Annotated in this window: 51 protein-coding genes (2 of these 51 cut by a window edge); 26 read left to right on the top strand and 25 right to left on the bottom strand. The window is 64.3% G+C overall.

Going from position 1 to position 56232, the window contains the following annotated elements; genetic code table 11:
- The 3 genes in view from ACSC1S_RS19270 to ACSC1S_RS19260 are tightly spaced (at most 6 nt apart) and all read left to right on the top strand, a layout consistent with a single transcriptional unit that may run on beyond the window.
- Positions 1–107, top strand: the 3' portion of a protein-coding gene (locus tag ACSC1S_RS19270) for a thiamine pyrophosphate-dependent dehydrogenase E1 component subunit alpha (RefSeq protein WP_435365715.1). 955 nt of this gene lie to the left of the window's left edge; the window shows 107 of its 1062 coding nt (coding positions 956–1062); its start codon lies beyond the left edge, outside the window; the stop codon is at positions 105–107.
- Positions 104–1108 carry an alpha-ketoacid dehydrogenase subunit beta gene (locus ACSC1S_RS19265; protein WP_435365714.1) on the top strand — a complete coding sequence of 335 codons (1005 nt, stop codon included), beginning with the start codon at positions 104–106 and terminating at the stop codon, positions 1106–1108. Before ACSC1S_RS19270 ends, ACSC1S_RS19265 begins: the two co-directional genes overlap by 4 nt.
- A gap of 6 nt (positions 1109–1114) precedes the next feature.
- Complete coding sequence (locus tag ACSC1S_RS19260) at positions 1115–2125, top strand: NAD(+)/NADH kinase (RefSeq protein WP_435365713.1); 1011 nt, start codon at positions 1115–1117, stop codon at positions 2123–2125.
- A 207-nt stretch (positions 2126–2332) separates the two neighbouring features.
- Here the strand turns inward: ACSC1S_RS19260 and ACSC1S_RS19255 are convergent, their stop codons facing one another.
- Positions 2333–3661, bottom strand: a complete 1329-nt coding sequence (locus ACSC1S_RS19255) for an E3 binding domain-containing protein (RefSeq protein WP_435365712.1) — start codon at positions 3659–3661, stop codon at positions 2333–2335.
- A gap of 142 nt (positions 3662–3803) precedes the next feature.
- Positions 3804–4766, bottom strand: coding sequence for a LipP1 family hormone-sensitive lipase (gene lipP1, locus ACSC1S_RS19250; RefSeq protein WP_435365711.1), 963 nt, complete (start codon positions 4764–4766; stop codon positions 3804–3806).
- Between the two features lie 103 nt (positions 4767–4869).
- Here lipP1 and lpdA point away from each other — a divergent pair, with 103 nt between their 5' ends.
- Positions 4870–6288: a dihydrolipoyl dehydrogenase gene (gene lpdA, locus ACSC1S_RS19245; protein ID WP_435365710.1), complete on the top strand. Its 1419-nt coding sequence runs from the start codon at positions 4870–4872 to the stop codon at positions 6286–6288.
- 39 nt (positions 6289–6327) lie between these two features.
- Here the strand turns inward: lpdA and ACSC1S_RS19240 are convergent, their stop codons facing one another.
- Together ACSC1S_RS19240 and ACSC1S_RS19235 are read right to left on the bottom strand one after the other, a co-directional pair.
- Positions 6328–7248 (bottom strand): NAD-dependent epimerase/dehydratase family protein, encoded by a 921-nt coding sequence (locus tag ACSC1S_RS19240; protein WP_435365709.1) that lies wholly within the window; start codon positions 7246–7248, stop codon positions 6328–6330.
- A 644-nt stretch (positions 7249–7892) separates the two neighbouring features.
- Entirely contained in the window at positions 7893–9125 is a 1233-nt protein-coding gene (locus ACSC1S_RS19235) for a DUF4147 domain-containing protein (protein ID WP_435366013.1), read from the bottom strand.
- Positions 9126–9169: 44 nt separating this feature from the next.
- Between ACSC1S_RS19235 and ACSC1S_RS19230 the strand changes: the two genes are divergently transcribed.
- Entirely contained in the window at positions 9170–9574 is a 405-nt protein-coding gene (locus ACSC1S_RS19230; RefSeq protein WP_435365708.1) for a site-specific integrase, read from the top strand.
- A 44-nt stretch (positions 9575–9618) separates the two neighbouring features.
- Here the strand turns inward: ACSC1S_RS19230 and ACSC1S_RS19225 are convergent, their stop codons facing one another.
- Genes ACSC1S_RS19225 through ACSC1S_RS19200 form a run of 6 tightly spaced genes read right to left on the bottom strand, consistent with a single transcriptional unit; the run spans position 9619 to position 16103 of the window.
- The gene (locus ACSC1S_RS19225) at positions 9619–11301 is read right to left on the bottom strand and encodes an aldehyde ferredoxin oxidoreductase family protein (protein WP_435365707.1); all 1683 of its coding nucleotides are present in this window, start codon (positions 11299–11301) and stop codon (positions 9619–9621) included.
- 47 nt (positions 11302–11348) lie between these two features.
- Positions 11349–12071 (bottom strand): ABC transporter ATP-binding protein, encoded by a 723-nt coding sequence (locus tag ACSC1S_RS19220; RefSeq protein ID WP_435365706.1) that lies wholly within the window; start codon positions 12069–12071, stop codon positions 11349–11351.
- A 1-nt stretch (position 12072) separates the two neighbouring features.
- On the bottom strand, positions 12073–12834 hold the full coding sequence (locus tag ACSC1S_RS19215; protein WP_435365705.1) for an ABC transporter ATP-binding protein: 762 nt from the start codon (positions 12832–12834) through the stop codon (positions 12073–12075).
- Positions 12827–13852, bottom strand: a complete 1026-nt coding sequence (locus ACSC1S_RS19210; RefSeq protein WP_435365704.1) for a branched-chain amino acid ABC transporter permease — start codon at positions 13850–13852, stop codon at positions 12827–12829. Before ACSC1S_RS19210 ends, ACSC1S_RS19215 begins: the two co-directional genes overlap by 8 nt.
- On the bottom strand, positions 13852–14751 hold the full coding sequence (locus tag ACSC1S_RS19205; RefSeq protein WP_435365703.1) for a branched-chain amino acid ABC transporter permease: 900 nt from the start codon (positions 14749–14751) through the stop codon (positions 13852–13854). The genes ACSC1S_RS19210 and ACSC1S_RS19205 overlap by 1 nt, the downstream gene beginning before the upstream one ends.
- 32 nt (positions 14752–14783) lie before the next feature.
- Positions 14784–16103 (bottom strand): ABC transporter substrate-binding protein, encoded by a 1320-nt coding sequence (locus ACSC1S_RS19200; protein WP_435365702.1) that lies wholly within the window; start codon positions 16101–16103, stop codon positions 14784–14786.
- A gap of 220 nt (positions 16104–16323) precedes the next feature.
- Between ACSC1S_RS19200 and ACSC1S_RS19195 the strand changes: the two genes are divergently transcribed.
- Entirely contained in the window at positions 16324–17556 is a 1233-nt protein-coding gene (locus ACSC1S_RS19195; RefSeq protein WP_435365701.1) for a hydroxyacid-oxoacid transhydrogenase, read from the top strand.
- Positions 17557–18038: 482 nt separating this feature from the next.
- Positions 18039–18857: an IclR family transcriptional regulator gene (locus ACSC1S_RS19190; protein WP_435365700.1), complete on the top strand. Its 819-nt coding sequence runs from the start codon at positions 18039–18041 to the stop codon at positions 18855–18857.
- 268 nt (positions 18858–19125) lie between these two features.
- Here ACSC1S_RS19190 and ACSC1S_RS19185 read toward each other — a convergent pair whose 3' ends face one another.
- Positions 19126–21480 carry an amino acid permease gene (locus ACSC1S_RS19185; protein WP_435365699.1) on the bottom strand — a complete coding sequence of 785 codons (2355 nt, stop codon included), beginning with the start codon at positions 21478–21480 and terminating at the stop codon, positions 19126–19128.
- Between the two features lie 152 nt (positions 21481–21632).
- The gene (locus ACSC1S_RS19180) at positions 21633–22796 is read right to left on the bottom strand and encodes an MFS transporter (RefSeq protein WP_435365698.1); all 1164 of its coding nucleotides are present in this window, start codon (positions 22794–22796) and stop codon (positions 21633–21635) included.
- Between the two features lie 60 nt (positions 22797–22856).
- Here ACSC1S_RS19180 and ACSC1S_RS19175 point away from each other — a divergent pair, with 60 nt between their 5' ends.
- Genes ACSC1S_RS19175 through ACSC1S_RS19155 form a run of 5 tightly spaced genes read left to right on the top strand, consistent with a single transcriptional unit; the run spans position 22857 to position 25145 of the window.
- Complete coding sequence (locus ACSC1S_RS19175; RefSeq protein WP_435365697.1) at positions 22857–23012, top strand: hypothetical protein; 156 nt, start codon at positions 22857–22859, stop codon at positions 23010–23012.
- Between the two features lie 49 nt (positions 23013–23061).
- Positions 23062–23478: an EamA family transporter gene (locus tag ACSC1S_RS19170; RefSeq protein ID WP_435365696.1), complete on the top strand. Its 417-nt coding sequence runs from the start codon at positions 23062–23064 to the stop codon at positions 23476–23478.
- 55 nt (positions 23479–23533) lie between these two features.
- On the top strand, positions 23534–23791 hold the full coding sequence (locus ACSC1S_RS19165; RefSeq protein WP_435365695.1) for a universal stress protein: 258 nt from the start codon (positions 23534–23536) through the stop codon (positions 23789–23791).
- Positions 23758–24402: a Gfo/Idh/MocA family protein gene (locus tag ACSC1S_RS19160; RefSeq protein ID WP_435365694.1), complete on the top strand. Its 645-nt coding sequence runs from the start codon at positions 23758–23760 to the stop codon at positions 24400–24402. Before ACSC1S_RS19165 ends, ACSC1S_RS19160 begins: the two co-directional genes overlap by 34 nt.
- The gene (locus tag ACSC1S_RS19155; protein ID WP_435365693.1) at positions 24399–25145 is read left to right on the top strand and encodes a sugar phosphate isomerase/epimerase family protein; all 747 of its coding nucleotides are present in this window, start codon (positions 24399–24401) and stop codon (positions 25143–25145) included. The genes ACSC1S_RS19160 and ACSC1S_RS19155 overlap by 4 nt, the downstream gene beginning before the upstream one ends.
- A 7-nt stretch (positions 25146–25152) precedes the next feature.
- Here ACSC1S_RS19155 and ACSC1S_RS19150 read toward each other — a convergent pair whose 3' ends face one another.
- Positions 25153–25533 (bottom strand): RidA family protein, encoded by a 381-nt coding sequence (locus ACSC1S_RS19150; protein WP_435365692.1) that lies wholly within the window; start codon positions 25531–25533, stop codon positions 25153–25155.
- Between the two features lie 127 nt (positions 25534–25660).
- Here ACSC1S_RS19150 and ACSC1S_RS19145 point away from each other — a divergent pair, with 127 nt between their 5' ends.
- Genes ACSC1S_RS19145 through ACSC1S_RS19135 form a run of 3 tightly spaced genes read left to right on the top strand, consistent with a single transcriptional unit; the run spans position 25661 to position 27353 of the window.
- Entirely contained in the window at positions 25661–25828 is a 168-nt protein-coding gene (locus tag ACSC1S_RS19145) for a YgzB family protein (protein ID WP_261652691.1), read from the top strand.
- 42 nt (positions 25829–25870) lie between these two features.
- The gene (locus tag ACSC1S_RS19140) at positions 25871–26467 is read left to right on the top strand and encodes a glycoside hydrolase family 20 zincin-like fold domain-containing protein (protein WP_435365691.1); all 597 of its coding nucleotides are present in this window, start codon (positions 25871–25873) and stop codon (positions 26465–26467) included.
- Entirely contained in the window at positions 26367–27353 is a 987-nt protein-coding gene (locus tag ACSC1S_RS19135; protein ID WP_435365690.1) for a family 20 glycosylhydrolase, read from the top strand. The genes ACSC1S_RS19140 and ACSC1S_RS19135 overlap by 101 nt, the downstream gene beginning before the upstream one ends.
- Here the strand turns inward: ACSC1S_RS19135 and rdfA are convergent.
- On the bottom strand, positions 27262–27885 hold the full coding sequence (rdfA, locus tag ACSC1S_RS19130; protein ID WP_435365689.1) for a rod-determining factor RdfA: 624 nt from the start codon (positions 27883–27885) through the stop codon (positions 27262–27264). The genes ACSC1S_RS19135 and rdfA overlap by 92 nt on opposite strands.
- Positions 27886–27978: 93 nt before the next feature.
- Here rdfA and ACSC1S_RS19125 point away from each other — a divergent pair, with 93 nt between their 5' ends.
- Both ACSC1S_RS19125 and ACSC1S_RS19120 read left to right on the top strand, forming a co-directional pair.
- Positions 27979–28719, top strand: a complete 741-nt coding sequence (locus tag ACSC1S_RS19125; RefSeq protein ID WP_435365688.1) for a ThuA domain-containing protein — start codon at positions 27979–27981, stop codon at positions 28717–28719.
- Positions 28720–29114: 395 nt separating this feature from the next.
- Complete coding sequence (locus tag ACSC1S_RS19120) at positions 29115–29912, top strand: IclR family transcriptional regulator (protein ID WP_435365687.1); 798 nt, start codon at positions 29115–29117, stop codon at positions 29910–29912.
- Positions 29913–29960: 48 nt separating this feature from the next.
- On the opposite strand, the gene ACSC1S_RS19115 is transcribed toward ACSC1S_RS19120, so the two are convergent.
- Positions 29961–31628 carry an aldehyde ferredoxin oxidoreductase family protein gene (locus tag ACSC1S_RS19115; RefSeq protein WP_435366012.1) on the bottom strand — a complete coding sequence of 556 codons (1668 nt, stop codon included), beginning with the start codon at positions 31626–31628 and terminating at the stop codon, positions 29961–29963.
- Positions 31629–31786: 158 nt separating this feature from the next.
- Between ACSC1S_RS19115 and ACSC1S_RS19110 the strand changes: the two genes are divergently transcribed.
- Together ACSC1S_RS19110 and ACSC1S_RS19105 are read left to right on the top strand one after the other, a co-directional pair.
- Positions 31787–33157: an aspartate aminotransferase family protein gene (locus ACSC1S_RS19110; protein ID WP_435365686.1), complete on the top strand. Its 1371-nt coding sequence runs from the start codon at positions 31787–31789 to the stop codon at positions 33155–33157.
- Between the two features lie 33 nt (positions 33158–33190).
- Positions 33191–33583 carry a Rid family detoxifying hydrolase gene (locus tag ACSC1S_RS19105; RefSeq protein ID WP_435320700.1) on the top strand — a complete coding sequence of 131 codons (393 nt, stop codon included), beginning with the start codon at positions 33191–33193 and terminating at the stop codon, positions 33581–33583.
- Between the two features lie 27 nt (positions 33584–33610).
- On the opposite strand, the gene ACSC1S_RS19100 is transcribed toward ACSC1S_RS19105, so the two are convergent.
- A complete protein-coding gene (locus tag ACSC1S_RS19100) occupies positions 33611–34261 on the bottom strand; it encodes a DUF8102 family protein (protein ID WP_435365685.1) in 651 nt (216 codons plus the stop codon).
- A 411-nt stretch (positions 34262–34672) separates the two neighbouring features.
- On the opposite strand from ACSC1S_RS19100, the gene ACSC1S_RS19095 reads away from it, so the two are divergent.
- Positions 34673–36298, top strand: coding sequence for a BCCT family transporter (locus tag ACSC1S_RS19095; RefSeq protein WP_435365684.1), 1626 nt, complete (start codon positions 34673–34675; stop codon positions 36296–36298).
- A 116-nt stretch (positions 36299–36414) separates the two neighbouring features.
- Positions 36415–37773 (top strand): aminotransferase class III-fold pyridoxal phosphate-dependent enzyme, encoded by a 1359-nt coding sequence (locus ACSC1S_RS19090; RefSeq protein WP_435365683.1) that lies wholly within the window; start codon positions 36415–36417, stop codon positions 37771–37773.
- 9 nt (positions 37774–37782) lie between these two features.
- Here the strand turns inward: ACSC1S_RS19090 and ilvA are convergent, their stop codons facing one another.
- Entirely contained in the window at positions 37783–39060 is a 1278-nt protein-coding gene (gene ilvA, locus ACSC1S_RS19085; RefSeq protein WP_435365682.1) for a threonine ammonia-lyase, read from the bottom strand.
- Positions 39057–40337, bottom strand: coding sequence for an amidohydrolase (locus tag ACSC1S_RS19080; RefSeq protein WP_435365681.1), 1281 nt, complete (start codon positions 40335–40337; stop codon positions 39057–39059). Before ACSC1S_RS19080 ends, ilvA begins: the two co-directional genes overlap by 4 nt.
- A 180-nt stretch (positions 40338–40517) precedes the next feature.
- Between ACSC1S_RS19080 and ACSC1S_RS19075 the strand changes: the two genes are divergently transcribed.
- Together ACSC1S_RS19075 and ACSC1S_RS19070 are read left to right on the top strand one after the other, a co-directional pair.
- Positions 40518–41489 carry an NAD(P)-dependent oxidoreductase gene (locus tag ACSC1S_RS19075; RefSeq protein ID WP_435365680.1) on the top strand — a complete coding sequence of 324 codons (972 nt, stop codon included), beginning with the start codon at positions 40518–40520 and terminating at the stop codon, positions 41487–41489.
- Positions 41490–41492: 3 nt separating this feature from the next.
- A complete protein-coding gene (locus ACSC1S_RS19070) occupies positions 41493–44633 on the top strand; it encodes an FAD-binding and (Fe-S)-binding domain-containing protein (RefSeq protein WP_435365679.1) in 3141 nt (1046 codons plus the stop codon).
- Positions 44634–44669: 36 nt separating this feature from the next.
- Here the strand turns inward: ACSC1S_RS19070 and gdhB are convergent, their stop codons facing one another.
- Positions 44670–45962, bottom strand: a complete 1293-nt coding sequence (gene gdhB / locus ACSC1S_RS19065) for a glutamate dehydrogenase GdhB (protein WP_435365678.1) — start codon at positions 45960–45962, stop codon at positions 44670–44672.
- A 2-nt stretch (positions 45963–45964) separates the two neighbouring features.
- The gene (locus ACSC1S_RS19060; protein ID WP_435320691.1) at positions 45965–47143 is read right to left on the bottom strand and encodes a M24 family metallopeptidase; all 1179 of its coding nucleotides are present in this window, start codon (positions 47141–47143) and stop codon (positions 45965–45967) included.
- 1185 nt (positions 47144–48328) lie between these two features.
- Here ACSC1S_RS19060 and ACSC1S_RS19055 point away from each other — a divergent pair.
- Positions 48329–50017, top strand: a complete 1689-nt coding sequence (locus ACSC1S_RS19055; protein WP_435365677.1) for a thiamine pyrophosphate-binding protein — start codon at positions 48329–48331, stop codon at positions 50015–50017.
- 73 nt (positions 50018–50090) lie between these two features.
- Entirely contained in the window at positions 50091–51065 is a 975-nt protein-coding gene (locus tag ACSC1S_RS19050) for an NAD-dependent epimerase/dehydratase family protein (protein ID WP_435365676.1), read from the top strand.
- A gap of 40 nt (positions 51066–51105) precedes the next feature.
- Here the strand turns inward: ACSC1S_RS19050 and ACSC1S_RS19045 are convergent, their stop codons facing one another.
- The 4 genes from ACSC1S_RS19045 to ACSC1S_RS19030 all read right to left on the bottom strand — a co-directional run bounded on the left by ACSC1S_RS19045 (position 51106) and on the right by ACSC1S_RS19030 (position 53696).
- Complete coding sequence (locus ACSC1S_RS19045) at positions 51106–51717, bottom strand: HD domain-containing protein (RefSeq protein WP_435365675.1); 612 nt, start codon at positions 51715–51717, stop codon at positions 51106–51108.
- Positions 51707–52441: an EthD domain-containing protein gene (locus tag ACSC1S_RS19040; RefSeq protein WP_435365674.1), complete on the bottom strand. Its 735-nt coding sequence runs from the start codon at positions 52439–52441 to the stop codon at positions 51707–51709. Before ACSC1S_RS19040 ends, ACSC1S_RS19045 begins: the two co-directional genes overlap by 11 nt.
- A 124-nt stretch (positions 52442–52565) precedes the next feature.
- Positions 52566–53351: an IclR family transcriptional regulator gene (locus ACSC1S_RS19035; protein ID WP_435320686.1), complete on the bottom strand. Its 786-nt coding sequence runs from the start codon at positions 53349–53351 to the stop codon at positions 52566–52568.
- Positions 53352–53432: 81 nt separating this feature from the next.
- On the bottom strand, positions 53433–53696 hold the full coding sequence (locus ACSC1S_RS19030) for an ArsR family transcriptional regulator (RefSeq protein ID WP_435365673.1): 264 nt from the start codon (positions 53694–53696) through the stop codon (positions 53433–53435).
- An 839-nt stretch (positions 53697–54535) separates the two neighbouring features.
- Here ACSC1S_RS19030 and ACSC1S_RS19025 point away from each other — a divergent pair.
- The gene (locus tag ACSC1S_RS19025; RefSeq protein ID WP_435365672.1) at positions 54536–54985 is read left to right on the top strand and encodes a universal stress protein; all 450 of its coding nucleotides are present in this window, start codon (positions 54536–54538) and stop codon (positions 54983–54985) included.
- 180 nt (positions 54986–55165) lie between these two features.
- Here ACSC1S_RS19025 and ACSC1S_RS19020 read toward each other — a convergent pair whose 3' ends face one another.
- Positions 55166–56232, bottom strand: the 3' portion of a protein-coding gene (locus tag ACSC1S_RS19020; RefSeq protein ID WP_435365671.1) for a calcium:cation antiporter family protein. Its footprint extends 292 nt past the window's final position; only the last 1067 of its 1359 coding nucleotides appear in the window; the start codon falls outside the window, past its right edge — the gene reads right to left on this strand; it ends in the stop codon at positions 55166–55168.

Raw genomic sequence — 56232 nt, 5'->3', positions numbered from 1 at the left:
CCGAAGACGCATACGACGATATGTTCAAAGAGCCAGTACCCGAGATCGAGAAGTTCGCAGAGCGCCTCCGCACCGATGGCGGGGCCAGCGGAGGTGATTCGCGATGAGCGTCCAGTCGGAACTCGACGGGATGGAGACGGAACGGATGACGGTCCGCGAATCCATCCGTCTTGCGCTCCGGGAGGAGATGCGTCGCGACGAGGACGTCTACGTGATGGGCGAAGACGTCGGTGACTTCGGCGGCGTCCTGGAGGTTACCGGCGACCTCATCGAGGAGTTCGGTGAGGAGCGACTGCGAGACACACCCATCGCCGAAGCCGGGTTCACCGGGGCGGCGACCGGTGCCGCGGCGACCGGGACCCGACCCGTCGTCGAGCTCATGTTCTCGGACTTCATGGGCGTCTCGATGGAACAGATCATGAACCAGATGGCGAAGATGCGCTACATGTTCGGCGGGAAGACCGAGATGCCCGTCACCGTCCGCACCACCGAGGGTGGTGGGATGGGTGCCGCAAGCCAGCACTCCGGAACGGTCCACGCCTGGATCGCTCACTTCCCCGGACTGAAGGCGGTCGCACCCGGGACGCCCGCCTCCGCCAAGGGGCTGACCAAAGCCGCGATCAGGTCTGACGACCCCGTGTTCGTCTTCGAGAACAAGATGATCTACGAGCAGAAGGGCGAGGTGCCGACCGACCCGGACTACACCATCCCCATCGGTGAGGCCGCGGTCGAGCGCGAAGGCGAGGACGTCACCGTGGTCGCGACGCAGCGACTCGTCGGCGAGTCACTGGACGTCGCCGAGCGCCTGGCGGGCGACGTGAGCGTCGAGGTCATCGACCCACGCTCGCTGTACCCGCTCGACACCGAGACCATCGTCGAGAGCCTCCAGAAGACCGGCCGGATGGTCGTCGCCGACGAGAGCCCGCTCTCGTACGGTATCCACGCCGAGGTCGTCGCCCGTGCCCAGGAAGAGGCGTTCTTCAGCCTCGACGCACCGATCCAGCGCGTCGGGACCCCCGACACGCACATGCCGTTCAGCACGCCCCTCGAACAGGAGGTCCTGCCGGACGGTGACCAGGTCGAGAACGCCATCAATCGAATTACGTGAGCTGACGTGGCTCACGTTGGACTCATCGTCAATCCGTCCGCAGGCCGCGACATCCGTCGCCTCACCGGTGGCGCGAGCGTCGTCGACAACTACGCGAAGCGCCGGGTCGCCGAGTGCGTGCTGAACGGTGCGACCCTCGTCGACGAGACGCCCAGCGTGGAGATAATGCCCGAGAAGGTCGGCATCGCCTCTTACGCGATCGACGAGGCACCAGCGGGGATGGACGTCGAGCTGGTGGATATGACCATCCAGGAGACGGCCGCGGACACGCGGCGGGCTGCGGCCCACTTCCGGGAGACCGCCGACGTCGTCGTCGTCCTGGGCGGTGACGGGACGACCCGGGACGCGGCGCTGGAACTCGGCGACGTTCCACTCCTCTCCGTCTCGACGGGGACGAACAACGTCGTTCCGACGCCCGTCGACGGGACCGTCGCCGGGGCAGCAGCGGCCGTCATCGCGAACGGTGTGGTCGACGCCGATGCCGTCACCTACCGTCACGGACGCATCGACGTCGAGGTGGATGACGTCTCCGGCCAGAAGTCGATGGCCGGGCTGGCAACGGTCGGCATCACCGACCGGTCCTTCATCGGAACGAGGGCCGTCATCGACCCGTCCGACCTGCTCGGTGGTGTCGTGACTCGGGCACACCCCGCCGAGATCGGGCTCACGAGCGTCGCTGGCTGTGTCGAACCCCTGGCACCCGATGCACCAGGCGGGGTCTCACTCAGCCTCTGTGACCCCGCCCAGGCGGAACGGTCGGTCCGTGCCGTCCTCGCGCCGGGAATGACGACGACCGTCGGGCTCGAAGCGCACGAACCACTCGGATGGGACGAATCGAAGACCATCGAAGTGACCGATTGCGTCATCGGTGCCGATGGCGAGCGCGAGGTCGAACTCACCGATGCGACCGTCACGATGACACCATCTGCTGATGGTCCGCGTCTCGTGGACGTCGATGCCGCGCTCATGGCCGCCCCGGAGGGCGGTGCGTTGCTCCGGGGCAGGCTGTCGCGGTAATCGATTATCCGTCTGTCATCCGTTTCTCTCGAATCCACTGTCGCACCTCGGTAGACCCCCCTCGACCAGCAGTGCCGTCTGTGAGACTATCCGGGACCCCGTAAGGGTCGCCGAACTCGTAACGGCTACTGCTACCACACGAGCATCGCTCGAGGAGCGAGAGGCGTCGGAAAAGCAGCTGCCAGAAACGTGTGACCGCCAGGTCGGTTATTCCTTGCCGCGATACGACCCGAGCACCAGCTCGGATGCCTGCTCCGCCTGTTCGAAGAAGCTGTCCACGAACGCTTCGGCTTCGGCGTCACCGATGGCGCACGTGTCGTACGTCAGGTCGACGGTGACGAGCGGTTGCAGTTCGACGCCGTCACCGTTCGGGACGGCCCGCTGTCCGGACGGGTCGATCTCCAGTGCGGCCACGCCCGGGCTGTTGATGAGTGGTCCACTCGGGTCTTCTCCTGCCGTGTTCGAGAGCGTGAACGACGCCGTCTCGTCGTCCTCGTCGTCGCCGAGTGCCTCCCGTGCCTCGACGATCTCGGTCAGTGATTTCTCGTCGACGCCAGCGATCACGCCCGACGGCAGGTCGTCATCGGCGTCGGTCACGAGCGCGATATCCTGCTGCGCTTGCAGCTGATGCGTCGACTCTGCGTAGGTACCGTTCAGCTCGGGCGTCTCCTCGAGCGCAGCCGAGGCGACGACGAGCAACACGTCGGTGGTCGTGACGCGCTCCTCGAACGCTGACCGAACCGCTTCCGTGGTCTCAAGGAGGGCTTCCCCGGCGTCGGGGTTGGCCACGGCAGAGAGTCTCTCGTACCGGTACACTTCGCCCTGTTCGCCGGTTGTCCGGTGAACCGCGCCGCTCGCACCCGACTCTGCGGCTTCGGCTGCCGCCTCGACGTCGTCGGCAGTGATCGAGTCCATCGGCCCGGTCCCTTCGACCGTCGTGAGGTCCACGCCGAGTTCTTCGGCTTGCTTCTTCGCCCGTGGTGATGCCTTGACCTGCTCGGAGCCCTGGTTCTGCTCGTCGGACTCGCTGGCGGCTGCCTCGACGTCGTCGGCCGTGATCGAGCCCATCGGCCCGGTCCCTTCGACCGTCGTGAGGTCCACCCCGAGTTCCTCTGCCTGCTTCTTCGCCCGCGGCGACGCCTTCACGTCGTCCCCAGCAGCGCCAGAATCAGACGCGGACGTGGATTCGGCTCCGCCAGCCGAGTCGGTGTCTGTCGTCTCTGCTGCCGCGTCGTCGTCCTGACTGTCGTCGACGGCCGCTCCCGCGTCTCCGAGTTCGGCTTCGACCTCGGCCTCGAGGTCGGATATCTCGGCATCGGACGCCGCGAGGATGCCGATCGGCTTGCCCGGAGGAATGGACTCACCCTCCTCGAGGTAGATACGTCGGAGTTCACCGTCTTCGCGGGCTTCGACCTCCCCGATGCTCTTCTCTGACTCGACCTCTGCGATCACGTCACCTTCGGACACCGCCTCACCGGGCTCGAAGAACCACTCCAGGATGATGCCCTGCTCCATCTCGAGCCCAAGCTTTGGCATTTTAACGATAATTGCCATTATATATACCTCATCAACGGCATCCTACAAAAGCGTGTTTACTGTGGCAACCGTTCACTCGGTCTTCGATTCGGGAGACAGTGGGACTGTACGTCGCGGTCAGACTGCCACAGGGGCGGTGTGGTCACGACGTGACGGGGGGCGCTTCCTGGAGTTCACTGCGAACCATCTCGGCGATCTCCTCGATACCCTCGCGTGCGCGGTCCAGTTCGGGGTCGGAGAGCATCGTCAGGAACCCGTGTATCATGTCGCCATAGTGGATGTGGTGCGTGTCCACGCCGTCTTCGGACAGACGAGTCGCGAGTGCCTGCCCGTCGTCGCGAAGCGGGTCGAACCCACAGGTCAGCACGAGCGACGAGGGGAGGTCAGCGAGTGACTCCGTCTGGAGGGGGGAGACGTACGCGTGCTCGGCGTCCAGTTCGCTCCGGAGGTACCCGTTCCAGAACCGCTCCATGTCCTTTCGCGTGAGGAAGTATCCCTGTGCGTTCTCCTCGTAGGAGTCCGTATCGAACGCATGGTTCGCGGCCGGATAGGCGAGCACCTGGTACGCTATGTCTGGACCGTCCCTGTCGCGCGAGAGGAGCCCGACACCGACCGCCAGGTTTCCGCCTGCACTGTCCCCCATGGTCGCCAGCGAGCCAGGCACCGCACCGATCGATTCGGCGTTGTTGGCGACCCAGCAGGTCGCAGCGTAGCAGTCCTCGAGCCCGGCAGGGAACTTGTGTTCTGGTGCGAGTCGGTAGTCGACGGCGACGACGAGGCACTCCGTCGCGTTCGCGAGCGCCCGACACAGCGCGTCGTGCGTGTCGAGGTCACCGAGCATCCATCCGCCCCCGTGGAAGAACACGAGCGCCGGGAGCGCACCGTCCTCGATGGGCCGATAGAGTCGAATCGGGATGTCCCCTGCCGGACCCGGAATCGTCCGGTCCGTGACCGACGCGACGTCGTCCGGGGGCTCACTTGGCACGCTGAGGTCGCGGTACGTCTGGCGAGCGTCGTCGAGGGGGAGCCGATACAGCGGCGGGAGGCCCTGTTTGGACAGCCCGTGTAGATACTCCTCGACCTGCGAGTGAAGTGTTGATGACATTCCTCCTTTGGGAATATGCGAATCAAGCGGTATAACTGTACCCCCTCGGGCAGGGGGGTATATTAGGCCGGACACTGTAGCATCCGGTATCAGGTAGCAATAGATGGCTGCAGATTCACTCCCAACAGAGACAGAGGTACTGGTTATCGGTGCTGGCCCTGGTGGGTACGTCGCTGCGATTCGGGCGGCACAATCAGGTCTCGACGTGACGCTCGTCGAGAAAGACGCCTACGGTGGGACCTGTCTCAACGTCGGTTGCATCCCCTCGAAAGCGCTCATCACAGCGACCGATATCGCCCACGAGGCCAGCGAAGCAGAGACCATGGGAATTAGCGCCGACATCGACGTGGACTTCGGTCGCATGACCCAGTGGAAAGACGGTGTCGTGGACCGACTCACCGGCGGTGTCGAGAAGCTGTGCAAGGGCAACGGGGTTACCCTCGTCGATGGTGTCGCGTCGTTCACGGGCGAGAACGAAGTCGAGATCACCAGAGACGGAACCAGACAGGGCGTACTCGCGTTCAAGCACGCTATCGTCGCCACGGGCTCGCGCCCCATCGAACTTCCCGGGTTCTCGTTCGACGGCCAGCGGATACTCTCGTCGACACATGCACTGGCACTCGACTCCCTGCCCGACCAGCTCGTCGTCATCGGCGCTGGCTACATCGGGATGGAACTCTCGACGGTGTTCGCCAAACTGGGAGTCGACGTGACCGTCGTCGAGATGCTGGACCAGGTGCTCCCCGGCTACGAACGGGATGTCGCCCGCGTCGTCAGGCGTCGTGGAGAGAAACTCGGTATCGACTTCCGCTTCGGGGAACAGGCCGCAAGTTGGAAGCCGACCACGACCGGCCTGCGTGTCAGTACCCGAAACGAGGACGGCGAACGGTTCGAGTACGACGGCGACCACGTCGTCGTGGCTGTCGGCCGTGAGCCGGTCACGGACACGCTGAACCTCTCGGCCGCAGGTATCGAGACCGACGACAGCGGCTTCGTCTGGACCGACGAACAGACCCGAACCAGTACAACCAACATCTTCGCCGTGGGGGACGTCGCCGGCGAACCGATGCTTGCGCACAAGGCGAGCAAAGAAGGTGAGATGGCAGCAGAGATTGTCGCTGGGGCTTCCGAGACGGTCGACCCCCGGGCGATTCCGGCTGCTGTCTTCACCGACCCCGAGATCGCGACGGTCGGGATGACCGAGGCCGAGGCCGAGGAAGCTGGCCTCGAGCCAATCGTCGGGGAGATGCCGCTGCGAGCGTCGGGCCGAGCACTCACGCTGGGCGAGACCGATGGCTTCGTTCGGGTCGTCGCGAACGGGACCACCGGAACGATACTCGGCGCACAGCTGGTCTGTCCGGACGCCTCGGAACTGGTCGCAGAGTTCGCACTGGCCGTCGAAACCGAGGCGACCCTCACTGAGGTCGCGTCGACGGTCCACACCCATCCGACCCTCACCGAGGCCGTGATGGAAGCAGCCGCAAACGCCCACGGTGCAGCCGTCCATACCCTCAACCGGTGAGTGGACCGAAGGGGCCGACGCGAGCCGCTCGTTGCCCGGTCAGATGAAAGCGGGACCGTCCACCGTCTCGGTCTCGGCTTCACGCCAGGTGTGCTCGGGTTCCCACCCGAGTTCGTCGAACGCCTTCTGCGTGGTGAACGCACAGGATTCCCCGGAGAGCCCGGACAGCTCGGGGCCTGTCCCGTCACTGACGGCCGCGATCAGTCTCGCGGTTTCGACGCCCATGTAATTCTCTGCGGCGTGACAGAGGTAGGGTTCGTGCCCGTCGAAGTCGGCCTCGACAGCCCTCACGCACAGTTCGACGAGGTCCCGGACGTCGATGTACGACCAGAAGTTCCCACTCCCGGGCGGTTTGGTCCCGGCGTCTATCTCGTCGACAGCGAGTTCCCGACGGATGTCGCTCACCTCGTACTCGCCAGGATACTGCACCCACGAGGGTCGGATGGACACCACCTGGACACCGAACCGGCGTGTGACCATCTCGGCGACCGACTCTCCCGCGACCTTCGAGACACCGTACGGGTCTTCGGGTCGCATGGGGTGTGATTCATCGATGGGGAGGTACTCCGGGAGAAGGAGCGACTCCGAGAAGGGGAACCCGTAGGCGGACTCGCTGGAAGCCCAGACGATGTCGCAGCCGAGTCGACCGGCAGCGAAGAGGACGTTGTACGCCGAGAGGATGTTGTTCGAGAACACGCGCGTCCCGGCGTGTGCCGTCGGGTCCGGAATCGCTGCAAGGTGTATGACTGCGTCCGGGTCGAACGCGTGGAGGATGTCGAACGTCTCTCCCGCGTCCGTGAGCTCTGCCGAGAAGAACCGGACGTTCTCGACGTGTTGCTCAGGTGTGTGCGTGTCGATAGCGAGGACGTCGTATCCATCGCCTGCCAGTCGGTCGACGAGCCAGCTGCCGACGCCGCCCAGCCCGCCCGTCACCGCGATTCGTGTTTGATGTTCGCTCATGGGTGTACCGTCCAGTGGGCTTCCCTTCAACATACGGAAACAAGCAACGAGGGTCTGCAGAGTCGGGGCCATCACGGTCGATGTCGCGGCCGTAGCTCCCGACTCGACCATTCTCGCTTCGACGACTAGACTATAAATCAGACACAGGTGGTCCTATTCTACTGCGGCGGTGTCCTCATCGGGCGGCCGCTAGTGACCCGGAAACTGTGGTTCGCCCCCACGAACCCGTCCCATACTACCGTCGAACGGGACTGGTTCCAATCGGTGCGACCAGAGTGTGTAAAGGGGAACTTGTGCTACACATATCAATACTGTATTTTTGAAAATTTAGAGAAAGCAATCCAGCCGCATACATTCCGGAATAATTTCTTGGAGACGTGTATACGTGATATAGCGTTGTGAAAGCAGATGGACGAGCTACCCAGACAGAGGTTTCAGACGATGAGCTCAGGAACATTTTTCAAGTGTTCTCACGCGTTTAGCCGTGCTAGATAGACTTCTGAAAGCGTATTACGAAAGCTATTTCGAACACCTTGACTGGTTCCTCAAACCGAATGATTACTGTTCATTCCCCCTTTTACCTCCAATTCAAACATGAATGAGCGTGCCACCGGAAGACCTCGCATGGCCTCGGAAACGCGACCCTACTTGGCCTTCTCCGGCCGCTCAGCAACCCGTCGGAAGCCTCGTCGCCCGCCAAGGTGTTGGCGAAGATAGCGGTAGACTGGGAACACGTACTCCTCAAGGCGTCCCGAGAGACCGCTGGTGCTCGCGTGAATGACGACGGGCACGTTCGCGTCCCTGGCGTACTCGATGGTCTGGTCGGGAGTGCTCCCGAAGACCCAGCGGCGGAGCCGACGGTCGCGAGTCGCACCGATGAAGAGGACGCCACCGTTGCCGACCGCTGCGGCCACCAGCCCGTCCGCGACGGTCTCCGCAGAGACGTTGTGGACCTGGACGGACTCGACACCAGAGAGCGCGGCGAGCGTCTCCGCTATCGGCTCCGGCGTTCCGCCCGACTGCGGGATGACGCTGATGACGTGGATCTCGGACCCGGACATCCCGAGTCGGTTCACGAACGGCAACAGCGCGAGGTGGTGCGGGCCGCCGCCGGCACCGATGTTGACGACCGAGAGGTCGTCCATCGCCTCGACGTTGTTCGTGAAGAACACGCCACAGGGTGCCTGGTATTCGCCCGACTCGAGGTGGTCGCGAACGACCGACTCGTCCGCAAGCCCGTACCGATCGAGGACCGCGAGCGCCTTCTCGAACGTCGTCCCGTTCGGTGTGGTCGGCCCGCTCGCGATGACCGCCAGTTCGTTGCCGATGACGTCGCTGAATATCAGGCCGTGAACTGTCGCAGGGGCAGCGACGCGTGCCAGTTGCCCACCCTTGATGGCAGAGCAGTGCTTCCTGACCGCGTTGAGCTCGCCGATGTCGGCACCGCTCGCAAGGAGGGCCTGGGTCACCGACCGGAGCGCCTCGAGCGAGATACTCGGACTGTGCGCACAGAGCAACGAACTCCCGCCGCCCGCCACGACCGCGAGAACCAGGTCGTCACCGCCCGCCTTCTGGGCGATGTCCAGCACGTGTCGTGTGCCGGTGACGTTCGCCTCGCTCGGTAACGGGTGGGTTCCCTCGTACGTCGTTATCGTGTCCGTCTCGCGCGGGTCGTCCGTGACCACGGCCCCATCTGTGAGGAACTCCCCGAGGATCGATTCCATCGCTTCCGCTGCGACACCCGCCGCGTTCCCACCGCCCACGACGAATACGTCGTCGACGGTCGTGAGGCCGATGACTCTCCCATCGATCTCGAGGCGAGACCAGTCCAAGCTCACTCGTTCCTCCAGGACAGTGGTCGGGTTCGCCGCGGCGATTCCCGCTTAGAGACACTCCCGCGCGTGCGACCCCCGACTGGCCGGTGTTCCCGGCGCTCTCGGCGAACGCGCTCTCGTACGCGATTCGCCAATCACGTGGTGGGTCGGTCCCCAACCACGTGGTCGACCGGGCAGTCGGCTCGCAGGGGTACCTCCTCAGGTACCTCGTTGTCGCCCGGGAACACGACGCCCCACCCCGCGCGATGTCGACCGAGTCCGGTCGCAACACGATGCAACGCCTGTGCGAGCATGCGGGCGTCGACGTGGACGGCGAGTACCTGAAGCCCCACGGGGGAAGGCGGGCCCTTGGTGACGAGCTGTATCGAGAGAACCCGGCCATGGCCCAGAAAGCGTTGCGCCACTCGGACATCACCGTCACCCAGAAGAGCTACTCCTACATCGAACAGGGCGAGGTCAGCGAACTCATCGAGGAACAACGGGAACAGTAAGTGGTACCCGGTGAGAGCGATACTCCAGACCAGCACCCGGAGGGTTATTCGACGGGGAGCGCCCGGTCGGGGACGATGCCGTCTTCAGTCCAGCCACGGTCGTCGTAGTACGAGTCGAGTGCCGCGTCGAAATCGGGCAGGTCGTACGGGAGGGCGTCGTCGGCACGGTCGAAACCACGCTGGTTGTTGAAGTGGCGTTCGAGCGTGACGATACGGTCTCCGACCTCGAGCAACCGGTCGTAACTCACACCGAACAGTGCCTCGTAGCGGTCCGGATTCATGTAGTCCCGTGAGAACTTGCAGACGATGCCCGCGTCGTTGAGTGCCATCAGGTTCTCACGAGTCACGAGGAGTTCCGTCTTGTCGAGCGTCCCTTCGGGGGTGACGGCCTCGGACTCCGCGACGAGGGGGTACTCTACCGAGTAGAACGTCGCGTACATGTGGTCTGCGCCGCGGTTCGAGACCGCGTAGGAGAGGCCTTGCCCGTGCAACACACGGCCCTCGTGAGCGGCGAAGTCCATACCCTTCACCGTCCAGTTCCCGACACCGAGGTCGTCGTGACAGCGGTCGATTCCCTCGGCAAGAGCGTCGCCGATGCCCTCACGATATGCGATCTGTTCTACCAGTTCGTGGATGCGGTCGACGTTCCCGAACTCGTCTTCGGCCGCGAGATACGCGGCGACCGTGTTCCCGGCCGAGATGGCGTCCAGGCCGAACCGGTCACAGAGCCCGTTCGACTTCATCACGTCGACGATGTCGTCGACACCCACGTTCGACCCGAACGCCATCGCCACCTCGAACTCGGGACCTTCGGTCTCGACGCCACGTTCCTCGTCCCTCGTCGGAAGCTTACACGCGAATGCACACGCGGAACAGGTCCCCTTCTTGTACTTCTTGTCGGCGACCGCGCTGCCGTTGATGCCGGCGACGCCCTCGAACTGTCGTTCGGAGAAGTAGTACGACGGGAGGCCGTCCATCTCGTTGGCGAGGTCCATCACCGCCACGGTCCCCTGTTCCTTCATGATGTGGTCGTCGGTCGCGGCCTCGCGGTGTATCTCCATCTGTGACGACGGAATCTCGATATCGGGCGGCGACTCACCCGCGAAGGTGACGGCCTTGACGTTCTTCGACCCGAGCACGGCACCGAGCCCGCCGCGCCCGAACGCTCGCTCTTTCGAGGTCATGATGGATGCGTATCGCACCTGGTTCTCCCCTGCCGGACCGATGACGGCGGTCTGGTCCGCGCCGATACCGTGTTCGTCTTCCAGGTAGTCGACGGTCTCCGGGACCGTCGCACCTTCGAGGTGGGAGAGGTCCTCGAACTCGACGCCGTCGTCGCGGACGTGGAGTCCGACCAGCGTTTCGGCGGCACCGACCAGTTCGACCGCGCCGTAGCCTGTGTCTGCGAAGTTCCGGGACATGAACCCACCGGCGTTCGACGAGAGCAGCCCATCGGTCAACGGCGAGAGGGCGGTCGCGTTCATCCGTCCGGTGAAGCTCATCGTCGCCGACTGCATCGGGCCGGTCGTGAACAGCACGCGGTTCTCCGGGCCGAGTGGGTCGGCGTCGAACGGGATCCGTTCGTGTGCGAGCCGAGTAGCCACGCCTCGGCCACCGATGTAGGTCTGCTGTATCGACTCGATGTCGCTCGTACTCGTCTCGCCGTCGGCGAGGTCTATCGTGAGGAATGGACCCTCTGCGTGTAGCGGAATGTCGTTTTCGGTCATGGTCTGTGTGGGAAAGAGAGGTGGTCGGTGCGCGTTACGGCCGGGCGTTACGAGCCTTCGAAGATGCGCTTGATCTCCTCGTGTTCGAGGAGGTTCTCCGGGGAGCTAATCCGGGCCTGCATCTCGCCGCGCTCGACGACGAAGAACTCGTCTGCGGTCTTCTCCGCGTATCGGATGTTCGATTCGGCGATGACGATGGAGACGCCCAGGTCCTGGATGCGCTTGATGCCCTTGGTGAGCTGTTCGCGGACCGCGGGAGCCAGTCCCTCGAACGGCTCGTCGAGCAGGATCAGGTCCGGGTCGCTCGCGATGGTCCGACCGATCGCGACCATCTTCTGTTGGCCGCCACTCAGCTGTGCAGCCGGGCGGTCGAGGAACTCGGTCATCTCCGGGAAGATCTCCGTCACCTGCGAGACGGCCTCGTCGAACGAGTACGACGACCGCTCGCCAGCGCCCCAGTGCGCCATCTGCAAGTTGTCACGGACACTTAGGTGGCCGAACAGCCGACGGTCCTCGGGTGCAATCGCTACACCGCGAGACGGGCGTTCGTGTGTCGGCGCAGTGGTGACGTCCTCGCCGCGGAGGCGGATGGTCCCGCCAGTCGGGGTGACGAGGCCCATGATACATCTGAAGGTGGTGGTCTTGCCGGCACCGTTCCGGCCGACCAGGGCCACGGTCTCTCCCTCGTCCACGGTGAGCGACACGCCACGCAGGACGGGGACGTTGCCGAGCGTCGCCTGCAGGTCGTCGACATCGAGGAGCACGCTCATCTCAGGCACCCTCCTCGCGAATGTGTTCTTTCACTTCCTCGGAGTTGAGGACGGCTTCGGGGTCGCCCTCGCTCAGGATGCGTCCATTGTGCAGTGCAACGACGCGGTCGGAGAACTCACTGACGAGTTGCATGTCGTGTTCGACGAAGACCAGCGACGTGCCGGTCTCTCTGGCTGCCAACGTGACCGTTTCCATCACGTCGGTCTTGTCTTCGGAACCGACCCCACTGGTCGGCTCGTCCAGTAGCAGCAGGTCCGGTTCGAGCGCGAACGACATCGCGATGTCGAGGATCTTTCGTTTGCCGTGCGAGAGGTCCTCGGCCATCATCGTCGTGTCGTCGTCGAGTTCGAACGTTTCGAGCGTCGACATCGCCTCCTTGTAGACCTCCTCGTCCCTGGAGAGCAGGGAGTAGAAGTTCCCGTTTCGACCCTTGCGGGACACCAGCGCCGCGCGGACGTTGTCCAGGACGGACAGCTCGTCGTACAGGTGCGGGAGCTGGAACGACCGGGCGATGCCCTTCTTCACCCGCCGGTGGTCCGGCAGGTCGGCGATGTCCTCACCCTCGAAGATGATGCGCCCGGACGTGGGCGACAGCGACCCCGAGATGAGGTTGATGAACGTGGTCTTGCCGGCCCCGTTCGGCCCGATGACGCCGACGATCTCGTCCTCGTAGAACGAGATATCGACGTCGTCGGTCGCCACGACGTTCCCGAACGTCTTGCGTACGTTGCGTGTCTCCAGTAGGGGCTTCGTTTCAGTCATCTCTCTTGCCTCCGTAGTGTGCGTACAGCCGCTTGGCACCTCCCCAGAGCCCGTCGCTCTGGAGCGTGACGACGATGAGGAACATGATGAACCCCATGGTGAACTGCCAGTAGCTCGAGACGAATGCGACCGCGTACTCCCGGAGGAGGATGTAGATACCCGCACCGAAGATGGGGCCGATGAAGGTACCCGACCCACCGATGAGCGTCATGAAGACGATCTCACCCGAGAACCCCCAGTCGAGGAGCTGTGGCGTGATGTGCCCCGAGAGGATGGCGAACATCGAACCAGCCAGCCCGACGAAGAAGCCGGAGCAAAGCGTCGCGTACCAGCGGAACCGCTTGACCGAGATACCCATCGCACGTGCGCGCTCGGGGTTCTCCCTGAGCGTCTTCAGGGTCAGCCCGAACGGCGATTTCACGATGAGGTAGATGGCAGCGACGGAGAGCACGAACAGCAACACGACCACATAGTAGTACAGTTGCGTCAAGAACGTGATCGCGTTCAGGTTCTCGAACGCCTGCCCCAGGACGTGCGGTTGTCCGATGGGGATGCCGTCGGTCCCGTTCGTGATGTCGTACAGTTTGGCGGCGAGCACGTACAGCGTCTGTGCGAGCGCCAGCGTGAGCAGCGAGTAGTAGATGTCGGACGTGTTCAACGTCAGCGCACCGACGACTGCTGCGACGCCGACGGCCGTGAGTGTCCCCAGGGCCAGCAGCAGGAACAACGAGTTCACCCCGGTGTACTTCATCAGCAGGGCGACCGCGTACGCGGCGGAGCCGAAGAAGGCCGCGTGTCCGAACGAGAGTGACCCCGCGTAGCCGAACACGAGGTTGTACCCGAGGGTCATGACCCCGAAGATGAGTATCCACGCGATCAGGTTCAGGTAGTACGGTGACTGGACGAACAGCGGGAGCGAGTACAGCACCAGAAAGACGGCGACTGCCGCGATGTGAGGCAGATACGCCATCGGGTTCTCGAACCGCGTCCCCACCTCGGTGACGTCATCGCTACTCATCACTTGAGCACCCCCGAACCACCGTAGAGGCCCTCCGGCTTGACGAAGATGATGGCTGCCATGATGACGAAGACGATGGCGAGTTCGATCTGCGGGAAGTACGCGATACCGAAGCTCCGGATAAGCCCGATGAGGAGCGACCCGACGATGGCCCCACGCAGGCTACCGAGCCCACCGATGACGACGACGGCGAACGCGAGCAAGATATACTCGATGGAGAGACCGGGCGTCGCGGACGCGAGCGGCATCATGAGGGCTCCCGCGAGCCCCGCAGACCCGGTCGCGACCGAGAAGACCACGAGGCGGACCCGGGTGACGTTGAGACCCAGTGCCTCCACCATCTCCTCGTCCTCTGCCATCGCCTGTGCGATCTTCCCGAGCTTCGTCCGGTTGAACAGCAGGAACGGGATGATGGCGGTGACCACGAAGAGGCTGATGACGAACAGGTTGTACACGGGGTAGGTACTCCCGAAGATGGACACCTGCCCGAACAGCTCGAGCGGGCCGCTGACGCTGATCGGGGACGACCCCCAGATGAACTGCATCGCGTCTTCGAGCATCAACACGAGGCCGAAGGTCGCGAGCAGTTGGTACGTGTCGTCGATGTCGAACAGTGGTGCGAACACCGTCCGCTCGAAGACCGCAGCGATGATCACGGTGATCCCCGGGGTGACGAACAGTATCACGGCCATGGACACCCACGCAGAGTCCAGGTAGCCCAGTGCGATCGTTGCGGTAGACGCAGCGATGTATGCCCCGAGCCCGAGGAACGATGCGTGAGACATGTTCAACAGGTTCAGTACACCGAACGATAGACTCAGGCCCAGCGACACGAGATACAGGATCGTCGCGTAGTAGAGGCCATTGAGCACGTACAGGAGTATATCTCCACTTGCCATTATTTTGTGTTAGGTGTGTCGTGTCGGAGTCGTCATTCGAAGTTCGAGATCCAGTCCATCGTCTTCATGCCGTCCGGCGGGTTCACGTAGGAAGCCGGAATCAGCTGGGCGTCCTCGATGACGGCGAAATCGTACTCGTCCTTGTAGGTCGTCCGCCCGAAGAAGGCCGGCTCCTTGGCCTGGTGGTTCGGCATCGCGACCGTGCCACCGGGCGTCTGGATCGCGGACCCTTCGAGTGCAGAGGCGATCTGTTCCTGGGTCGGGTACGAGCCAGTGATGTTGTACGCCTTCTCGATGGCGCCGACGTAGAACTGGATCGCCTGCCACATGTGGTACGACGGGTAGATCGGGTACGAGTCGAACCGGTCGTTGTACGCCTCCACGAAGCGCTTCTGGAGGGGGTTCGACTGGTTGTAGTTGAACGCGTGCGGACCACGGGCGCCCGTGATGACGCCTTCGGGCATGTCCTTGCCCATGTCCTGGAGCTCGTGCTCCGCCCCACCGAAGAGGATCTCCGTCTCCTCGAAGAGACCGCGGGACTGGGCCTGCTTGGTGAACGTGACGGTGTCACCGCCCCAGAAGCTGGAGAAGACGAGGTCCGGGTTGGCTTCTTTCAGCTTACTGATGTGGGTCGAGTGGTCGTTCGCGAGGAGCTTCGGGAACCGCTCGGCGACGATCTCGATGTCGGGCCGGAGCTTCTGCAGCGCGGCCTTGAAGATCTTCATGTTATCGTGACCGAACGCGTAGTCCTGGTTGATGCCAGCGACGCGCTCGACCTCGGGCATGTGACGGCTGATGTAGCGCGCGGCACCCACGGCGTCTACCGCGAGGTGCCCGGAAGTCCGGAACACGTACTCGTAGCTCTCCTCCTCGAAGAGCTGGTGGGTCCCGGCGTCGTAGATGAGTGTGAGCTGTTCCAGCTCGTTGACGATGGGTGCGACCGCGAGCGCGTCACTGCTGGAGACGAACCCGATGATCGCGTCGACGTCTTCCTTCGTCTTGAGGCGGCGGACCGTACTCACCATCTGGTCCGTCCCGGCTGCCTCGTCGATGTACTGTGCTTCGATCTTGCGCTCGCCGAGGATGCCCCCGTTGCTATTGATGTCGTCGACGAGGAGCTTCGCGGCGTTCACCGACGGCTTACCGAAGATAGAAGCTGCACCCGAGGTGAACGTGATGAACGCGATCTTGACCGGGCCGGAGCCGACGTCTTCTTGCGACTTGGCGTTGGCTTGGCCGTCTTCGGGGGCGGATCCCCCGAGCAGTGCACACCCTGAGAGGGACGTGGACAGTCCCACAGTACCGATACCACCCAGTAGCGACCGACGTGAAAGGCTCTTCTGCGATGCCATACCCCAAACCACATGGATAGAAGATGATAAACCTTTACATTCAGAAGTGACATGCTACCAGTGGACACTGTACTACTCGATGGTGTGCGATGTGGCGAGAAACCGGCCTAGAACCCTCGATACACACGGTTCCCAGTTGAGACTCCGCCTGAGTTCGCCCCAGGAGAGCTATTCCGCAGCTTACCAAAGTATTAAGTAGTTCTGTTTGACCGCTAGACGTATGTTCGAGTCAGAGACGGTCTGGGAGTTTAGCATGGCCGATAGTGTGAAGTTCGGAACCAATGCTGTCGAGGAGCTGCCCGACGAGATCGACAACTGGGACGGCGACACGGCACTCATCGTGACTGACGAGGGGGTCAAAACGGCGGGCGTCGTCGACCAGATTCGCGACCAGTTCCCGGCCTCGATGGACGTCTCGGTGTTCGCCGGCGTCGAACCCGACCCGTCCCTGGCGGTCTTCGAGGAGGCGATCGAAATCGCAGGCGAGGTCGAGCCCGACGTCATCGTCGGCGTGGGCGGCGGCAGTTCCATCGACGTCTCGAAGACGACCGGCCTGGTGCACGAACACGGTGGGGAGATCATGGACTACGTGGCCCCGCCGACCGGTGAGGGGAAACCGGTCCCCGGTCCGACGGTCCCCGTCGTCGCCATCCCGACCACAGCCGGTACCGGCTCCGAGACATCCCCCGTGTCCGTCATCTCGCTGCCGGACCGGAAGCTGAAGGTCGGCATCTCCAGCGAGCACCTGTATCCCGACCTGGCGCTCATCGACCCCGCCCTGACAGTCTCACTTCCAACCGGACCGACGGCATCCTCCGGAATGGACGCGCTCTCGCACGCCATCGAAGCGTACACCACCCGTCGCTACGACGCCAAGGAGCGTGCTGACAGCCCCGCCGACCGCCCCGACTACAACGGCCGGTCTCCGCTCACGGACGAGCTAGCCCGGAAAGCCATCGAGCTCATCTCGGACAATCTGCGCCGGGCCGTCAACAACGGCGAGGACCTCGAAGCACGGCGGAACATGTCCCTCGCCAGCTTCATGGCTGGTGTCGCGTTCACCAACGCCGGGCTCGGGGCGACCCACGCGATGGCCTATCCCGTCGCCGGTGAACACCACACGCCCCACGGCGTGACGATCGCCACACTCCTCCCCGAAGTCATCCGCTTCAATGCGACGACCGCGTTCGACCGGTACGCAGACATCGCCCAGCTGATGGGCGAAGAGACCGAGGGACTGGACCGCAGCGAGGCGGCCAACAAGGCCGCCGACGCGGTCGCGAAGCTCGGAAGCGACGTCGGCATCCCGGGCAGCCTCGAAGACCTCGGCGTCACCGAGGACGAACTGCCCAAGTTCGCCGAAGAGACGATGCAGATCCAACGGTTGCTCGTCGGTAATCCCCGGCGAGTCGACCAGGACGACGTCGAGTCCATCTTCCGCCAGGCACTGTAACCACTGGGCTCGCGCCGACCGCTTCTGTCCCCCCTTCTCGTTCCTCTCTCGCTCTTTCCTCCCCGTCCTTCTCTCACCTCTGTCCCCCCGCTCGTCCAGCCGGCTCGAACGTCCAGCGGCGAGTTCGTATCACGAACAGGTCGTCAGCCACCAACACCGCCCACGAACTGCCGAGAGTAGTGATTCAGCCAGTCCGAACCCACCTATGACGATGTCCCAATTTGAATTCCCAGTTTAGAGCAGGATAGAACGCCCGAAACCAGGTTTTGAGCCCAATGTCGTATTATGATGCCCTATCGTCAATTCCCAATGTGAATTCGGTGAATGAGCGGAAGCGGCCCCCTACGACCAGAGTAGGTTCTGCTAGGGCCCGGTGAGGTTTCACAGCGTCCCCGAACGTCTGTCTAGATGCGTCTATCGGCCGTTTCAGTGCTCCAGGGAATGAGACAGGTACATATACCTAAAGTATGTACGATTGGGAAATGGACCGAACCGACGCAACAGGCGGCTCGAACGCCACCGCGCGAACACACGAAGGGTCGAGCGACATGCGAATCAAGTCGGTCGAGAAGGCGCTCGAGATCGTCGAGGCCCTACGTGTGCTCGACGAACCGACCACCGCGAACATCGCGTCGCGCCTCGACTACTCGAAAAGTTCGGTGTACAAGCACCTCACCACGCTGGAGCACAGCGGCTACGTCGTCCGAACCGGCGACCTGTACCGCCCGAGCCACCGCTTCTTCGAGATCGGAAACGAGGTCAATCAACGCTGGGTCGACATGTACGACCCCGCGAAGAGCGCGCTCGAAGAACTCGCCGACGAGACCGGCGAGAACACCTGGCTGATGGTCGAAGAGCGGGGGGAAGGTGTCATGATCTGCAACGTTCAGGGTGAGAAGGCGCTCGAACCGGGGTACTTCTACGAGGGGAAGCGGGCGCAACTCCACAGTAGTGCCGCTGGGAAGGCGATCCTCGCGAACCTCCCCGAACACCGTCGTGAGACGCTCATCGAACAAGTCGAGTTCGAGCAGTTCACCGACAAGACCATCATTTACAATGAAGAATTGCGTGAGGAGCTCGCGACCGTCCGGGAGACGGGCATCGCGATCAACGACGAGGAGACGCAGACGAACATCCGTGCCCTGGGAGCCCCCATCTTCGACGAGGACGGTGTGGTCATTGGGTCTATCAGTGTCTCCGGTCCGACAAGCCGGATCTCGGACGAGTATTACCAGGAAGACCTCCCGCGGATGCTCCGCGAGAAGACCGACATCATCGAGATCCAGATGGTCTCGCGGTAGGTCACCACTGGCAGGCTTGAATCGCACGATAGTCCGATTGTAGGCCGCCATCGGCGGACGCCTGTCCAACCCTACAGCAGACGTGTGACAACAATACCACTGTAACACCCACCCGCGATCAATCCCCGACCGGCGGACACTATCGGCCAAGAGAGCCAGCTCGGCTCCGACACGGGAGAAGAGACAGCACAGCTGATTGCTCGCCTGCCTCCAAGCGTCTCCGTACCTATCGGAGTATCGAAACGCTCCTCGACCTGTCCCAGCCCCGTTACTTCACCTTCTCTGGCGTCTCCACGAGGGCGGGAGGCTTGCGCTGTCGACCCAGGTGCCGTCTGAGATACCGATAGACAGGGAAGACGTACTCCTCGAGGCGCCCCGAGAGGCTGCTCGTGCTCGCGTGGATGACCACGGGAACGTCGGCGGCGCGCGCGTACTCGATGGTGAGGTCTGGGGTGCTCCCGAGCACCCAACGCCGGAGGCGCCGGTCGCGGGTCGCACCGATGAGGAGGATACCGCCGTTGCCGACCGCCGAAGACACGAGTCCATCGGCCACCGTATCGGCGGTGACGTTGTGGACCTGGACCGATTCGACGCCCGAGAGCGCCGCCAGGGTCTCGTCTACCGGTTCCGCCGTCCCGCCGGCACGGGGCACGACGCTGATGACGTGTATCTCCGCACCATGCATCCCGAGGCGGTTCACCAGCGGCAGGAGCGAGAGGTGGTGGGGGCCGCCACCCGCGCCGACGTTGATGACCGAGAGGTCGTCCATCTCGTCGACGTTGCTCGTGAAGAACACCCCACAGGGCGCCTGATACTCGACGGTCTCGGTGATGTTCGGGTGCTCCTCGGGGTAGCCCATCAGTATCTCGTCGACCTCGTCGTTCCGGGCCGTCTGGAGGATGTCGAACGCGATGTCACGGCAGATGTGCCCCTCGACGGTGTACTCGACCTCGATAGCCGCCTGCTCGAGGCGTGCCTCGATGTCCCTGGTCGATTCCCGCGCCGTCTCGCGGACCATCTCGTTGGGCGTCTGGTCGGGGATGTGCGTGACGTGCAGGACCTGCACCAGCGGCTCGGGGTCCCGAGCACGACTCAACGCCTCGGCGAGCCGGACGTAGGCGACCACACGGTCCGCCCGCGCGACCGGGACCAGTATCCGGTAGCGTTCCGCTTCCGGTTCCACGTCGGCAGCTGGCACCCCCTCGCCCGTGGCAACAGGCGCGCTCGGGGGTCTCGCCGGACCGTGACGCGGAACCACCTCCTCGACCAGGTCCTCCACGTGTGGGCCACCGCCCCAGACGAGGTAGACCCCGAGGAGCGCGAGCGTGAACACGACGCCGACAGCAACGCCCACGGCAGGGAGGTTCCAGATGAGTGCGAGGTTCGCGAGGATACCCACAACCGGGAGGACCGGGACGAGGGGCATCCGGAACCCGCGTTCGAGGTTCGGGAAGTTCCGCCGCGAGTAGATCAACGTGGCGTTCACAACCGCGAGTGGGACGAGCAGGTTGAACGTGGCGAACCCGGTGAGGGGTTCGAGGCCGAGGAAGTGCGTGCCGAACAGCCCGTGTTCGGAGAAGAGCGTGATGAAGACGAAGATGATCACGGTGATGGTCGCCGTGGCGGTCAGCACGCTCCAAAACGGGGTCCGGTACTCCCTGTGAATCCGGGCGAACCGACGCGGTGCGTGGCCCTGACGGCCCATCAGTGACCCGATACCGCTGGCGGCGAGGATGGAGGCGTTCGACGCACTCACCATCGAGAACACCGCCCCGAGGACGATGAGAATCTGCCCCCACGGCCCGAGGAAGGACGCGGCAACGGTGCCCATCGCGGTCTCTCCCTGTGCAAGCACTTCGGGCGGGACGGGCGCGTTCACCATCGCGACGATGACGAGTGCATACAGGATGGTCACGGTGATCATACTCGCCGCGATGGCCCGCGGGACGGTCTTCCGTGGCTCGATGATCTCACCCGCGCTCGCAGCGATGGCGGAGAACCCGAAGAACGTGATGAACGCGAGCGCGGCGACCGACGCGATACCGACGGGCTCTAGCTGCACGTTGTCGACGAACGTGGCCGTTGCGGGACCCGGCCCGGCGAAGGCTATCGCGCCCGCGATGAACACCAGAAGGACGACCACCTTCGCGGCCGTGACGAGGAGCTGGAAGACGCCCGATTCTTCCGTCCCGCGAGCGTTGAGCACACCCAGCAGAACCGCAGCGAGAATCCCGATGCTTCCATGCGGGAGGACGGACAGTGACTCCGGAAGGATGAACCGGAAGAACCACTCGTCCATCGTCGCCAGGTAGAACGCCGTCGTGCCGGTGTAGCCCAGAAAGAGCGACATCCCGACTGCGTATTTCAACCGGTCTCGCCCCTCGAACGTCTCCGAGACGAAGAGGTAGCCACCCCCGTTCTCGGAGTAGACCGACGCGAACTCCGAGTACGCTGCGGCGGTGATGCTAGCGATGACTGCGGCAAGCACGAACGCCAGGACCGCACTCGAACCGATTCGGAAGACCGCCGTCCCCGAGAGCGAGAAGATGCCGGCTGCGATCATGGTCCCCAGCCCGATGGCAAAGGCGATCTTGAAATCGAGGGTCCGGGTGTGCTCTACCATACGTAGACTATCGCCAGTCAGCCGTATAAAAAGAGACGCGGATGTTCCCAGCTTCCGCCGGGAAGGAGTGCGGAGACAGCGACAGGGGCGTGGTCACAGTTCACGCCGAAACCCTGTCGTGGAGCTGGTGACCCGTCGCCGCTGTTCGTTCCTCAGCCCTCTGCCAGCCACAGCACGGTCACACCGGTACCGAGGAAGCAGAGGAGCAGGCTCCCGAAGGCGAATGCGTAGTCGAACTTCGCGGCGACTACTCCCACGTATGACGGCCCGAGGCTCCCGATGGCGAAGTACGCGGTCCGAAGCGCGCCGAGGTCGCCCCCGACAGTGTCCCCCGAGAGCTGGCCGACGAGATGGACGTAGATGACCGGCCAGAAGGTCGTCAGACCGACGGCGAAGACGAACAACCCGAGGATGACCAGCAGGCGGCGGTCGGCGACGACGAGCGTTGCGAGACCGGGCACGCTGAACCCCGTCGTCACCGCCGCGATGCGGAGATGGGACCAGCGGTCGCCGAGTGCGCCAGCGACGGGCGTCGTCACGGTTCCCACCAGGAAGAGACCAGCGAATCCCAGCGTCGCGGCGAGTTCGGAGAACCCCTTCTCCAGCTGGAGGAACGTCGGCAGGAAGCTGGCGGTCCCCTGCCAGGCGAACAGCGTCATCGCAGTCACCGCGACGAGCGCCCCGGACTGTGGGGTCTCGAACAGTCTGACCGCCGTGTTTCGCAGTTCGAGGTCGACGGTGGAAACGGTATAGCTGTCCCTGGTGACGCGATGCAGGGAGAAGAGCACGACACAGAGCAAGAGTGCGACCGGCACGAAGGCGGCCCGCCACGTGTTGTAGGTGAGGGCGGCGGCCGCGAGGGCGGCCGACAGCGTGCTGCCGAAGTTGACGGCGGCGTCACGGATGCCGAACGCCCGTCCACGCTGTTCGTCGAAGAGGTCACCGAGAAGGACCATCCCGGCCGGTTCGAACATCCCATAGCCCGCCCCCACGAGCGCGAGACCGAGGACGAACTGCGGGAAGGTGGTCGAGATGGCCAGCGAGAGGAAGCCGACGACCAGCAGCGTCTGGCTCAAGAGGAGGACGACGGTCGAGGGGAGGTGGTCCGCGTACCGGCCGCCGGGGTACTGGACCAGGGCGTTGGTCCCCCAGAGGACCGAGATGGAGAACCCCGCAGTCGCGGGCGTGATGTCGAACGCCTCGATGATGGAGGGCAGCAGCGGCGCGACGACGAGCACGCCCGAGAGGATGACCACGAGCCCCAGTGCGTGGAGCGATAGCTGTCGGCCGGCGTACCCCGAGATGACATCTCTCATGTCGGTCGTTGTGAGAACGTTACAGGGACGGGTTGAATAGGTAGCGATTGGGGGCAAGTGTTGCTGGCGTGGTGGAGCGACCTGTTGCTGGCGTGGTGGAGCGACCTGTTGCTGGCGTGGTGGAGCGACCTGTTGCTGGCGTGGTGGAGCGACCTGTTGATGGCGGGATGGAGCGACCACCTCTCGAGCGGGTCGCACACTCGCGGCGAGCCCTGACCGCGTCGAAACGGCTTTTACCCCTCCTCGTGACGTTTTGACGTACGCAATGTCGAAAGCGACAGTTCTCTTCGCCGGTACAGCCATGATACTCTACGCGGGGTGGGCCTTCTTCGCGAAGCTCGCCACGAGGAACATCCCGGCCGAACAGGCGGTGGTCTACACCTACATCGCGGCGCTCCTTGCGGTGGGAGCCTACATCGGAGTCAACTCCGGTAGTTCCATCGCCGTCGCGACCGACGGCCTCTGGCTCGCCGTCCTCAGTGGTCTCTGCCTCGGCCTCGGGACACTCGCGTACTACATAGCCCTGACCGACGGCTCTGTCGGCATCGCGACCAGCATCAGCGGGATGTACCTGCTGGTAGTGACTGTTCTCGGTGTCGTCTTCCTCAACGAATCCCTCGGCAAGTTGAACGTCCTGGGTATCGCCTTCGCCGTCGCCGCCGTCGTCCTCCTTGCGCAGTAGCCACTCGGTGAGAACATACCCGAAATTCTTACTCAGTGCGCCCGAAACGTCACGTATGGTAGTCGTGGCAGCCATCGATGACTCCGAGCGAGCATCGCGCGTCGCGGACGAAGCTGCGAAACTCCCGGCGGCGTTCGACGACGAACTCCACGCCCTCCACGTGTTCGAGCGCTCGAAGCTCGTCGACGTACTCGAGGTCACGCTGGACGAAGAGGACGTGACCGAGAACTACGAGGTCCAACAGGCGGCGGACCGCATCGTGGGTTCGGCGCCCCGTGGATGGAAGCCAAGCGGCTGCTGGACGACGGCGTAATCGGCGACCTGACACGCGTCAAGATGGGCTGTTCGGAGCTGTTCGACTACGGGAGCCACCTCATCGACCTCTGTCACTACTACGTCGACGAGACCGACCCCGAGTGGATCCTCGGAGCCATCGACTACCGCGAGGAGAACATCAAGTACGGCGCGCACAACGAGAACCACGCGTTCGTCCAGTGGCGATACGAGAACGGCGTCTACGGCGTCGCGAGCACGGGTGTCGGTGAGGAGATGCCGGCCGTCCACAACCAGTTGTTCGGGACGGAGGGCCGCATCGAGGTCCTGCCCGAGGGCTGGGGTGAGGACGGCCCGACCCTTCGCGTTCGCCGCAAGGATGGAACCGAGTGGGAAGAGCACTACATGGGCCTCGGGCCGCTGATTCCGCGCGCTATCGAGCACATCGTCGAGGCGTACGACGACGGGCGTCAACCCGCCCTCTCGGGCGAGCACGCGCTTCGTGCAACCGAGATAATCTTCGGCGCGTGGGAGTCCGCCCGGCGACGCGGGCGCGTCGAGTTCCCGCTCGACATCGAGGATAACCCGCTGGAGGCGATGGTGGAGGACGGGGTACTAAATCCCGCCCCCGAGAACGGGGAGGTAGAATGAACGTCGCAATCAACCAATACACGCTTCGTGAACTCGACGAGCCCATCGCGGAGACGACCGAGCGCGTCATCGACGCCGGGTACGACGGTATCCAGTACTCTGGCGGTCTGGATGGACTTGACGCAGCACTCGCGGACCGATTGGAGGCGGCCGGTGCCCGTGCAGTCCCGCCCCACCTCAGCCTGGACCTGCTGGAATCGGACCTCGACCCCGTGGTCGAGCTGTGCGAACGCTTCGGTGTCGACAGCGTCGTCGTCCCGTGGGCTGCCCTGGACCTGTTCGAGTCCCGGGAGCGCGTCGAGACGTTCGCCGACAGGCTGGCTGCGGTCGACGACGCCCTCGGCGAGCACGGCCTCGGCCTCCAGTTCCACAACCACCATCAGGAGTTCCAGGCGGTCGAGGACGGCGCACTCGGGCTTGAGATATTCGCCGAACGGACCGACATGGACTTCGAACTCGACGTGGGCTGGGTCCTCGCGGGTGGTGAGGACCCGGTCGAGTGGCTCGACCGGCTCGGTGACCGATGCACACAGGTCCACATGAAGGACGTTCGGCTGGAGGAGTGGGGCGAGCTCCCACATCCCGGGAGACCAGTCGAAATCGGGACCGGCGCGGTCGACATGCAGGCGTGCGCCGACGCGGCCGCCGACATCGGGGCCGACTGGCTCGTCTACGAACACGACGTGCCGGAGGACCCCCTCGCGTCGCTAGCTCACGGCGTCGACTTCCTGAAAAGCCTGTAACAGACGCTCACTCGGCGAGCGTCGCGATCGCTTCTATCTCCACGTCGATGTCTATCGGGAGATCGACGATCTGGACCGCGCTCCGCGCCGGATACGGGTCACTCATGTACTCGCCGTACACCTCGTTGACTGCCTCGTAGTCAGCCATGTCCCGGACGAAGACGGTCGCCTTGACGACGTCGTCGAGCGAACTCCCACCGGCTTCGAGAATCGCGGCCACGTTCTCCAGTGTTCGCCGGGTCTGTTCGCGGATGTCGTCGCTGACTATCTCGCCCGTTTCGGGGTCGACTGGCCCCTGCCCGGAGACGTAGATGGTCTCCCCGTCGATGATTCCCTGTGAGTACGGCCCGATGGCTCCCGGTGCCTCGTCGGTACTTATCGGTTGCATGCTACGGGTACAACGGTGGACGAGTGGTCTCATAATCCTTCCCCCCTCGGCTTGCGTGAGGACACGGTGACCCCAGCACAGCCGACGCCAATATTAAAGAGCCCAGTCGGTCAAGGAGTGGTATCCGATGGCAGTCCCAACCAAGTCGTGCCAGGTCACCTGTCCGGACTGCGGACAGCCGTTCCTGGTCGAGACGGCACGCGAAACCGAGACGCTGCGAATCGAATGCTCACATTGCGAGGAACGCATCACACTCCCGAGCGTCGCCTTCCGACCCGACGAGCGTCGCACCTGAGGCCAGTATCGACCGAGACCACACACCGGAGACTCCACTCATATGCACATCGTTCCGCGACCACAGCACGAACAGTACGCAGACGAACGCATCCACCTCGACGCACTCGATGGCATCGCCACCGACGACAGCGAGCCAGCCACTGCCAGCGTGGACCGTGTCCAGACCGTCATCGACCGTGAGATCGACCACACCCTCCCGGCGGTCGACAGCGCCGGGGCAACAGGCCCGACCATCTCCCTGCGAACGGTCGACACCATCGAGCCGCCAGCTGGGCGGACTATCGACCACGAGGACGAGGCCTACCGGCTCTCGGTGACCGGCGATGGCATCGAGCTGGTCGCGACCACGGCAGCCGGTTTCCACTATGGCGCACAGACACTGGCTGGACTCATCAAGGGCACAGACTCCGGTGAGGCGTACACCGTTCCCGCTTGCGAGGTCGTCGACTGGCCCGCGTTCGAGTGGCGCGGCGTGATGGTGGACCCCGCCCGCAAGTTCATCCCGCTCTCCGACCTGTACGGCCTCGTCGTAATCGATGGCGCGCGCGAAGCTGAACGTCCTCCATCTGCACCTCATCGACAACGAGGGCTACGCGATGGAATCGACGGCCTATCCAGAGTTGAACCGGTCCCCTGATGGAAGTGAGAGACCGTGTTACGGCCAGGAGGAGATGGCCGCGTTCGTCGAGCACGCCGGCGAGTGGGACATCACCATCATCCCCGAACTCGACGCGCCCGGCCACGGCCTCCACCTGCTCACACAGATTCCGGACATCCGGTGTGACACGCCCGGCGAGACGACGGTGTTCAACCTGAAGCCCGCGTTCTGTCTCGGCAAGGACCGGTCGTACGAGGTGTGGGACGACCTGCTCGACGAGGTCGTCTCGGTGTTCGACGCCGACATCGTCCACGTCGGGGCCGACGAGTGGAGTCACCACGGTATCAAGTGGAAGGACTGCGTCGACTGTCGAGCCTACATGGAATCGGAGGGGCTCGACGACGGTGCCCTCGAGGTCGTCATCTCCGAGTCGGAGCTCGACGCGAACGCGAGGCTCGCCGTGCTCTCCAGGACCGACGACGGCCCGGGGGAGCACCGACTGCTGTTCGATGCCGAGGACGACAGACGGTCACTCCACACGCTGGAACTGGCGGACCTGGATGGAGACGGACTCCGAACTCACGACCTCGATGGGACGTCGGTGTTCACCAGGGCAGAACAGATGGCGGCCTGTTGCATCGGCATCCAACCAGCTACCATGGAAGCGTGTCCGGCTAGCAGACGCGCCAGACCTCGCGACTGCGCCGGTGTGACCGAGGTTCACAGACGTCCGGTCTTCGTACCCGGAGACGTCCACACCTTCAGCGGGATAGCCAACACCCGCCGAAGGGGGACGGATAGCAGCCCATATTACAACCCTATGCGTGTAACACTCAGGTCTCGCACTCGCAGCCCTCCCGGTCGAGGAGGTCGGCCACGTCGTAGCTGCGCCCGCAGTCGTCACAGAGCACCTGGATGTCGTTGAGGACACTGAAATCACCGAGTGAGATGGTCCCGTTCTTCTGGAGTCCCTCCAGCGACCGTTCGGTCACGGCCGTCGTCCGGCCGCGGAGGCGCTGGATGGTCTGTTCGGCCTTCTCGACCCGTTCCTCGTCGGTCGGTTCGGGCTGCTCGGCATCGCGGTGGTTCTTGAGATACCGGTAGATGGTCTGGTGCGAGACGAAGTCCCGTTCGACCGCCTCGACGTCGATTCCGTTCTGTTCGAGCCGCGCCCTGATGAGGGTCCGGTCGTCCGACTCCGATTCCCCACCGGTGAGGGCATCGTAGATGTGGTCGACGTTCTCGCCGAGGGTGAACACGTCACTGGCGTCAATCGCCGATTGCAGGACTCGCCTGTTGAACAACTCTGCGAGGTCACGGACACTCTGTTGTTCGTCTCCCTCACCGAGCCACAGTCGCTCCAGTTCGTCTCCGATGTCGCCGAGGTCGTACTCCTCGATGACGCGGTCGACCTTGTTCGTCCGCGTGTTCGACCCGGCTGTCTGCCCATCTGTCATTAGATGGCTGTAGGTGAACGCGGCACTTAAACCTGTGACATCACCGACCACGACCGACAACTCTTATGCGGAATGCCCGTGGATAGTTCGACCATGACGACCAGAGTCACGGTCTGGAACGAGTACCAGCACGAACAAGAGAACGAGGCGGTCGCAGCGGTGTATCCCGACGGTATCCACGCAGCCATCGCCGGTGCGCTCCGGGAAGGCGGTTTCGAGGTCCAGACGGCGACACTCGACGAGCCCGAGCACGGGTTGACCGAGGACGTGCTCGCGGAGACAGATGTGCTCACCTGGTGGGGACACAAGGCGCACGACGAGGTATCCGACGAAGTGGTCGAACGGGTGAAGACGCACGTCCTCGACGGGATGGGACTCCTCGTGCTCCACTCCGGGCACTTCTCGAAGATATTCCGCGAGCTGATGGGCACCAGCTGTGCCCTGAAGTGGCGGGACGAGGGCGAGAAGGAACGGGTCTGGGTGACCGACCCGAGCCACCCCATCACCGATGGCCTGCCCGAGCAGTTCGAAGTCCCCAGGGCCGAGATGTACGGCGAACACTTCGACATCCCGCAACCGGACGCACTGGTGTTCAACTCCTGGTTCGAGGGTGGGGAAGTGTTCCGGTCGGGCTGTTGCTACCATCGTGGTGAAGGCAAGGTGTTCTACTTCCGGCCCGGCCACGAGACGTATCCCATCTACTTCCAGGAGGAGGTCCAGCAGGTCCTCCAGAACGCGTGCGAGTGGGCCGCGCCGAACGAGGACGGCCCCGAAGTGTACCGCGGGAACCACGACCCCCTCGAACCCCTCGGCGACGACACGGGCGGGAACTGAGACAGTCCTGTTCTCGTGGCCATATCACGCGACAGTAGCCTTGTACTGTCCGATCTGAGATGCTCTGGATTGAGTCAGTAGATTTACTTATAAATGTTCGAGCCTCCGGAACGGGAGCTGTCGCCTCGTCCGAAACCCGCATCTCACACCATGAAACAGGCGGTTTCACCCGTCACAGTCGCGCTCCGTTTCCACGCTCGGAATCAGTATATAAGGAATACCGGGACAGACCGATCTCAGCGACGTTCGATTCTTTATTTCTCGCACATTGCGAGAAACGAACACATTGTGTGGTGTTCACACACGACAGGAGTGTAAAAACGTTCGACAGGCCGGAACGGTTCACGCGGTCATCGCGGGAGTACATCTTTAACCTCAGCCGATAGATTCTACCCATGGGTGAACGCGACGCGGGGCACGGGCTCAAGACGACCGCGGTTTCGTTAGAGCTCGTCGAACACATCCTCGAACTCGAAGGGGCGACGATGGCCGAGCTCGTGGAGGCGACGGGGCTGGCGAAGAGCACGGTTCACAGCCACCTCACGACCCTCGCCGAGTACGGGTACGTGGTCAACTCGGACAACCGCTACCACCTCGGGTCGAAGTTCTGCCACCTCGGCGACTACGTCAGGACCCGCAAGGAGTACTACCGCATCGCCCAGGAGACCATCGCCTGGCTCGACGCTGAGTCGTCGATGGAGGCGGACTTCACCGTGGAGGAACACGGCCGCATCGTCTCCCTGTACGGAGACCTCGAGTTCGCGAACTCGCCCCGTTTCCTCATCGACGGGAGCCCGTTCCACGTCCACACGACCGCCTCGGGCAAGGCCATCATCGCCGAATACCCGGAGAGCCGGGTCCGTGAGATAATCGACCGCTGGGGACTCCCCACACCGACCGACCGGACCATCACCAGCGAGGACGAACTGTTCGAAGAACTCGAGCGCGTCCGCGAGCAGGGCTACGGCCAGGCAGAGGGCGAAGCAATCGAGGGGTTCTGGGCCGTCGGGAAGGTGGTGAAATCGCCCCGTGGCGAGGTGCTCGGCTCGCTGAACCTGAGCGGCCCCGCGTACGTCGTCGACGAGGAGACGAAGGCGACCCAGGTCGAACTGCTGTCGCGCGGTGTCGAGCGGTTCGAGCAGGGACTCGTCGAGATGTACCAGCCGACTGCCGCAACCGACGGCGAAGAATAAGCGAGAGACACGGGGCGGGTGTAGACCGACTGTGGTGGGGGAGACAGTTCAGGCCGGAATCTGCTCGTCGGTGACCACACCGTCCTCGGTCCAGCCCCGACGCTCGTAGTACTCGTCGAGTGCGTCCTCGAAGCCCGGAAGCTGGTCCTCGTACGGGAGGCTGTCGTCCGAGCGGTCGAAGCCGCGCTGGTTGTTGAAGTGCCGTTCCAGGTGGACGACCCGGTCGCCGACCGCGAGGAGGTCCTCGAAGTCGGCCCCGAACAGCATCTCGTACCGTTCCGGGGTCATGAAGTCACGGGAGAACTTGCAGACGACGCCGCTGTCGTTGAGCGCCATCTGGTTCTCCTTCTCGATGAGACGCTGTGGCTTGCCCTCGAATCCCTCGGGCGGGTAGGCGTCGTCCTCCTCGACGAGCGGGTACTCCTGCGAGTAGAAGACCGCGTACATGTGGTCGGCACCGCGGTTCGAGACCGCGTAGGAGAGACCCTGGCCGTGAAGCACGCGGCCCTCGTGGGCTGCGAAGTCCAGACCCTTCACGGTCCAGTCCTCGACCCCGAGGTCGTCGTGGACGCGGGCGATTCCCTCGGCCAGGTCGTCCCCGATACCCTCGCGCTTCGCGATCTTCTCGACCGTCTCGTGAATGAGTTCGGTCTCCCCGAACGCGTCCTCGCTGGCGAGGTAGGCCGCGACGGTGTTCCCGGCCGAGATCGCGTCGAGCCCGTACCGGTCGCAGAGTTCGTTCGACTTCATCACCTCGACGATGTCGTCGACGCCCGAGTTCGAGCCGAACGCCATCGCGACTTCGAACTCGGGGCCCTCGGTCTCGACGCCCGACTCCTCGTCCCTCGTCGGGAGCTTGCAGGCGAACGCGCAGGCCGAGCACGTCCCCTTCTTGTACTTCTTCTCCTCGACCGCGCTCCCGTTGATGCCGGAAGCACCCTCGAAGTGCTGCTCGGAGAAGTAGTACGAGGGGAGTCCGTCCATCTCGTTGGCGAGGTCCATCACGGCGACCGTCCCCTGGCGCTTCATGATGTGGTCGTCGGTCGCGGCCTCCCGGTGGATCTCCATCTGGGAGGACGGGATATCGATGTCGGGCGCGGAGTCACCCTCGACGGTGACCGCCTTCACGTTCTTCGAGCCGAGGACGGCTCCGAGGCCGCCACGACCGAAGGCGCGCTCCTCGCTGGTCATGATGGACGCGAACCGGACGAGGTTCTCCCCGGCCGGCCCGACGACGGCGGTCTTGTCGGCACCGATGCCGTGCTCGTCGTCGAGGTAGGACACCGTCTCGGGCACGGTCGCGCCCGCGAGGTCAGGCACTGGTTCGAACTCGACCGATTCGTCCGTGATGTGGACGACGACGAGTTCGTCGCTCTTCCCGGTGAACTCGACAGCTGCGTACCCCGTGTCGGCGAAGTTCCGGGACATGAACCCGCCGGCGTTCGACGAGCAGAGCCCGTCCGTCAGGGGCGAGACACTGGTGCAGTTCATCCGACCGGTGAAGCTCATGTTCGAGGCCTGCATCGGCCCCGTCGTGAAGTACACCCTGTTCTCCGCGGCGAACGGGTCGACGTCGAACGGGATGCGCTCGTGTGCGAGTCTGGTCGCGACACCCCGGCCACCGACGAACGATTCGAGTACCTCGTCGATGTTCTCGGTCCGTGTCTCCCGCGCGCCGACGTCGACCGTCAGCAGTGGGCCCTCGGTGTGTAACATCATTACGAAAGGGTGTTGCCAGCCACAAATCGATTGCGGTACCTGTACTCTCGAGTCTCAGTAGCCGGGTATCCACCCCACCCGAAACCAGTTACTGTGTACTCCTTCCATAGCAATCGTGGATAAGTTATTTATGATTGTTTCACATGGGTCAGAATATGGCTGCAGGTCCGCCGATCCACGAGTTACACTTCGACGACGCACCGAACGTTGACACCGTCCCCGGGCCGAACTCGAAGCGGCTCATCGAGAAGCAACAGCGCATCGACAGCAGCGCCGTCGCGTATCCCGAGGACATCCCCATCGCCTTCGACAGCGGGAAGGGTGCAACCGTCAGAGACGCAGACGGGAACACCTTCATCGACATGTTCGCGGGCATCGGCGTCCTGAACGTCGGGCACTCGAACCCGTACGTGCTCGAAGCGGTCCACAAACAGACCGATAAGTTCGTCCACACGGTCGACTTCCCGACCGAGGCACGCCTCGAACTCATCGAGAAGCTCGACGAGATCGCGCCGGGTGCCCTGCAGGGCAACAACAAGGTCGTCTTCGGCGGCCCGACCGGGAGTGACGCCATCGAGGCGTCAATCAAGCTCGCCAAGTACAACACCGGCGGCACCGGGCTGGTCGCGTTCCGCGGTGCCTACCACGGCGCGACCAGCGGCGCGATGAGCCTCACCGGGAACAAGAGCTTCAAGGGCGAGTACACGCCGCTGCTCCCCGACGTGACCCACGCGCCGTACCCCAATCCCATCGAGATGGACAAGGCCCCGCAGGCCGCGGTCGAGCACTCCCTCGAAGAGGTCAAGGCCATCTTCGACGACCCCTACGGCGGGTTCGCGAACCCCGCCGGCATCTTCGTCGAGCCTATCCAGGGCGAAGGCGGGGTCGTCACGCCGCCCAAGGGCTTCCTGCAGGGCCTCCGTGACATCGCCGACGACAACGACGTGCCCCTCGTCTTCGACGAGATACAGAGCGGACTGGGCCGCTCCGGCGAGTGGTGGGCCAGCGAGTGGTACGACGTGACGCCCGACGTGATGACCTCGGCGAAGGCCCTTGGTGGAACTGGCTTCCCGCTCTCGGCGACCATCTACCACGAGGACCTCGACACCTGGGGCTCCGGCGACCACGCCGGGACCTACCGGGGACACGTCGTCGGGATGCGCGCCGGGACCCGCGCCATCGAGTACATCCAGGAGCACGACCTGCTCGCACACGCCCGCGACCTCGGCGAGTACATCCGCGACCGGCTCTCCGAGGCGGCCGAGGAGAACCCGAACCTCGTCGACGTTCGCGGCAAGGGCCTGTTCATCGGCGCGGAGTTCGTCGACGAGGACGGCAACCCGGACGACGAGGCGGCCGACGCGCTGCAGGACTACTGCTTCGAGCACGGCGTACTCGTCTGGAAGGCCGGCCGCCACGGCAACGTCCTCCGGCTGCTCCCGCCGCTCGTTCTCACGCACGAGCTCGCCGAGACCGCACTGGACGTCATCGTCGACGGCATCGACGAGGTCACGAGCCAGCACTGACCACCGGCCGAGGAACTCGAAACGACACCAATCATGCCCGCACAACGAGTCATCACGGACGACGCACCGCGCAACGACAACCCCTACTCGCAGGGCGTCAGGGCCGGGGACACGCTGTACGTCTCCGGCTACGGCCCGGTCGACCCCGACACGATGGCGGACGTCGAGGGCGACATCCAGGCACAGACCGACCAGGTGCTGGACAACATCGCCGCCGTCGTGGACGAGGCCGGCGGCGACGGGCTCGACGACGTGGTGAAGGTGACCGTGTACGTCACCGACCTCGACGACTACGAGCGCGTGAACGAGGCCTACGGCGCTCGATTCGACGAGGTGCCACCCGCACGCGTCTGCGTGGAGGTCTCGCGACTCCCGGGCGACGTTCGCGTCGAGATGGACGCCATCGCACACCTGGCTGAAGAATAGACGAGAAGACCCCGGCCGGGACGCCGGTCAGTCGTTCAGTTCTTCTGCGCGCCTGTTCCGCTGCTCGTCCGCCTCGTCCAGTCTCGCGAGGAACTCGGACATCTGCGCCTTCATGTCCGAGCGGAGGTCCGACGGGGAGAAGTCCTCCGACTCGGCGAGCAGTCGGACGAACGCCTGGAGTTCCTCGTCGGAGACCTGCTCGTAGTCACCGTCTTCCAGCTTGTCGATGACGGCGTCGACGTCGATCTGGCCGACGGGTTCGACGTTGAAGTCGACGGTCACCATCCGGTAGTCCGAGCCCGCCAGCTCCTGTTCGGCCTTGTTGACCCCCTCCGCGAGCATGTCCTTGAACGGGGTGTAGTAGCCCATCGTCCCCAGGTGGAGGAACGCGAGCATGTCGGTGATGCCCCGCGTGTAGGCCTCGCGGTCCTCGGCGTCCGGGTTGAAGACCGTCTCGCGGTCGCGCTCTTCGAGGCACTCGAAGAGGATGGTGAAATCGAGGATGGCGTTCCGGAGTCGGCGTCGAATCCGGTTGCGTTTCTGTTTCTTCGAGTGGTCGGTGTAGTCGGTCTTGCGCCCGAGCAGGAACTCGCGGTCGCTCGGCGTCAGGATACCGCGACCCCTGTCGGCGGAGTAGGTGAGTGCCGCTTCGTCGGTGGTGTCGCGTTCGTCTTCCATATACAGATTGTGTATACACCAGTGATTAAACCTTACGAGAGCAGGCGGTTGCTGGCATATTGGACCAAAAATTCGATGGTATCGGCCGTTCTGTCTACAGTTTGTGTATACCGCCGGTGGCAGTTCGTCTGGAACTCGCCTTCCGCTGGCTCTGTGTGGCTCGAAATCGGCCACAGCGATAGCGACAGGTTGGACCCGGGACACCCCCCACGGTACACAGATTCCGTACTCACCATCACCAGTAACCGAAGGTTTTAACACAGATGTTACTCATTGTCGTGATGTACGGCACCGAGTATCACGGCTACCCTCCAGACACACAATGACGTGTTCAATCATACCACACCCACGTGACGGTCGTTGTGACGCACAGTTCGGAAATCAGCGGCTCGCCAACGGAGGTGAGGACGAATGAGCACCTCGGAAGGGGCGATAGAGGAGTTCCTCGACGAGATAGAGCCGACCATCTTCGCGTTCGGAGCGATCATCACCGTCCTGTTCGTCGGCGCGTTCAGCCTCCGACCGACTGAATCGTTCGAGTTTATCGATGGCATCCGGGTCTGGATACTGTCGACGTTCAACTGGTTCTTCCTCCTCGCGATGCTCGGGTTCGTCCTGTTCCTGGCGTTCGTCATCTTCGGCCCATGGGGGAGACTGAAGTTGGGTGACGAGAAGCCCGAGTACAGTTACTTCTCGTACTTCGCGATGATGTACTCCGCCGGACTGGCGGCGGGTATCGTCTTCTGGGGCCCCGCCGAGGCCATGTTCCACTACTCCTCGGTCCCGCCGTTCTTCGACGCGCAGGCCAAGACGGCCGCCGCGATGCCGTTGGCTGTCCAGTACTCCATCTTCCACTGGGCCGTCATCCAGTGGTCCTGTTTCACCGTGATGGGACTGGGCATCGGCTACTACGTGTACAACTACGGTGCGCCACTTCGCGTGTCGGCGGTGCTGACCCCCATCATCGGCGCTGACAACGTCAATGGCATCATGGGGAAGGCCGTCGACATCCTCGCCGTGTTCGCGACCCTCGGTGGGGTCGCCACCTCACTGGGGTTCATCGGGAGCCAGTTCATCACCGGCCTCAACTTCCAGTGGGGCATCCAGCTCGGTGACGTCGGGACCGTCCTCGTCATCACCGGAATGGTCGTCATCTTCACCACCTCGCTCGTGCTCGGGGTCGACAGGGGCATCCGCCGCCTGTCGAACTTCAACATGGTGATGTTCCTGTTCCTGATGGCGGCGACCCTCGTGTTCGGGCCGACGCTTCGTATCCTCGAACTCGGGACGCAGGCCATCGGCGGCTATCTCGGGAACTTCTTCGAGATGGCGCTGTACACCGGCGCAGCCAGTAGTGGTGCTGGCGAGTGGGTCGACGCCTGGACCGTCTTCTACTGGCTGTGGCCGCTCGCGTGGTCGCCGTTCGCCGGGCTGTTCATCGCCCGTATCTCGCGCGGTCGCAGTGTCCGCGAAGTCGCGTTCGCCGGTATCGGCGCAACCTCGCTGGCGACCATCCCGTGGTTCGCCATCGTCGGCGGCGCGGGCGTGCTCATGCAGAACAGTGGCTCGGCCAACATCCTCGGCCCGATCTCCGAATACAGTGAGGCCGTTTCGGGATACGTCCTGTTCGGGAATCTGCCGGTCGTCGGACCGCTGCTCCTGTTCGCCTTCCTCGTGCTGGTGACCACCTTCTTCGTGACGTCGGCTGACTCCTCGACACTGGCCGTCGCGATGATGACCAGCGGTGGGAAGGAGTCACCGTCCGCAGTCAACCGCATCTTCTGGGCGCTGCTGCAGGGTGCGGTCGCCTCCATCCTGATGGTCGTCGGGGGCGTCGAAGCGCTCCAGTACGCGGCCATCATCACGGGCGCGCCGTTCGCGTTCATCTGCTTGCTGACGATGCTCGGCCTCATCCGGAGCTTCCAGCAGGACTACGGCCCCCTGCTCCTGCAGGACCGCACCCAGATATTCGGCCGTCCATCCGGGAACAAGCAGTCCGGGAAGGCCGCGAACGCGGCAACGCAGGACGACGACTGACCCCCGCCTCTTTTCGACTCTCTGTTCGCTACTCCCGGTCGCCCGTCGCTCGGCCCACTGCCCACGACGGGTGACTGATAACAAGTTTTAATGTACGCCATCAACGATTGTTGTGTATGGATAGGGATACCGCAGAGCCGGATACAGCAGCGCTGCCCGGGCCCAACGCCGAGAAGTGGATCGAGTTCCACTCCCAGCACGCCGCACCGAGCGAGTACTCCCACGAGTTCGTCTGGGACGTGACCGCCGAGGCCGACGGCCCGTTCGTAACCGACGTCGACGGGAACGTCCTGCTCGACTTCACCTGCCACATCGGGGCCGCCCCCCTCGGGTACAACAACGAGAAGGTCGTTTCGAAGCTCCGCGAGTTCGACCTCGTCGAGCCGATGAAGATCGCCGGCCAGGACATGTACTTCGGTGCCGGCCCGGACCCGGAGACCGCGGAGTTCCCCGGGTCGAGCCACCTGATGGACCAGCTGACCGACGCCTGCTCGCACTACGGGATGGACACCGTCTTCCTCTCGAACTCCGGCGCGGAGGCGGTCGAGAACGCGATGAAGATAACCCACGACCACAAGCCAGCAGCCAAGTACGGCTACGCCTTCGAGGGGAGTTTCCACGGCCGGACGGTCGGCACCCTCTCGCTCACGAAATCCAAGGAGGTCTACACCCGCCACTACCCCGAAATCAGCGGCATCGAGACGGTCCCCTTCTGCGAGGACCGCGGCTGTTCGGCCGGCACCTGTGACTGCGGCTTCTTCTCGGGCGGGGGGTCGCGCCTCCGGAACTCACTCGCACCCGAGGGTGGGCACGTCAACCCCGACGAGGTCGCGTTCGCCATCCTCGAACCCATCCAGGGCGTCGGCGGCTACCGCTTCCCGAGCGACGAGTTCATGGCCGAGGTCGGGTCGGTCTGCGACGAGTACGACATCCCCCTCGTGGTCGACGAGATCCAGGCCGGCGTCGGCCGGACCGGCGAGATGTGGGCCTCGGACCACTACCCCATCGAACCGGACGTCATCGCCAGCGCGAAAGGCCTCCGGGTCGGTGCGACCATCTCAAACTCCGACGTCTTCCCGACCGAGAAGAACCGCCTCGGATCGACCTTCGGCGGCGGCGACCTGCTCGGCTCGATGCAGGGCGCGTTCACCCTGCAAGCCATCGAGGAACACGACCTGCTCGACAACGCGACCGAACGCGGTCGGCAGGCGAAAGAGATCATCCGCGACGACGCCCCCGACCACGTCGAGGACGTCCGCGGCAAGGGACTCATGCTCGCGGTCGAGTTCGACACGCCCGAGCGTCGGAACGCCGTGGTCGAAGCTGCCCTCGAACGGGGCCTGTTGACTCTCGGCTGCGGTAAGAAGACCATCCGGCTCCTGCCCCCGCTCGACTCCACGGAGCGCGAGATAGAACTGGGCGCGTCCATCTTCTGCGAGGCGATGGACGCGGTGGCGACCCAGGCAATCGCCTGAGGTTTTTACCTACCTGTCCAGACTGTTCTCGACGACTGCGACCCCCTCAAGCCCTGCGAGCGCGTCGAGGACTTCCCGCAGGTGCTCGGGACCACTGCCCGCGAGCCCGACCGTGACCGGGACCCGGTTCGGGTCGTCCGTCACCCTGCGGTTCGCGCGTTCGACCGTATCGAGTGCTGCGCCCTGTTCCTCGACCAGCTCGGTGACCGCTCCGAGCGCGGTCGGCCAGCCGCGGAGTTCGAGCCGCGCATCGACGTAGCGACCAAGCTCGTGGAGGCCGGTCCGGGTCACCTCGGCGTGCTCGGTCAGGTCCACGTTCCCGCCGGAGACGATGGCCGCGACGTGTTCATCCTGGACGTCGACCCCCCCGGAGAGGAGTGCGGCGACTGGCGCTGCTCCCGCAGTCTCGGCGACCGTCTTCGCCCGCTCTGCAAGGAGCGTCGAGGCCACGGTCAGTTCCCGGTCACTCACGGAGACCACGTCGTCGACGCGCTCGCGGATGACCGCGAACGTCTGCTCCAGCAGCCGGGCGTCGGCGATGCCCTCGGCCACGGTGTCAACCTCGGAGAGCATGTGAATCTCGTCCTGTTCCATCGAGGGCTTCGCGTGGGCCGCGCCCTCGGGCTGGACGCCGACGACCCGGATATCGGGGTCGTGGGCCTTCAGAACCGTCGCGATGCCCGAGATGAGGCCGCCGCCGCCGATGGAGACGAGCACGGTGTCAAGGTCGGGAGCCTCGTCGAGAATCTCCAGTCCGACCGTCCCCTGTCCGGCGATGATGTCGGGGTCGTCGAAGGGATGGACGAACTCCAGCCCCTCCTCCTCGGCGAGTTCGAGCGCGTACTCGTAGGACCGCTCGTACTGTTCGCCCTCCACGACGACCTCGGCACCGTAGCCGCGGGTCGCGTCTATCTTGGCGGCCGGGGTGATCTCCGGGACGACGATGGTCGTCTCGATGCCGAGCAGCTGGCCTGCCAGCGCGACCCCCTGGGCGTGGTTGCCGGCACTGGAGGCGACCACACCTCGTTCCCGAACGTCTTCGGGGAGCTGTGCCATCGCGTTGTACGCCCCGCGAATCTTGAACGAGCCGGTGCGCTGCATGTTCTCCAGCTTGAGGTCGACGCGGGCTGCGCCGCAATGCTCCGCGATGGTCGTCGACCCATCGAGGGGCGTCTGGTGGACCACCTCGGCCAGTCGCTCGTTGGCCGCCTTGACATCAGCTTCGGTCACGACTTCGGATGCTGACGGGACGGTCTCGCTGTGTCCTTGCCCCTGCCCCTGACTCATGGCCGCGCCTCCGCGACCGACAGAATCGAGTTCGTGAGCACCTCGACGCCCATCTCCAGGCTGCGCTCGTCCACGTCGAAGGTGGGCGTGTGGTGGCTGGTCGGGTGGTCGGTACCGACGATGGAGTAGCACGCCAGCCCGCCCTCGTTCTGGACGCGCTCCATGAGGAACGTCGCGTCCTCGCTGGCACCGAAGTCGGCGGTCGGGAGGACGGTCTCAACGCCAGCGACCCCCTCTGCCACGTCCGCGACAACGTCCACGAGTTCGGGGTCGCTATCGGCCCGCGGGCTCTCGCTCACGATGTCGACGTCGGCCTCGCAGCCGTGCATCTCGGCGGCGGTCTCGAACTTCCGTCGGAGTTCGGCCTTCGCGTACTCCATCAGTTCGGTCGTCTCGCCGCGGGCCTCGGCGACGGCCTCGACGTCCTCGGCGATGATGTTGCTCGCGGTGCCACCCTCGACTCTGCCGACGTTGACGCGGGTCATCCCGTCGGAGTGGCGGGGGATACCGTAGACGTTCTCGATGGCCGTCCCGAGGGCCTGGATGGCGTTGTTCCCTTCCTCGGGTGCCTTGCCGGCGTGGGCCGACGTGCCCTCGATTTCGACGTCGACGTGGCACATCGCGAGCGGGCGCTCGATGCCGGCGACGACCTCGCCGGTCGGGTAGTCGAGCCCGACGTGGACCGCGAAGAGATAGTCGATGTCGTCGCAGTACTCGCTCTTCGCCATGGGAGCGCCACCGCCCGATACCTCCTCGGCGGGCTGGAAGAAGACCACGAGGCGGCCCGAGAAGTCGCTCTCCTTGATGGCCTCGAGGGTCGCGAGTCCCCACGTCATGTGAGAGTCGTGCCCGCAGGCGTGCATGGTCTCGCCGGTCTCGGACCGGAATCCTTCGTCTGCCGGGATATGCCCCCCGTCCTCGGATTCATCGATATACAGCCCGTCGATGTCGACGCGCAGGCCGACCGTCGGGCCCTCGCCGCGGTCGAGAACGGCGACCGCGCCCGTCTTCCCACCGCGGAGCTGTTCGAGGATATCGGGATCGGCCCCACGGTCGAGCGCACGCTGGTACCACGTCGTGAGCTCGTCCTCCGAGGGAACGGCCATCCGGTCCGCCGGGTCGTACGCCTCCTCGCCGACGGCGAGTTCGTCCACTCCGATGGCCTGAATCTCCTCGACGAGCCGGGCAGTCGTCCAGTACTCGCACCAGCCAGGCTCCGGGTAGCGGTGCAGGTCGCGGCGAAGCTCCGCTAGTCGTGCTCGCACAGCATCTGCCATGTGTTTACGTAACATCCTCCAGGCACTTAACGGTAAACGGTTTCCGTGGACAGCGGATACACAAAAGGACTAAGGTGTGGCCAGTCCATCGATTTCATAGCTGCGCGCCAGCCGAGGGTCTCGAGTTCTCGGGGCCATCGACCAGCCGCTGGCGCTACACCCACCACGCCACACCCACCCATGACAGAGACAGACGTCGTCGTCCTCCGCGAGGGGACGGAAGGGCTTTCGATGGAATCGTACGCAGACGCGCTCCGCGAGCGGCTTCCGGCCGACCGGACGGTCACGCTGGCGCGCACGCCGAAGCAGGAACGCGAGCTGATTCCGGACGCTCGCATCGTCACCGGCATCACCGTCGAGGAGGACCTCCTCGACCGTGCCGAAGGTCTCGAGTTGTTCGCGTGCACCTTCGCCGGCACCGACCACGTCCCCATGGACACGCTGGCAGAACACGGGGTCGCGGTCACCAACGCCGGCGGCATCCACGCCCCCGGTATCGCCGAGCAGGCCATCGGGAACATGCTGGTGTTCGCCCGCCGCCTCCACGAGGGCTGGCGGCGCAAGCAGCAATCGCAGTGGCGGCACTTCCAGTCCTCGGAGTTCACCGACAGCACGGTGACCGTCATCGGGCTGGGCTCGATCGGGCAGGCCGTCGTCCAGCGCCTGCAGGGGTTCGAGGTCGACACCATCGGCATCCGGTACACGCCCTCGAAGGGCGGCCCGACCGACGAGGTGCTCGGGTTCGACAGCGACGACGTCCACGACGCGCTCGCCCGGAGCGACTACGTGGTCGTCGCCTGCCCGCTGAACGACCTCACGCGGAACCTCATCGGCGAGGACGAGCTCGCGACGATGCAGACCGACGCCGTGCTCGTCAACACGGCCCGCGGCGGCATCGTCGACACCGACGCGCTGGTCGCCGCCCTGCGGTCGAACAAGATTCGCGGCGCGGCGGTCGACGTGACCGAGCCCGAGCCGCTCCCGGAAGACCACCCGCTCTGGGGGCTCGAGAACTGCCTCATCACCCCCCATACTGGAGGGCACACCCCGAAGCACTGGGACCGCCTCGCCGACATCGTCGCCGAGAACCTCGACCGCCTCGAGGAAGGTGAGGAACTCCAGAACCAGGTCCTCTCGCCCGAGTCGGGGTAAGCGATGGCGGCACAGGACCCGGCCGACGACCCACGGGCCGATTACGAGTACACCGGAGGCGAAATCGAACGACCAGGGCTCGTCGCCGACCTCGAAGACCGCGTCGAGGGCGACGTGCGCTTCGACGAGTACTCCCGCCAGCTGTACGCGACCGACGCCTCCGCCTACGAGGTGCTTCCAATCGGCGTGGTCATGCCGAAATCGACCGACGACGTGGCCAGTGTCGTCTCGTACTGTGCAGAGCGCGAGATTCCCGTGCTCCCCCGCGGTGGCGGGACCAGCCTCGCCGGACAGGCGGTCAACGAAGCGGTCGTGCTCGACCTCTCGCGGTACATGGACGTGGTCGAATCGGTCGATTCCAGCAGTAAAGAAGCGACCGCCCAGGCCGGCGCAATCCTCGCCGACCTGAACGCCGCCGCGGGCGAGCATGGCCTGAAATTCGGGCCGGACCCGGCCGCCGGCGACCGGAGCGTCCTGGGCGGGGCCATCGGGAACAACTCGACCGGCGCGCACTCGCTGGTGTACGGGAAGACCGACCACTACATCGAGGAGGCAGAAGTCGTCCTCGCGGACGGAACCGTCCACCACTTCGGCGAGGTCTCGGTCGACGAACTCCGGGCGAAGGCCGACCCCGATGCCGACGCTTGGGGGGAAGGCGGCCCGCCAAGTCCCCTCCTCCCGCGCATCTACGCGGAGGTCGTCCGGATTCTCGACGAGGACGCCGACGAGATAGACGCCCGTTACCCCGACCTGAAGCGGAACGTCTCGGGCTACAACCTCGACATGCTGGTCGACGAAGCTCGAGGAGAACGCCCGACTGCGGATGGATCGGGTATCGACCCCGACTGCGACCCCGGGAGCGTGAACCTCGCCCGCCTGCTGGCAGGAAGCGAGGGTACCCTCGCAGTCGTCACCGAGGCGACCGTGTCACTGGAACCGGTCCCGGAGACGAAGGCGGTCGCGCTGCTCACCTACGAGGACGTGTTCGACGCGGCAGCCGACGTGGCCCCGATACTCGACCACGAGCCGGCCGCGGTGGAACTCATCGACGACGTGCTCATCGACCTCGCGCTCGACACGGCGGAGTTCCACGACGTGGCTGCCTCGTTGCCCGACGGGACCCGAGGCGCGCTGCTCGTCGAGTTCTACGCCGACTCCGACGAACACGGCCGGCAGCAGGTCGCGGACCTGCTTGCGGCACGGGTCCCTGACGTGGAGCCGGAAGCGCGCCCCTCAGACGGTGTCGAGCAGGCAGCCGACGCTCGCGCTTTCGATGCGCTCGAAGCCCACGACGCAGAAGCGCGTGCCGGGCTGTGGAAGATGCGGAAGGCGGCCGCGCCCATCCTGCTCTCGCGGACGACCGACGAGAAGCACATCTCGTTCATCGAGGACTGCGCGATTCCCCCGGCACAGCTCCCCGGGTACGTCGAACGCTTCCGCGAAGTCATCGACGAACACGACGCGCGAACCAGTTTCTACGCCCACGCCGGGCCGGGCGTGTTGCACGTCCGTCCCCTGGTGAACACGAAGACCGTCGAGGGGCTGGACTCGTTCGAGACCATCGCCGACGAGATCACCGACTTCGTGGTCGAGGTCGGCGGCTCCGTCTCGGGCGAGCACGGCGACGGCCGCGCCCGGACCCAGTGGAACCGGAAGCTGTACGGCGACCGACTCTGGACGACGTTCCAGGACCTCAAGACCGCGTTCGACCCCGACTGGCTCCTGAACCCGGGGCAGGTCGTGGGAGTAGATAGCAACGGAACCCCCCCGCGAGCTCGGACCGCCAGCATGACCGAGAACCTCCGGTTCGACCCCGACTACGAGTTCGAGCCGGACTTCGAACCCGAGTTAGCGTGGGACACCGAGAATAGCTTCCAGGGGATGGCCGAACTCTGTCACGGCTGTGCCGGCTGCCGCGGCAAGCAGGACACCCGTGGCGGCGTGATGTGCCCGACCTACCGCGCCGCCGAGGAGGAGAGCCTCTCCACCCGCGGCCGGGCAAACATGCTCCGGCAGGCGATGAGCGGCGACCTCCCCGCGGACGCCGAGGACACCGAGTTCATGCGCGAGGCCATGGACCTCTGCGTCGGCTGCAAGGGCTGCAAGCACGACTGCCCGAGCGAGGTCGACATGGCGAAGCTAAAGGCCGAGGTCGAGCACGCCCACCACCAGCAAGGGGGTGCGAGCCTCCGGGACCGCCTGTTCGCCGAGGTCGACCGCCTCAACGCGCTCGGGTCGGCCCTGGCCCCGGTCTCGAACTGGGCGCAGAACGTGCCGGGTGCCGACCTCGTCGGCGAGAAAGTACTGGGAATCGCCAGCGAGCGCGACCTGCCGACGTTCCACCGGGAGTCACTCGAGGACTGGTTCGAAGCCCGGGGTGGCTGCCGCGTGCCGGAAGCCGAGGCGAGCCAGAAGGTGCTCCTGTTCCCCGACACCTACACGAACTACAACCACCCCGACGCCGGGAAGGCTGCAGTTCGCGTCCTGGAGGCGGCCCAGGTCCACGTCCAGATTCCGGACGACGTGACCTCGACCGGCCGACCCGCACACTCCAAGGGCTTCCTCGACCGCTCCCGCGAGCGCGCCGCGACGAACGTCGCCACACTCGCGCCGAAGATCGAAGACGGCTGGGACGTGGTTCTGGTCGAACCCTCTGACGCCGTGATGCTCCAGTCGGACTACCGCGACCTCCTCGGTGACGGCGACGCCGGGGTCTCCCCGGACGCGGTCGACTCCGTCGCGAACAACACCTACGGCATCATGGAGTACCTCGATTCGGAGCGACTCGTCGCGGACCTGTCGACCGAAGCCCCCGACGAGCACCTGACCTACCACGGCCACTGCCACCAGAAGGCGACGCGGAAGGACCACCACGCTGTGGGCGTCCTTCGACGTGCCGGATACGCGGTCGACCCACTCGATTCCGGCTGCTGTGGCATGGCCGGCAGCTTCGGCTACGAGGCCGAGCACTACTCGATGAGCGAGGCCATCGGCGATCTCCTCTTCGACCAGGTCGACGAGAGTGAGGGGGACACTGTCGTCGCACCCGGGGCGTCCTGTCGCACCCAGCTCGGCGACCGGGACGAGTCCGCGCCCGAGCCGCCACACCCCGTCGCGAAGCTGGCAGAGGCCCTCCAGCAGTAGCGAATTACCGTTCTCGAAAAATAATCCGACCCGGCCTCAGGGCCAGAGGCCGCGCGTCTCCTTCGCGCCGCCGATGCGGGAGAGCGCGACCGCGTAGGCCGCGTCGCGCCACGTCAGGTCGTCCGCCTCGACGTGCTCGCGGACCGCGTCCCAGGCGTCGAGCATCTCCTGTTCCAGTTCCTCGTGCACGCGGTCGAGCGACCACTGGCGGCGGTTGATGTCCTGCAGCCACTCGAAGTACGAGACAGTCACCCCGCCGGCGTTTGCGAGGATGTCCGGAATCACGGGAATCCCGCGCTCCTCGAGGATGGTGTCGGCAGCGAACGTCGTCGGCCCGTTCGCGCCCTCCACGACCATCTCTGCGGAGATATCGTCGACGTTGTCCGCGGTGATGACCTCGCCCACTGCGGCCGGGATGAGGATGTCCACGTCGAGTTCGAGCAGTTCCGCGTTCGTCATTGTCTGTGGCGCGTCGTAGCCCGAGACCATGCCGGGACGCTCGTCGTGGCCCTTCACGTCCTGCGTGTCGAGGCCGTCGGGGTCGTAGATCGCGCCGTCGACGTCCGAGACGGCGACGATGCTCGCGCCCCAGTCGTCCAGCAGCCGGGCGGCGTTCGCGCCGACCGAACCGAAGCCCTGGACCGCGACGGTCGTCTCCTCGATGTCCCAGTCGTAGTAGTCGATGGCCTCGCGCGTGACGATGGCGACGGACCGACCCGGTGCCTCCTCACGGCCGTAGGAGCCGCCGATGACCGGCGGTTTCCCGGTTACGACGCCGGGCGTGGTCTCGCCCTGTTGCATCGAGTAGGCGTCCATGAACCACGCCATCTCCTGCGGGCCGGTCCCCATGTCCGGCGCGGGGACGTCCTTCTTCGGGCCGACCACGTCGCGCAACTCCTCGGCGAAGCGCCGGGTGAGCCGTTCGCGCTCCTCCTCGGAGAGCGTCTTCGGGTCGACCGCGACGCCACCCTTGGCACCGCCGAACGGGAGGTCCATCACGGCGCACTTCCACGTCATCCACATCGACAGCCCGATGCACTCGTCGGCGGTCACCTCCGGGTGGAAGCGCAGGCCGCCCTTGTACGGCCCGCGCACGTCGTCGTGCTGGGCGCGGTACCCGGTGAATACCTCGAGTGAGCCGTCGTCGAGTCGAAGTGGGACCGAGACCTGCTGGACCTTCGTCGGGTGTTTCAGCCGCGTGACGACACCTGCGTCGACGTCGACGTGCGCGGCGGCTCGCTCCAGTTGCCGACGTGCCGTCGCCAGGGCGGACTCGGGCTCGGCCTCGCCGCCCGCCGCCTCCTCGTCGGTCGTTTTGGTCTCCGGCATGGTCAGGCTGTGAACAGTCGGCGCGGGAAGTCGGCCAGTGGCTCGGCCCCGTCCGAGGTGACGACGAACGTCTCGCTCAGCTCGACGCCGAAGTCGTCGAACCACAGCCCGGGGATGGTGTGGAAGGTCATGTTCTCCTCCAGCACCGTCTCGTCACCCGGGCGCAGGCTCGCGGTGTGCTCGCCCCAGTCCGGCGGGTAGCCCAGGCCCATGGAGTAGCCGATGCGGTCCTCCTTCTCGAGGTCGTACTTGGCGATGGTATCGCGCCAGGCCTTCTCGACCGACTCCGCGGTCACCCCGGGTTCGACCGCGTCCAGTGCGGCATTGATCCCCTCGACGACGATCTCTGCGCGCTCTTGCATCTCCTGCGGGGGCTCGCCAACGTACGTCGTCCGGGCGAGCGGGGAGTGATACCGGTGACGACAGCCAGACAGCTCGATGATGACCGGGTCGCCGTTGCGGAACTCCTCGTCGGTCCAGGTCAAGTGTGGCGTCCCGGTGTGGTCCCCAGACGGCATCAGCGGCACGATGGAGGGGTAGTCGCCGCCGTAGTCTTCGGTCCCGTCGATGAGCGCCGAGTAGATCGCCTCCGCGGCCTCGTACTCCGGGACACCCTCCTCGATGGCGTCGAGGCCGGCCTGCATCGCGTTCTCGGAGATGCGGGCCGCCTCGCGCATGTACTCGATCTCGGCGTCGGACTTCTTGATTCGGAGCCAGTTCACCAGCAGCGTGGTGTCCTCGAACTCCGCTTCGGGGAGGTTCTTCTGGAGCCGGGTGTACGACTTCGCGGTGAAGTAATACGCGTCCATCTCCAGCCCGATGCGCCCGTCGGCCACGCCGAGGTCGTCGAGGACGGTCGCGACGAAGTCCATCGGGTGCAGGTCGTAGGGCGACTGGACGTGGTCGTCGCTGTAGGGACGGATGCTCTCCTCGGAGAGCGTGGTCGTCGCACGACAGCCGTTCGCGTCCATGTCCCGACCGACCCAGACCGGCTCGTCCCGGTCCTGGGTGACCACGACGCCCTGGTGGACGTAGAACGACCACCCGTCGTACCCTGTGAGGTAGTTCATGTTGGCCGGGTCGCTCACGAACACCGCGTCCAGCCCCTCCTCTCTCATCCGCTCTTTCGTCCGGGCGATTCGACGGTCGTACTCACTGCTGTCGAATACGGCTCTGGGCATGCTAGCCTCTCACCCGAGTATTCGTAAATAGACTGTAAAAATTTTTTTATAGAAAAGATACACGTGCTGGACCTCGTCGCCCCCGGTTCGGTATCGCCGGGCGGGGTCCGTTCGACTGGTCATCGGTTTCTGGGAGGGAGGTTTTTCACGGCGATATCGAGAGGGGTCCCGGACTAGGAACAATACATCAGTAAATTAGGAACAAAGGGATAAATACTCATACATATTCGACAGTATGAGTTGGCCTGTTAGAGCCTGTGCAGGCGACCGAAGCAGTCTCGACCGTTCTGGACTCTACCGTTTTTGCCACGATATTCGGAACAGAGGCAGTAAAAGCCCGATTTCTGAACGGGCGGCGCCCGGGTCGTGGCCGCACTCCAGATAATACAATTGTGAATCAATAAACGACAGATATCTTTAACAAATATCGGAATATACAGAATAAATATCAATTTTTTACAAAGATATTAGTTATCCTTCCAGAATTACCTCGGTCTGGGACCCCCACCACAAGTTGGGGAGGCTTTTATGCCATCTCAATGAGAACTTCAATATTCATTCCTTGTTATTTTCTTCCTCCTCCGACATGGGTTCGCGCTAACCGCCGACTGGATGGTCGTCACCCAGAATGCCCCTCGCCCATCCCTGCTGGAAAACCGACCGAACCCCTCTGTATCATGTCGCCGAGGCAGTGATGTGTGGAGCGCGAGAGCGCCGCACCGGTAGTCTAACAACTGCTAGGTCCAGACGCGAGTCGGAGGGTCGACTTCGACCAGCAGTCGTCCGTCTCCCTGTCGGACAGCAGAAAAACACCGAAATCACCCGACGATTCGGTTCCTGGCTGCCTGTCAGGGAGTCTATTCGCACAATATCCGAATTGCTTGGATGCTCTCGGGAGGAGAGCACGAGAACCGCAGCGAGTCGCCAGCAGAGCTCGATTTCAGCGAGGGTGAACCCCGTGACGATAGACGCCTGCAGAAGGATGTAGCCCTCGAGTCCTCGCTGGATTATCGGCGCGTCCATCCTCCGACAATCGGTATGGCTTGGAAGCACCGGTAGAACAAAGACGCCTGCGACGAAAGACGATGGTACTACCGCGCATACGGCTGGCGGTGTCTTCGCCGCGACAGACGCGGCTCTGGAGAGCAGCCCTGCCCCGTATGTCGGCATCGAGGACACCTACACATGACTAAAGTAAGCACCCAGATCGTTCGCACCCTGGAAGACCTGGACGTGGAGTACCTGTTCGGCTACCCCGGTGGCCGCGCCATCGAACTGCTGGAAGAACTCGCCCACTCGGACATCGAAGTGGTTCGCCCGCGCGACGAGCGCGAGGCGAGCGTGATGGCAGAGATGTACGGCCGCTACCACCAGCAGCCCGGTGTCCTCACCGGACAGGGGCCGTGGATCGGCAGCCTCGGTGCCATCGGCCAGATGGAAGCCCGTCTCGGCTCCTCGCCGATGGTCGCCATCACCGAGGCCTCCGAGCGCGGTGACTACTCCACGCTGGCGCCGTACCAGCAGGCCCGCGGCGACTACGGCGGGTTCTCCCTGCCGAAGATTCTCGACGGTATCACCAAGGAGTGGTGGTTCCCACGCACCGCGAACGAGACGCTGCGCAGCCTCCAGCTCTCGTTCAAGCACGCGACCGCCGGGCGTCCCGGGCCGACCGCGGTCATCCTCGACGGCGATGCCGTCACCGACGAAGTTCCGACCGACGACGTACCCCCTGTCTGGTCGCCGGACCGACAGACCAAGAACTGGGAGTCCGGCCCGACCGACGCCGACGTGACTGCCGCCGCCGACGCACTCACGAATGCAGATCGGCCGGTCATCATCGCCGGGAACGGGGTCCACGTCTCGCAGTGCTACGACGAACTCCAGGCCGTCGCGGAGGCGTACGACGCGGTCGTCACCACGTCGTACCTTGGCAAGTCGACCATCCCCGAAACCCACGAACGCGCAGCCGGTGTCATCGGCTCCTTCGGTCACGAAGGCGCGAACCAGGTCGTCTCCGAGGCCGACACACTGCTCGTGGTCGGCTGCCGTATGAACCCGATGGACACCAACTGGCAGGCAGAATCGTTCATCCGCCCGGACGAGCAGACCATCATCCACGCCGACATCGACACCCGAAACGCTGGCTGGGTGTACCCCGCAGACGTCGGCCTCATCGGTGATGCCGGGAACTCGCTGGCTGCGCTGGTGACGGCCAGCGGGGGAGAGAACGGCTGGGCACTCGACCGCGCCGCCGAGGCCCGCGAGGACTTCCACGTCCCCGAGTGCGACTCGGACCAGACGCCAATCCTGCCCCAGCGCGCCGTGCAGGCCATCTCGGACGTCGTCGACGAGGACACCATCGTCACGGCCGACTCCGGCAACAACCGCTTCTGGCTGCTGAACTACCTCCAGACGCCCGGGGTCCGGACCTACTTCGGGTCTGGCGGCGTCGGCGGGATGGGGTGGGCGACCCCAGCAGCCGTCTCGGCAGCCATCACGACCGACAAGGACGTCATCGGGGTCGCTGGTGACGGCGGGTTCACCATGACGATGACCTCCGTCGAGACCGCGGTCGAGTACGGCGTCGCCCCGACGTTCGTCGTGCTCAACGACACGAGTCTGGGGATGGTCCGCCAGATGGACGACTCCATCCCGGGCGTCGAGTTCCACGACACCGACTTCGCCACGGTCGTCGAGGGCTTCGGTGCCGACGGGGTTCGCGTGACCGACCCCGACGAACTCGACGACCGGCTCGCCGAGGCGAAGGCCTCGGACGTTCCGACCGTCCTCGACGTGCGCATCGACCGCGAGCCCGACATGGTCGAGACGTTGCAGTCCTCGTTCTACGCCGAGGTGGGCGGTCTGCACGAGTAACTGCAGTAGCCAATAACTGCAGGAACCGCAGGCAGCACAACGCTTTTGACGAATTCCCGCGTGTATCGAACAGATGGTAGAAACCGAGACGGTACTCGTTACCGGTGGCACCGGCTTCATCGGCTCCTACGTCGCCAAGTCGTTCGTCGAAGACGGCCACGACGTGGTCGCCTACGACCTTTCGACCGACGACCGCATCCTGGCGAAGCTCGACATCGCGGACGACGTCGAGATCCGCCGCGGCGACGTGACCGACCCGACCGACGTGGTGAACGCGGTCGCCGAGACCGGTGCGACCCGCATCGTCCACCTCGCTGCATTGCTCACGAACACGGCCGAGTCCAATCCGCGCGCCGCTCTGAAGGTGAACGTGGAAGGAACGAGCAACATCTTCGAGGCGGCCCGAACACTCGACGACCAGGTCGAACGCGTGGCCTGGGCGTCCTCGGCCGCAGTGTACGCGCCGCCGGCGAACTACGACGATGGCGGCGACTGGTGGGTCACCGAGGACGACCTCGTCTACCCGGACACCCTTTACGGCGCGACCAAGGAATACAACGAACACCAGGCACGCGTCTACAACGAGGAGTACGGGGTCGACCACGTCGCTATCCGGCCAACCGTCGCCTACGGCCCGTACCGCGAAACGGGCGGAAGCGCATTCCTCGCGAACATCATCGAGAAGCCCGCCCTGGGCGAATCCTTCTCGGTGGAGTACGGCGACCAGGAGATCGACTGGCAGCACGTCGAGGACATCGCGCAGGCGTTCCGCCTCGCCGCGTTCACCCCCGAGGAAGACCTCAGTCAACGCATCTACAACGTCCGCGGGGAACTCGCGTCTATTCGCGAGGCCGCCGAGACCGTCGAGGACATCATGCCCGACGCGGACATCACGGTCTCCGACGAGGGCGAACTCCCCTGGACCCAGCGCCTCGACATGACCGCCTTCCAGGAGGACACCGGCTACGAGGTGCAGTACGACCTCGAATCCGGCTTCCGCAAGTACATCCAGGTGCTGCGCGAAGAGGCCGGCCTCGACCCGCTCTGAACCGTTCGAAAAGGACGGTTTTACGGTTCGGTTCTGCAGCTCAGTTCTGCGTCTGGCTGTACTCGGCCACCCACTCTTTCAGGGTGATGCCCATCGCTGACTGGGTGATGGCGTTCGAGGACGCCGAGTTCGCGCTCTTGACCAGCTCGGCTTCCAGGGTGCGGGTCGGGACTTCCCCGAGGAAGTGCGGGATGGCCCGCTGGACCGAGAGCGGGACACCCACCTCGTGGGCGAGGGCGTACCCCGAAATCGAGTGCGGAATCTCCTCGCTCGCGTAGTGTTCCCTGTCAGGCTCGTCGAGCAGTTCGGCATCGACGAAGTCGACGTACTCGTAGCACTTCCCGACGTCGTGGAGCAGACATGCCGCCACGATGACGTCGAGGTCTGGGTCGGCACCGTGGAACTCGCGCTGGATCTCGGCGGACTCGATGGCGATCTTCGTCACCCCGCGGACGTGTTCCACGTTCGTGACCTCGTGGATGTTCCAGGCGTACGGGATATCCTCGATGTCCTGCCAGCCGCCGCGTTCCAGCCCGAGAACCCAGGCCTCGACGACCTGCTCTCGTAGGTCATCGTCCTCGATACGGTCGAGTTCCGGATACGCCTCCCTGACCTGTGTCTCGTAGTCCGCGTCGGCCATCTCAGTAGCCATCGCGGTCGCCGACCTCGTTCTTCCAGACCTTCTCCTCCCCGATGAAGCGCGGGCGCTCCGAGACGGCGAGGAAGTTGTTCACGTCCTCACGGGCGGCCGCGGCGACCTCTCGGGTGGGGTCGTAGTCCCGCGAGCCCTCGCTCCCGAGTGCCTCGTGGAGGTCGTCCAGCGTCTCGAAGTACAGTTCGGCGACGCCGTCGAACTCGGCGTTCTCCGGGTCCGTCGGATAGACGGTCTGGTACCGCACCACGCCTTCGATATCCTTGGCGAGGGGCGAATGGTTGTTCTCCCAGTACTCGCGGAACTCCTCGTGGCTCATCCCATCCTTTCGGACGAGGAATGCCGAGTGCTTGTAGAGGCCCTCGGTGTCGCCGGCCACCTCGTCCTTCCACACCTTCTCCTCCCCGATGAAGCGCGGTCGCTCGTCGACGGCGAGGAAGTTGTTGACGTCCTCGCGAGCCTTCGCGGCGACCTCGCGGGTCGGGTCGTAATCCCGCGAGCCCTCGCTCCCGAGTGCCTCGTGGAGGTCGTCCAGCGTCTCGAAGTAGAGCTCCGCCAGTCCGTCGAACTCAGCGTTCTCCGGGTCGGTCGGGTACACCGTCTGGTAGCGGACGACGCCCTCGATGTCCTTGGCGAGGGGCGAGTGATTGTTCTGCCAGTACTCCACGAACTCCTCGTGCGAGAGGTCGTCCTGTCGGACGAGCAACGCGACGTGCTTGAACATACACGCTGTTCATCGACCACCGCGGACATAAATCATCGGAAACTCTCAAAATGGCGGTTGGGCCAGTCTCGACCCACGGACCAGAATCGCGGTCGGCAGGGGGTGCTGTCGGTACCAGCGCTCCTCACGTCGAGTCCGAGTACCGCAGGCTGATGTGTATCTCGTCGAGTGCCGCCAGAAGCTTGTCCGGCAGCTCGTCTTCGAGGAGCGAGTCCTTGACCCGGTTCGCAGGGCCCGAGATACTGATCGCGCCGATCGGATACCCATCCTCGTCGCGGATCGGTGCCCCGATGGCGTTGAGCCCCGTGATGGACTCGCCGATGTTGAACGCGTAGCCCCGCTCCCTGATGGCTTCGAGTTCCTCGCGCAGTTCATCGGGCGACGTGATGGTGTTCTCCGTCGTCTCGTCGAGCCCTCGGCGTTCGATGATGGCTTCGAGTTCCTCGTCGGGAAGGTACGCGAGAATCGACTTCCCCGCCGCCAACTGGTGAAGGTACCGACGCTGGCCGACCTTCGCGGAGGTCTCCAGCGGGTTCTCGCCGTGTGCTTTGTAGAGGTGGACACTGAAGTCGCCCTCCTTCGCGATGAGCCAGACCTTCTCACCGGTCTCCTCCGCGAGCCGGTCGACGTACTTCCGGCCGACGTCGAAGAACTCGACGTGTTCGCGGGACCGATGGCCGAAGTCCAGAAAGCGCAACCCCAGCGAGAACGTCCCGTCGCTTTCGTCGCGCACCACGAGGTCGTTCGCTTCGAGGGTCAACAGGTGCCTGTGGATGGTACTGCGCGCGATGTCGAGAGTCTCGGTCAGGTCGGCCAGCGTCTGCCTGGGCTGGGCCTTGAGCGATTCGAGGATACGGATAGAGGATTCGGTCGTCGTGACCGTTCGATTCAGCCGGTCGTCCTGTGCCATACCCGGGTAGACGGCGGCTGGTGATTTAGTTCTTGGCGGACCCCGGCGTGCGTGACCGTACTCGTGCCCCCGGCGCGAGATTTACTCCAGGTCGAGCGAGTAGAGTCGCTTTCGGGCGTCACGGAAGCAGTGGCGGGACTCGAGGTGGCCGTCCTGTTCGAGTGTGTTGACCGCGTACCGGACCGTCCTGACCGGCAAGAGCGTCTCATCGACGAGCCGTTGCTGGCTCAACTCGCCGTTGACGTCGAGTACCTTCGCCACGAACTTGACGCTCGGTGGATACTCGGTGAGTGCCTCTGCAGCCTGTTCCCAGGCCTCCGTCGTCCGCTGTGCGTTACAAGCCATCGCTGCTGTCGAAAGCTACTCGATAATTACTAATAATCGTTGTGGTCAAACGGGATATCGCCACTCGCCAGCTCCGTCGACCGTCCGGGGCATGGTGGTCTTGTTGTCCCCTATACTTGGATTGCAGGTTGTTCGACCAATCGCGGCTATTTCGTTCCACTTCGTCCGAAACGAACGTGAGAACCGGCTATCTGTCGGCTCGAGTCCTCGTTCGCCTATCGCTCACACGTCGACTCGCGGTTTTCTGCCGTAGGACCCTCGTTGGCACCTGTTCTACACCGGTTCACCGGGTTCCGTGCTGTAAGGCTGGGTCGGAATGAATCACGGTACCGGCATCCTGACTGCCCCTGGAAATAAATCCGAGTTTCTTGGATACACTGGACGTCGTTCATTCGGTGAGCTGCTGGATTCGACGAGACGGGTTCAATGGACGGTGGTGCCAGAGTGGTGTTACAAAGCTATCCGCGTAACGGCATCTCCTCCTTGTCAGTATCGATACTGTCACTCATGGATAATGAGTGACCATAGAGAGACTGAAATAGAGCCCACACGTTCCACCAAGAATTTAGCTATAAACTATGTTTTTATTTTCGTAATAGAGTTATTTCTGTATTGCTCGGTTTCAGAAAACTCTAAAGACATTATTAGCCTGTTTCCAATAATATTCTGTTACTCGAAACTACGTAAAGATTTAATTGACTGCTGTCTCGACGTTCCAGTACCGCGACCATTCGGCACACGAGCCATTACTCATCTCTGAGAGAGATCAGGGCGACATTTCGGGGGGTACCGACGGGAATCAGGCCTCGGTTTAAATCCGCTGTTGGCGAAGTTCTTCCATGAGATTCCTCGTTGCCATGGACGGTTCCGACGCGGCGGAGAACGCACTCACCTACGCGGCAGAGATCGGTACCGCGATGGACGGGTCGATTACGGTCGTACACGCCGTGAACCCTGCAGTCTACGACACCGGTGGAAAGGAACCCATCTCGACGCTGTCGGACGCCAACCGGCGGCTCATCATCGAGCGGATCGAGGCCGCAGAAGACCGCGGGCAACAGTACCTCTCCAGGGCGACCCAGCTGGCCGAAGAACTCGGTGCAAGCATCGAGACGGAGCTGGTCTACGGCGATCCGGTCGAAGCGATAACCGACTTCGCGGAGACCGCGAACTTCGACGCGATATTCGTCGGCCACCGGGGACGTTCCGGGCGAACCGACCTGATGCTCGGAAGCGTCGCGAAGCAGATCGTCGAACGGGCGACGGTTCCGGTCACCGTCGTCCGGTGAATCTGCACAGCCCGTTCGTGCAAGGCACGCTGGGCGGGGGCGAACACCGCCCGTGCGTCGAGTAACCAGAACATGACCGCGAACACGAGCCCGGCGGCGAGGAAGCCGACTAGCGTGGCCCGGGCCGATGAATCCAACGGGATCTCGGCTGGGCCACACCGGTCCGTCGACCGTCAGCGGTCAGTCAGCGCTCTGGGGTTGTGCCTCCGGAGAGACTGCACCCAATACCGTCTCGCGCGCGTCACTCAGGAGCCGCACGAACGCGTCCCGCCGGGAGACGAACAGCAGCGTCGCGAGGACGGCGTAGACTCCCGTGAACGCCAGCAGCAGTTCGTAGCTCGTCACCGGGAGGGCGACGAGGTCCCGGATGATGAGGTACTCGGCCGCCACCTGGCTGACGAACAGGACGAACAGCGCGACGGCCTCACGGATGGAGAACTCGAAGTTCACGACGAGCGAGAGCGCGAACAGCGACTGCGCCGCGGTCAGCCAGATCTCGGCGGACTGCTTCTGGTCGAACATGAGCGCCCCGTACTCACCCAGGGCGACCGAGTGGACGATGGCGAGCGTCCCGATGAGGAGCGTCCACTGGTTCAACTTCGAGGAGACGAGTGCATTGAACCCTGCCGTCGACCGTGACTTCATCACGAGGACGGCGACGACGACCAGCTCCGGGGACTCCGAGGCGAGCGGTGCGATCCACTGGATCATGAAGAACGACGGGATGCCCAGCGAGGTCCCGAGCCCCTCGAGCCCGTGTGCGAACGGCTCGACCGCGGTGAAGATTATCAGCCCCGAAAAGGCGAAGAGACCGATGACGGTGAGAGCCCGGAACGGGTTCGGAATCTCCTGGAGTGCGGCGGGCACCCCGACGTGCTCCTCGTCACCCTCGTCGGCGTCCCCGCGAAGGATGACCGCGAGGTACAGGACGTAGAGTCCGACGAGCATCACCACGTCGAGGATGTCGATACCGCCGCCGAGCGGGACCGCGAACGCCCAGACGGTTGCGGCGAGCAAGAACGCGACCTCGACCGTGATGTCGCGGTCGATCGTCACCACGTCCGCGAGGAAGCCATCGCGCTTCTCGACCGCGGTATCCGTGGCAGCGCCGGCTCGCAGTATCGTGAACAGGGCGATACCGGCCCAGCCGACGCCGATGAGGATGCGGTTCGCGCCGGTCATGTTGGCGACCGCGAGGTTCCCCGCCTCGATGCCCCGCTCGGTCCCGGCGAACTGCCCGGCGTTCC

It is taken from the genome of Haloarchaeobius pelagicus (assembly GCF_051207375.1).
In the GTDB taxonomy this organism is placed as follows: Archaea; Halobacteriota; Halobacteria; order Halobacteriales; family Natrialbaceae; genus Haloarchaeobius.
This window is presented reverse-complemented; position numbering and strand designations above follow the sequence as displayed.

What these genes read in the sequence shown, in the direction of transcription:
- ACSC1S_RS19110 (WP_435365686.1), top strand. Translation starts at nt 31,787, where the DNA reads ATGGCTGCAGGTCCGCCGATCCACGAGTTACACTTCGACGACGCACCG.
- ACSC1S_RS19195 (WP_435365701.1), top strand. Translation starts at nt 16,324, where the DNA reads ATGTTCGAGTCAGAGACGGTCTGGGAGTTTAGCATGGCCGATAGTGTG.
- ACSC1S_RS19125 (WP_435365688.1), top strand. Translation starts at nt 27,979, where the DNA reads ATGACGACCAGAGTCACGGTCTGGAACGAGTACCAGCACGAACAAGAG.
- ACSC1S_RS19075 (WP_435365680.1), top strand. Translation starts at nt 40,518, where the DNA reads ATGACAGAGACAGACGTCGTCGTCCTCCGCGAGGGGACGGAAGGGCTT.
- ACSC1S_RS19200 (WP_435365702.1), bottom strand. Translation starts at nt 16,103, where the DNA reads ATGGCATCGCAGAAGAGCCTTTCACGTCGGTCGCTACTGGGTGGTATC.
- ACSC1S_RS19190 (WP_435365700.1), top strand. Translation starts at nt 18,039, where the DNA reads ATGGACCGAACCGACGCAACAGGCGGCTCGAACGCCACCGCGCGAACA.
- ACSC1S_RS19170 (WP_435365696.1), top strand. Translation starts at nt 23,062, where the DNA reads ATGTCGAAAGCGACAGTTCTCTTCGCCGGTACAGCCATGATACTCTAC.
- ACSC1S_RS19145 (WP_261652691.1), top strand. Translation starts at nt 25,661, where the DNA reads ATGGCAGTCCCAACCAAGTCGTGCCAGGTCACCTGTCCGGACTGCGGA.
- ACSC1S_RS19060 (WP_435320691.1), bottom strand. Translation starts at nt 47,143, where the DNA reads ATGCCCAGAGCCGTATTCGACAGCAGTGAGTACGACCGTCGAATCGCC.
- ACSC1S_RS19165 (WP_435365695.1), top strand. Translation starts at nt 23,534, where the DNA reads ATGGTAGTCGTGGCAGCCATCGATGACTCCGAGCGAGCATCGCGCGTC.
- ACSC1S_RS19210 (WP_435365704.1), bottom strand. Translation starts at nt 13,852, where the DNA reads ATGAGTAGCGATGACGTCACCGAGGTGGGGACGCGGTTCGAGAACCCG.
- ACSC1S_RS19225 (WP_435365707.1), bottom strand. Translation starts at nt 11,301, where the DNA reads ATGACCGAAAACGACATTCCGCTACACGCAGAGGGTCCATTCCTCACG.
- ACSC1S_RS19180 (WP_435365698.1), bottom strand. Translation starts at nt 22,796, where the DNA reads ATGAGAGATGTCATCTCGGGGTACGCCGGCCGACAGCTATCGCTCCAC.
- ACSC1S_RS19120 (WP_435365687.1), top strand. Translation starts at nt 29,115, where the DNA reads ATGGGTGAACGCGACGCGGGGCACGGGCTCAAGACGACCGCGGTTTCG.
- ACSC1S_RS19050 (WP_435365676.1), top strand. Translation starts at nt 50,091, where the DNA reads ATGGTAGAAACCGAGACGGTACTCGTTACCGGTGGCACCGGCTTCATC.
- gdhB (WP_435365678.1), bottom strand. Translation starts at nt 45,962, where the DNA reads ATGCCGGAGACCAAAACGACCGACGAGGAGGCGGCGGGCGGCGAGGCC.
- ACSC1S_RS19090 (WP_435365683.1), top strand. Translation starts at nt 36,415, where the DNA reads ATGGATAGGGATACCGCAGAGCCGGATACAGCAGCGCTGCCCGGGCCC.
- ACSC1S_RS19030 (WP_435365673.1), bottom strand. Translation starts at nt 53,696, where the DNA reads ATGGCTTGTAACGCACAGCGGACGACGGAGGCCTGGGAACAGGCTGCA.
- ACSC1S_RS19140 (WP_435365691.1), top strand. Translation starts at nt 25,871, where the DNA reads ATGCACATCGTTCCGCGACCACAGCACGAACAGTACGCAGACGAACGC.
- ACSC1S_RS19025 (WP_435365672.1), top strand. Translation starts at nt 54,536, where the DNA reads ATGAGATTCCTCGTTGCCATGGACGGTTCCGACGCGGCGGAGAACGCA.
- ACSC1S_RS19240 (WP_435365709.1), bottom strand. Translation starts at nt 7,248, where the DNA reads ATGAGCGAACATCAAACACGAATCGCGGTGACGGGCGGGCTGGGCGGC.
- ACSC1S_RS19095 (WP_435365684.1), top strand. Translation starts at nt 34,673, where the DNA reads ATGAGCACCTCGGAAGGGGCGATAGAGGAGTTCCTCGACGAGATAGAG.
- ACSC1S_RS19080 (WP_435365681.1), bottom strand. Translation starts at nt 40,337, where the DNA reads ATGGCAGATGCTGTGCGAGCACGACTAGCGGAGCTTCGCCGCGACCTG.
- ACSC1S_RS19135 (WP_435365690.1), top strand. Translation starts at nt 26,367, where the DNA reads ATGGCGCGCGCGAAGCTGAACGTCCTCCATCTGCACCTCATCGACAAC.
- ACSC1S_RS19105 (WP_435320700.1), top strand. Translation starts at nt 33,191, where the DNA reads ATGCCCGCACAACGAGTCATCACGGACGACGCACCGCGCAACGACAAC.
- ACSC1S_RS19220 (WP_435365706.1), bottom strand. Translation starts at nt 12,071, where the DNA reads ATGAGCGTGCTCCTCGATGTCGACGACCTGCAGGCGACGCTCGGCAAC.
- ACSC1S_RS19070 (WP_435365679.1), top strand. Translation starts at nt 41,493, where the DNA reads ATGGCGGCACAGGACCCGGCCGACGACCCACGGGCCGATTACGAGTAC.
- lipP1 (WP_435365711.1), bottom strand. Translation starts at nt 4,766, where the DNA reads ATGTCATCAACACTTCACTCGCAGGTCGAGGAGTATCTACACGGGCTG.
- ACSC1S_RS19150 (WP_435365692.1), bottom strand. Translation starts at nt 25,533, where the DNA reads ATGCAACCGATAAGTACCGACGAGGCACCGGGAGCCATCGGGCCGTAC.
- ACSC1S_RS19045 (WP_435365675.1), bottom strand. Translation starts at nt 51,717, where the DNA reads ATGGCTACTGAGATGGCCGACGCGGACTACGAGACACAGGTCAGGGAG.
- ACSC1S_RS19185 (WP_435365699.1), bottom strand. Translation starts at nt 21,480, where the DNA reads ATGGTAGAGCACACCCGGACCCTCGATTTCAAGATCGCCTTTGCCATC.
- ACSC1S_RS19255 (WP_435365712.1), bottom strand. Translation starts at nt 3,661, where the DNA reads ATGCCAAAGCTTGGGCTCGAGATGGAGCAGGGCATCATCCTGGAGTGG.
- ACSC1S_RS19265 (WP_435365714.1), top strand. Translation starts at nt 104, where the DNA reads ATGAGCGTCCAGTCGGAACTCGACGGGATGGAGACGGAACGGATGACG.
- ACSC1S_RS19155 (WP_435365693.1), top strand. Translation starts at nt 24,399, where the DNA reads ATGAACGTCGCAATCAACCAATACACGCTTCGTGAACTCGACGAGCCC.
- ACSC1S_RS19035 (WP_435320686.1), bottom strand. Translation starts at nt 53,351, where the DNA reads ATGGCACAGGACGACCGGCTGAATCGAACGGTCACGACGACCGAATCC.
- ACSC1S_RS19040 (WP_435365674.1), bottom strand. Translation starts at nt 52,441, where the DNA reads ATGTTCAAGCACGTCGCGTTGCTCGTCCGACAGGACGACCTCTCGCAC.
- lpdA (WP_435365710.1), top strand. Translation starts at nt 4,870, where the DNA reads ATGGCTGCAGATTCACTCCCAACAGAGACAGAGGTACTGGTTATCGGT.
- ACSC1S_RS19205 (WP_435365703.1), bottom strand. Translation starts at nt 14,751, where the DNA reads ATGGCAAGTGGAGATATACTCCTGTACGTGCTCAATGGCCTCTACTAC.
- ACSC1S_RS19055 (WP_435365677.1), top strand. Translation starts at nt 48,329, where the DNA reads ATGACTAAAGTAAGCACCCAGATCGTTCGCACCCTGGAAGACCTGGAC.
- ACSC1S_RS19115 (WP_435366012.1), bottom strand. Translation starts at nt 31,628, where the DNA reads ATGTTACACACCGAGGGCCCACTGCTGACGGTCGACGTCGGCGCGCGG.
- ACSC1S_RS19100 (WP_435365685.1), bottom strand. Translation starts at nt 34,261, where the DNA reads ATGGAAGACGAACGCGACACCACCGACGAAGCGGCACTCACCTACTCC.
- ACSC1S_RS19160 (WP_435365694.1), top strand. Translation starts at nt 23,758, where the DNA reads ATGGAAGCCAAGCGGCTGCTGGACGACGGCGTAATCGGCGACCTGACA.
- rdfA (WP_435365689.1), bottom strand. Translation starts at nt 27,885, where the DNA reads ATGACAGATGGGCAGACAGCCGGGTCGAACACGCGGACGAACAAGGTC.
- ilvA (WP_435365682.1), bottom strand. Translation starts at nt 39,060, where the DNA reads ATGAGTCAGGGGCAGGGGCAAGGACACAGCGAGACCGTCCCGTCAGCA.
- ACSC1S_RS19215 (WP_435365705.1), bottom strand. Translation starts at nt 12,834, where the DNA reads ATGACTGAAACGAAGCCCCTACTGGAGACACGCAACGTACGCAAGACG.